A 56,426-nucleotide genomic window follows, 5' to 3' on the forward strand; every position below is an offset into this window, starting at 1 on the left:
GCCAGCCCGCTCAGAGATGTGTATAAGAGACAGCCCCCGGTGCGAACGTGCAGGTCGACGGCCAGCAGGGCTACATCAGCACGATCATTGGTGGCCGCGCGCGTGTGGACTTCAACCACCCGCTCGCCGGCGAGGATGTCGAGTACGAGTTCGAGGTTCTCGATGTCGTCGACGACCGCGAACAGCAGGCTGCCGGCCTCTTCGAGATGTACCTCGGCCTCGAGCCAGAGCTCTGGATCGAGACCGACGAGGTCGAGGAGGAAGTCCCAGTCGAGCCTGACGAGGACGCGGATGAGGACGAAGACGCCGAACCCGAGTTCGAGACCGAGGTCGTCGAGAAGGAGACGCTCTACCTCGAGGCCACGCCACAGATGACCATGAACCAGCAGTGGATGATGGGCAAGCAGCAGATCGGTCAGGACATCATCGACCAGATCGGTGTCGACCGCGTCATCGTCCAGGAAGTCATCGACGGCATGGGCGGCATGGGCATGCCCGGCATGATGGGCGGCATGGGCGGCGGCGACATCGAGGAGGCACTCGAGGACGCCGACGTCGACGCCGACGAAATCGTCGACGAACTCGAAGGCGCAGAAGAGTAACCTCTCGCGACGATCAGCGGTGCAGTTCTTGCGTTTTCAGATGGAATAGTCTCAGTTCCGTGTAGTGCGTGGTGCGTCTGCATAGTCGCAAGCGGCGCGCAACGCGGAGAGTGAGAGCTGCGGGACGGAGGCTGAGAACCGGGAAACAAGAAGCGGGGAGCGAGAAGCGAGAAGCGAGAAGCAGAACGCAGAAACAGCGAACTCAGGCGATATCCCGACTCGTATCGATCGCCACCTCTTCGGTCAACTCGAGTTTGATCGCGTCGGTCGGTTGACTGCCGCCGCGGAACTTGGGGACAGTGAGGTGGTTCTCGAGTTCGGCACCGGAGATAGCCGTCTGGAGATCAAAAACTGCGTCCGCTGCGTGAAAGGTTCGAGCCCGATTGGCCGTATCGTCGTCTTTCAGGCAGTGGAGGACGGCAATGCCGTTCTTCTCGAGCATCTGTGTCTTGAGGTCGTTGAGGAACGAGATGAACTCCTCGCGGTCGGTTTGCTCGAGAACGTCCATGGTGTCGATGATGAGGTTCGCACCCTCGGGGAGTGCGTTGATGAGTTTGCGCGTTTCCGTGATCGGGGCATCACTGCCGACGTGTCGAATGGTCGGGTTGCCGACGTCAGAGGGTGAGTTCTCGACGGCGTGTCGAACGGCATCGGTCGACCGTTCGGTCGAGAGATACAGTGTGCCGCGTGCTGCGGTCAGTTCGTACAACAAGAGTTCCGACTGGCTGGCCGGGGCTGCGGCGTACGCGACGAGACATCCCGGCGGAAGCCCACCGTCGAGTTTGCGATCCAGCACGTCGATCCCGGTTTCCAGCCGTTCTACCATACGGATATCGTGTCTTTCTGTAGTCCGTGCATAATTCTTTGCCTTTGTGTTACTGTCACAGCAGTTGCTAAATCGAGATGCCGACGCGGAATGGAGGGATTCAAGGGGAATGCAAGAGCCAACACGAACGAATGCGCCACGATCACCTCATCACGAGCAAACAACTCTCACGGGCGGACATCGAGACTGTCCTCGACCGAGCGGCCGAGATCGCCGATGACCCGGCTGCCGCCGCCGACCGACACACCAACGCGTTGCTCGGCCTGCTCTTTTTCGAACCGAGTACGAGAACCAAGATGAGCTTCGAAACTGCGATGAAACGCCTCGGCGGCAACGTCGTCGACATGGGCTCGGTCGAGTCCTCGAGCGTCAAAAAGGGGGAAACGCTCGCCGACACCGTCCGCGTCATCGAGGGCTACGCGGACGCGCTCGTCCTGCGCCACCCCAAACAGGGAGCCGCCGCGATGGCAAGCGAGTTCGTCGATGTCCCGCTGTTGAACGCCGGTGACGGTGCAGGCCACCACCCAACCCAGACGATGCTCGACCTCTACACTATTCGAGAAAACGCGGGCCTGGACGACCTCACCATCGGCATTATGGGCGATCTGAAGTACGGCCGCACCGTCCACTCACTGGCCTACGCGCTCACTAACTTCGACACCCGTCAGCACTTCATCAGCCCCGAGAGCCTCCAACTGCCCCGCGAAGTCGTCTACGACCTCCACCAGCAAGACGACACCCAGATCCGCGAACACGAGGCACTCGAGTCCGTCCTCTCCTCGCTCGACGTGCTCTACGTGACGCGGATTCAGCGTGAGCGATTCCCGGATGAGAACGAGTACCAGAAGGTCGCCGGCGAGTACCAGATCGATCTGGAGACACTCGAGGAGGCGAGCGACGATCTGACGATCATGCACCCGCTGCCGCGGGTCGACGAGATTGCGCCGGAGATTGACGAGACGGAGCACGCGGCGTACTTCGAGCAGGCGCACAACGGGGTGCCGGTGCGGATGGCGCTGCTTGATCTGTTGCTATCAGGAGGTGAGGCAGATGAGTGACGATCACGACCACCACGACGGCAACGCGGACCACGAACTGCGCGTCAGCAAGATTCAGGATGGGACCGTTATCGACCACGTTCGCGGTGGTCAGGCGCTGAACGTGCTCGCAATTTTGGGCATCGACGGCGGCGAGGGTGAGGAGGTCTCTGTCGGGATGAACGTTCCCTCTGATCGCCTCGCGCGCAAGGATATCGTCAAGGTCGAAGACCGCGAGTTGAGCCAGGACGAGGTCGATGTGCTTTCGCTGATCGCACCCGACGCCTCGATCAACATCGTCCGTGATTACGATGTCGTGGAGAAACACCGCGTCGAGCGTCCCGATGTCGTCGAGGGCGTGCTCTCTTGTCCCAATGCGGACTGTATCACAACTGACGGTGAGCCGGTGACCTCGCGCTTTGAGGTGCTTCAGGATGGGGTTCGCTGTTCGTACTGCGGGACGATCGTGCGAGCAGGAATCGCGGAACTGATCGATACGAACTGAGTCGCTGAACTAATCGCTACGAACTGAGCTGACGGCGGACGTGGCACGCCGAGTCGTTCGTCACCGATGTGGGCGGATGATCGGCCTCGTGACTAGCCACTGATCGTCGTTCAAAAGAAGGGGCGAACACCATCGGTATGCTATATTTTCACAGGAGGAGAACTGTCCAGAATAGCTAAGTACGAGCCAACCGATTGTTATGGTGTATATGTCACGCACGATTAAAGTCGTACTCGCCCTGGTCGTCATCGCCGTCCTCTGGAAGCTCCTCAGCACGAGCGGCACCGAGATCGACGACGAGATCGAGTACGACCCCGTCGAGTAATCGGCAGACAGCGCACAGTCTTACCAGTAGTCAGTAGCACCCGACCCGTTCGAGTTCACGCACGGCTGCGGACCGGTCGCCCTGCCCTGATCCGGTCCACGGTCCCCGATCCGAACGGCTTACAGGCACGGCGTCGTACGCTGCAGTATGTACGGCGTCGTCACTCGCAACGCTGAAGAGGTCCGATGGCCGGAGTTCGACCGCGGATTCTACGAAGTCAAGGACGTGACCGGCCGGTCCGCCGACCCGATCGAGGACGGGGTGAACATGGTCTCCTGTTTCGGCGACAACGCGGCCGCAGACGCCGACCCGTCGCTCGTCCCCGTCGACGACATGGGTCGCCCCGCAACCCGCGACCGGAAGTACTTCGACTGGGCCTACATCTGCCCATCACGACAGGACTACCGTGAGGGCCTCCTGGAAATTATCGACGACTGCGTCGCGGCCAACGAGGACGTTCGACTCGACGACGTTGGCTTCCCTCGCGAGGGGTACTGTCGCTGTGGCGTCTGCGAACAGGCCTTCGAGGCCAGCGAGTTCGACGACCGCCAGGCCTGGCGTGCCGACGTCATCACTGAGTTCGTCGCTGAAGCCGCAGCGCGCATCCCCGGCCGTGTCTACCTGACGCTCTACCCCGATCCGTACCCTGGCCACCTCTATGAACGCGCCGGGCTAGATCTTGCGGCACTCGAGGAACACGTCGACGAGTTCGTCATCCCGCTGTACGATATGGCCTACGAGACGACCTACTGGCTCGAGACGATCGCGAAGGGATTCCAGAGTGCACTCGAGACGCCCTTCAGTATCGAACTGTACGCGATCGATATCGAGATTGAAAATCTAATTCACGCACTCGAGGTGGCAGAGCACTACGCTGAGGGTGTGTTCTTCGGGTACGAGGCGTCGAACGCGCGGGCGGCATTGCGTCGGCGGCGTGCCGACGATCGAGATGGTGTTACGCACGGCGAGCCGACGTAGGGTTCGGCTGTTTTGGAGTAGTAGTAAAGCTTCTCGAGGTCGTGTAACCAACTCGCAATCCAACAAAGCCACAGCGTGCTGTGGGGTGAAGGTAACAGCAACAGCGAGAACGACAGCGATCTACCGTGTGTCGTCGCCAACAAGGTCGTCGTCATCGTCGTCGTCCAACAAGCTGTCATCATCATCGTCGTCCATGAGGTCGCTGTCGTCGTCGCCAATCAGGTCATCATCGTCATCGTCGATGATGCCGTCATCGTCTGATCGGCTGCGGTGGTCGTCGTCCATGATGCCATCGTCGTCAGTTCGATCGCCTCGACCGGTATCTGTGTCCGTCATTCCGCCCGTTTCTGTCTCTCGTCCTGTACTGGTTTCGGTACCAGCACCAGTACTGGTCCCTGTCCCTGTACCAGTCCCCGACAGATCGCTCTGAAGGTGGATCTCGTCGTCCGTAATAGTCGAAACCGCCGTCTCCTGCAACGGGTACGCGTCGTCAGTCCCACCCCAGCCGAGTTTGGCTTTGATCGTATCCGCGATACCTGGGTTCGGTTCGACGTGTGCCGTTCCGTGTTCGACATCGGCGACGATACCGACGTCGTCACCCTCCGCGTTCACGACCGTCTTCCCGACATCGTCGTCTGTAAATTGTGGAGACATTGCACCAACAGGTATGCCAAACACGACCAAGATGGTGGTGCTTGCGCTGGCTTGCGAGTTCGCCGTCAACGCGTGTCTCGGCTGTTCTCGGCGTTGCCATCCATTCCGACGAGACAAACAGCACCTACGAGAGAGCCCTCACAAAAATACGGTTTCACGACACAGTACAGTACAATACAGTACAGGGCAGTACAGTACAGGGCAGTACAGTACAGTACAAGACGAGACAGGCACTGCGACACGAGACGAGCACTGCAACATACTGAGACACGGCAGAAAACTGTTGGACGCCAGCTACTCGTTGAACTCCGGCTCCCGGCCTTCGAGGAACGCAGCAACTCCCTCTTCATGAGAGTCAGTGGAACGAGCGTGGACCTGCAACAGGTTCTCGTAATCCAGTGCTTCATCCCACTGCCGACCCATGTTCTCGTGCATCGCCTGCTTCATCATGCCGATCACGTCCGTCGGGCGGCGTCCGAGTCGCTCGACCGTCTCGGTCACCCGCTCGTCGAGGTCGGCAGCCGGAACCGACTCGTTGATCAGATCGAGGTCCGCTGCCCGCTCTGCATCGAAAAACTCGCCAGTAAACGCGAGCTTCTTCGCAGCACGGAGGCCGATTAGCTGCGGGAGCATGAACGTCCCACCAGTGTCTGGAATAAGGCCAACGCGAACGAACGCACAGGAAAAGGTCGCATCCTCGGCCGCATATGCGATGTCCGAAAGCGCGACAATGGCGAGTCCCGCCCCTACCGCGTCACCGTTCACTTTCGCCACGATTGGCACGGGACACTCGAGCATCGCCTCGACGACACGGCCAAACGTCTCGGTGACCTCCTCGTAGGCCTGCCGTGGCGGATCAGGTTCGGCCGCCATCGCCTCGATGTCACCACCAGCGCTGAACGCGTCACCCTCGCCAGTGATGACGATCGCGTGATACTCTTCGGGATCGGCATCGCCGATCGTATCTGCGAGGTCCGACGCGGTCTCGCGGGTGATCGCGTTGAGCACACCGGGGCGGTCGAACGTGAGTCGCAGGACGCCGTCGTCGCTGTCGATCTCCATAGCGGAGAGACAAAGAGCTCACTATTAATGGTGCTGTTCCGCGAAGCACTGACGCAGGGATGTGTCGGAGTTGGTATCGTCGTCAGTGTCGGTAGCGATTCCGGGTCGGTGCCGGTAGCTGGGGATACGAGCTACTCGAGTACGAGTCCCGGCAGAAGAGAGTCCGGTACCAGATCGCAACTGGCACTGTCAGCTGCAACGCAGCTCGCAGGTGGCGATCTCTTGTGTGCTAGTCAGATGGCATCGGCGCAGTCACTGCCTCGTCTTCGGCGACGTTGAGCTCGGAGGTGACGAGCGCGCGATAGGCACGACGCAGGCGCTCGGACAGCGCCTGGTGTGAGATATCGAGCTCCTCAGACAGCTCCTGCATCGAGACCTCGCGCGGGATTTCGAAGTAGCCGTGATCGATTGCAGCGACCAGTGTTTCGTACTGTCGGCTTGTCAGGCCACACTGGGAGTGACTCTCCGATTCGAGATCGTAGAGGCGAACGATCGTCGGCGAGACGTCGTTGTCGACGAGTCGGTCGTACAGTGAGCTGACGTGCTCGCGCTCGAGGACACGAACACTTAGTAGCCAGATGCCGTTCGACGCGGAGGCGCTGAGTACGGTTCCATCCTCGTCGATGACGGTTTCGAAGACGTCGACCGTGTCCGGGTCGAACTCGATGTCGTACAGCCAGCGGCCGTCATCGCTGTTGATCAGCGAGTATGCATCGACCGCCGACGAAGCCGCGAGCGCATCGTCGATCATCTCGTTGGACGGTCCCGACAGCCAGAGGCTGTGCCCGTTCGAGGCGATAACACGCTCCATCTCGCACGTGAGCGTGGGGACGGCCTCGAAGAGTTCGCCCAGTCCGGTACCCTCGGCCGAGAATTCGATGTCTGCGATCGATGTCATGGGTTCGATTCACTTGTTAAACAGGGACCGCATTAACCGCATTTCCAAAGAGATTAGCAACGACAATAGCGAAAGTCTCCAGGGATGATATATAAACGTGAGTTACTGTTAGTTGGTCCGAGAGTAGCGTGATAAACGGTGTACTGGGGCGGAACGAGACTGTTTCGAGCGAACAATGGTTATGCAACAGACAGACGAACGGACAGTCAGACCGTTCTATCTGTCGCAAGTACATTACAGTGGCCGCCGTCGGACCGCAAGCAGGCGTCGGTTCGACTCCTCCATCACAGATACCAACACACTGTGATAGGTCGGGAGAGTGGCTTACGTCGCATATACGTAAACCCACGGACCCGCCGAACGGAGACTGTGACGTCAAAGGATACGCACGGACGGAAGTGGAGTCGACGCCAGTATCTCACCGGAACGGTCGCTGGGGTGGCCGGGGTTGGTGGAATCCTCTCAGTGAGTGGAGCGGGGGCGGCGGCAGACGACGATCCCACAGCGCAGTACGAGACGGTCGTCGATATCGTCGATGCCGGCGCAGATCCAACTGGGGGCGAACCGATTACGCCCGTTCTCCGGGACCACGTTGGCGATAACACGCTCATCGAATTTCCGGAAGGGCGGTACTACATGGACGAACAGCTCCGATTCACCGGGTTCGAGAACGTCGGGTTTGTGGGTGACAGTGCGACACTCGCCCCGGCAGACTACCACGGGTTCGACGGTCCACAGTATCGTCTGTTCCGACTTGGAACAAGCGATAGACCCGGTCGTGACCTCCGATTCGAAGGCTTCGATATCGATCAAAGTGCGTCGAAAACGGGGATTCGTGTCATCAACGCCGAAGTCGAGGACGGACTTCTCGTCCGAAACGTGACGGTACACGGAGTGCACGACAGCGGGACCTGGGGGCCAGGCTTGTTCAACGTCACCGATCCGGAGGGCAACGGTCTCGTCGACTGTTTCCACGCACCAGATGGTGCCGTCCACGTCGACGAGACGCCGAACGCGGGTAACATGTGGCGCGGCGCGACCGGGTTTGGAATCAATCAGCACCATCGTGGCACGCTCGTCTTCGAGAACTGTATCCTCGGGGGGTTCCCGGACAACGGCCTGTACGCCTCGAACGAAACTGGGCAGATCGGCGTCGACGGCGGGCACTACCAAAATAGTGGAACTGCCTCGATCCGCCTTAGCGGAACGGCCGGTGCGATCAGGAACACGACGATCACTGTCGACGACGATCCCCACGACTCGGCGGGTCAGCACGCGATTCGGCTCGACCGCGGCGAAGAGTTCACCATTGAGGGTGTCGATATCGACGTTCCCGAACCGAACGGCGACGCGATCAGGGTCATGAACCCCGTCGACGAGACGATCATCTCGAACACCGAGATCAGTATCGGTGCGCGGCCGAACAACGGTATCCGACTCGATCCCGAGACGGGGGCGGCAGTCATCGACGATGTCACCGTCGATATCGACGGCAGCGCGAACGCCCTGCGTCTTCTCGGCAGCGACGGTGGTGCGGTCGAGGTCTCCGACCTTCGAGTGACAGGTGATGCACCCGGCTCGACGCTGCGACACGCAATCTTCTGTGAACGGCACTCCTGTGAGTTCACCGGCCTCGATGTCGAACAGCACGGAACAACCCGCCGTCGCGGAATCGAACTGCGCGGCGCTGACTATCGGCTTGCCGACAGCGAGTTCGAAACGACGGATACGCCGATCGTCCTCAACGGTGCGAGTGACGTTACCGTCGAAAACTGCTACGCAAACCCGACATCGGACGCGTATTCGCTTCGGATCACGAGCGATTCTGGTGCTGTCCAGTTGTCGACCAACGACTTCCCTGCGGGTGTTCGAGACGACCGGTAAGTCACCGAACCGGCTTTTTGAGTGTAATCCCCCAAATATAATTGTGTAGTCTCCCCTATAATACACAGCGACCGCACCAGTCACTCAGCAACCAGACGCCACGGAGGTGCTAAACTATAGTACCAACTGCAACTAGTTACACACTGATCGCACGTCCGCGGTTCTCACTCGTTCTACTCGCTCCGAACCGCGCTGCCGTCGTGCGATCAGGTGCGCAGTGACTTGCAGTGGCTACTATAGACAGTGCCCAATCAGAGATGATGTAGTGAATTTGGTAGTCAAGACTGGATACAAGCACAGATAGATCATAACATATTATTGGCACAAATGACCTCTACGAACAGTCATAAATGGAAATAAAACACAGCAAAAATACGGTGCTCCTTTCGAGAGTGGGTGGACGCTACGGCAAGGGCGCGGGCCAGGCGCGATTTGAACACACGGTCGGATGTGCTCGCTTCGCTGCGCACAACCTCCCTGCGTTCAAATCGCTCTAGCCGCTTTGCTCCTCACGTATTTGTTCGTCGCAAAAGCGGGCCGGGCGCGATTTGAACACGCGACCGTCTGATTAAGAGTCAGACGCTCTGCCGGACTGAGCTACCGGCCCTTCACTTCTGACTTTTCGTCGACTGGTAAAATACGTTTCCCTTGAGTTGCGTTGTGACAGAGAGCGCCACGCTTGCACTCAATCGAGACATCACAATTGAAAGAGACACTCCCGCAACGTCACAATCTTCGGGAATGTTAAGTGCGGTCGGTCCGACCACACGTTCACATGAGCACGGGGGTTACGATTTCGTCGATCTCTAACTACGCTATCTTGGGTTGTGGCAGCGTCGGCTACGCCGTCACCGAAGAACTCGTCGAACAGGGCAAGGACGTACTGATCGTCGACCGGGACGAAAACCGCGTTGAATCGCTCCGAGACCAGGACTTAGACGCGCGCAGCGCCGACATCCGCGAAGCCGAGGTCGCCGACCTCGTCGCCGACCGCGACGTCGTCCTTATCCTCGCCTCCGACGTCGAATCGAACAAACAGGCCGTCGAACACATCCGCGCCGATAACGACAACCAGTTCGTCGTTGCCCGTGCGAGCGACCCCGTCTCCGGCGACGAACTCTCCACCCTCGGCGCAGACATCGTCATCAACCCCTCCTCCGTCATCGCCGAATCCGCACTCCGCGCACTCGAGTCCGGTGAACTCGAGTACAACGCTGGCAAACTCGCCCAGTTGGTCGAGGAGACGGGAACGCGGCTGGCGATCATCACGCAGGATAGCCCCGATCCGGACTCGATCGCGAGCGCGGCGGCGTTGCAGGCGATTGCGGATCACCTCGGCGTCGAGTCGGATATCATCTATCTGGGCGATGTGGGTCACCAGGAGAATCGGGCGTTCGTCAACCTGCTTGGGATCGACCTCGTGCAGTGGGACGAGATCGAGGATCAGTCGGTCTATGATAGCGTCGCGTTGGTCGATCGTGAGACATCAGCCGAACTTGATCTCTCGGTGGACGCGGTGATCGATCATCGCGAGGCGGATCAGGAGTTCGAACCCGAGTTCGTCGACATCCGGCCGAACATGTCCTCGACGTCGACGATCATGACGAAGTACATTCAGGAGTTCGACATGAACGTCTCCGAGGAGGTTGCCACTGCCTTGCTCTACGGTATCCGTGCGGAGACGCTGGATTTCAAACGCGACACTACCCCCGCCGATCTCACTGCCGCAGCCTATCTCTACCCGTTTGCGAACCACGACACCTTAGAACAGGTCGAGTCGCCGTCGATGTCGCCCGAGACGCTCGACGTGCTCGCGGAGGCGATCGCCAACCGCGACGTACAGGGGAGTCATCTCGTCTCGAACGCGGGCTTCGTCCGGGACCGCGAGGCGCTCACCCAGGCAGCGAGTCACCTCTTGAATCTGGAGGGCGTCACGACAACGGCCGTCTTTGGTATCGCGGACGAGACGATTTTCCTCGCAGGCCGCTCGAAGGACATCCGCATCAACATCGGGAAGGTGTTGGCCGACGCCTACGGCGAGATGGGTGAGACAGCGGGTCACTCGACACAGGCCAGCGCGGAGATTCCGCTCGGCATCTTCACCGGGATCGAAATCTCGGAGGACACACGGGATACGCTGCTCGATCTGACCGAAGAAGCGGTCAAGCGAACGCTGTTCGACGCGATGGGTGTCGACGGAGCAGAAGGATCGAACGGCAGTTAGGGTTACCGTTCAGGTTAGCGTTCAGGCAACCAGTTCAGTCTCTTCTTCGTCCGGATCGCGAACGCGCTCGACGACGTCGTTGATCAGGATCACGTCACCGACCGCGCGCACCCAGCGGTAGGGGACGATAACGCCCTGGCCAGTCGCGGACTCTTCTGCGAACAGTTCGGTGTTCAGGTTGCCGAGTGCAAGCCCGGTGACGGCCTGGCCATCAACGTTCAGTTGGAGGTCCTGGACTTCGCCGACGAAAACGCCGCTGTTCGAGTAGACCTCGCGTCCGACGAGAGAGGTGATCTCCTGGGGAGTGTCGTCCATGTCTGGGCACATGCGCGGCTAACTCTTAATTGTTGGTCAGACACGACAGTCGCGAGAGCCGACCGGACACTGATCCGACTGCACAACACGCAGACGTCTGTTCGGGTATGACAGCCCAAAAATTCACGGCTCGTGGCACACGCCTGCCACTCGTCTGACTCAGCGGGGAGATGATTGTGCTGCTGGCCGTTCGATGTGTGTCGGGGCCTCGTCACTCCGTTGGTGCCGAGAGCCGCTGTGCAGTCTCCGCGATTGACGCGATCCGGGTACGCGCCCACTCACACGCCGCCTGATCGTCCCCGACGAGTAGCCCACAGGGCTCGTCATCAGCACCACAGACGAGGAGAATCGTCAGCGCTGTCGCCTCCGTCTCGACTGTCTCCTCGGCGAGCTCAACACAGACGAGGCCGTACGGCGGCGGCTGCGTCGTCTCGCGCAGAACGAGCTGGCCAGCCGAAAGCGCACTCGCCGTTCCATCCCCGAACGCACCGAGTAGCGACTGGATCGCATCGTCAGGGGCGATCACCGTCACCTCTATCCCCGACTTCGGCTCCCGCTTCGTTTCCCCCGACTCCGCATCACCGAGTGCTCCACAGTAAGCGCTTGCCAGACAGTGAGTCGCCCCTGGGACCACGACCTGATGGGTCTTCCCCAGCCGAAGCAGGACACTGAGCGTGGCCTCAAGCGTGTTCGCTTCTGCGTTCGTCCGCTCGGTGCCGACCCCGCCGTCACACTCGGGCAACTCGAGTACCCCGCCGATCGAAAGGGAGTCTGCAACCTGTGCGGGCGGTGTCGATGGTGTCACCGCCGTGGCTCCGTCGATGATCTGCCAGCTCAGGTCGGCCGACGGCGGTAGTTCGGCGAGCAACTCGCTTCGGCGGGTCACCTGCGTGAGGCGGTCAGAAAGCTGTTCGAACGACGAGAGCGCGAGGTCGCCGGCGACCGTCAACCGGTACTGGCACTGTCCGTCGACGGTCGTTCGTTCGATCAGTTCGGCACGCTGGAGCTCCGAGATACCCCTGTCGATCGTCGAGCGAGACAACTCGAGTTCGGCCGTGAGGGTGCATGGGCGAGTCGGTCCCGCGGCGAGTCGGCGCAGCAGGGACTCGCGACGACGAACAATAGTGAGCAGCTCGGTCTCTCGCACCATGAGCGACAGGTGCGGTCGACAGCGAAATAATGGTACTGATGGTGGGTAGGGTTGACGACGGATCGTGGACATGGGGGCGTCAGAGCGGAGGGACGGGTAGTGATAGTAGTAGAAGTAGAAGTAGAAGTAGTAGTAGTGTGCAGAATTGTTGCCTGTGTGGAAGACGTGTGTGAGTGTGGACTAGATCGTGTGGCTTAGAAGCGGTGTTGTGTCAGTGTTGTCCCAGTAATGTGTTGGTGGTCTGTTAGTGGTATGTTGGTGGTGTGGAGGAATGAGACATAGTTCAGGAAGATGGAGCTGATAGCACCTGTACGAAATGGTGAAAACGTGTGCCAGGAGCGGGACTAGTGTGGGATAACGGAGCAATCAGATCATATTGTCACCATTGCACATACTCTTATGAATGGACAACAGGTATTTACGTGTGTGCCGTCGTCTGGGGAGCACATCGACAAATGAGTGTATAGGAATCCGCTCTGAATAGACGGGTGCCGGGGTGCCTCTGACAAACCGGCAGTGCTCGGTGGGTAGGTTGCCCGACTACGCACCGACATTTTCGTTTCGGGTGGATGACGCTAGGTCGACATTGACTCGTAGAGTTCGTCGAGTGCCGCGTGATCTGCGAGCAGCGTTTCCATCTGTTCGACGGTCGCCACATCCCTCGTTCGTCCGCTTCGGACGACATCTTCGGCGCGTTCGACTGTGGTGAGTGTATCCGTCTGCACCGATATTATCGGGAGTTCCTTCTCGGCCGCTTGGCCGATGACCGCACCCGACGGACGGTGACCGCCGGTCAGAATGAGACAGCGAACACCAGGGGCCTCGAGTGCCGCCGTCTGAATCTCCGCCCGGTCGCCGCCGGTGATGACGGCCGCATCTTTCGTCCGGCGGAAGTACCGCAGCGCGCTGTCGGCACCCATTGCACCGACGGCGAAGCGTTCGACGTAGGCGTCGACCCCGTCCTCGACGAGTAGCGTGCCGCCGAGTTCGTCCGCGAGGGCTTCGACGGTAACGCCGGCGAGTGACTGCTCGCTCGGGATAATGCCAAAGACATTGACGCCGCGGCCCTCGAGGAACGGCACGACATCCGTCTCGAGTTGGTCGTAAGCAGCGTCGGCAACGTTGTTGAAGACGACGCCGGCAAGTCGGTCGCCGAAGGCGTCGACGCCTGCGAGTACGTCGTCGATGTCCCCTGGGGTTTCGTACGGTGCGACCAGCAGGACGCTGGCGTCGAGCGAGGCGGCCACGTCTGGGTCGGTGAGGTCGACGATGCCGCCCACCTCGTACCGGCCGCCGCCCTCGACAAACATCCGATCGCAGTCGGTGGCGAGGTCCTCGTAGGCCTCGACGATCCGGTGGCGGAGCTCGTCGGCGTCCTCGCGGCCGCGGATGGCCTGCTCGATAAACGTCGGCGAGTAAACGATGGGCTCTAAGTCGTGCATCTCCGCGTCGAGTTCGAGGAGTTCACGGGCGAGCATGGGGTCCTCGTCGAGGGTCTTGCCGACGTTACTCTGCAGACGCGTCCCCTTGGGTTTCATGTAGCCGACCTGGTCGCCGCGGTCCTGTGCGAGGCGCGCGAGCGCCATGGTGATCGCGGTTTTCCCGGTGCTCTCCTCGAGCGAGGCGACCAGCAGTGGGTCGGCGTCCGAATCGGGTGTGGGATTGCTCGTTGGTTCGGTTCCGGTGGCCGTGTTGTCAGTATGGCTGTTGGTGGCGTCAGTGTCTGTGTCAGCGTCAGTGCCGGTTTCGGTGTCGGTGGTAGCGTCGGTATCTGTGTCAGTATCGGTATCAGTAGTGGTATCGGTCATTACAGTTCCTCCGTATCGACGGTCAGTCGCAGGTCGATCGCCTGTACTCCATCAGGTCCCGCAACGAGCGGGTTCACGTCGAGTTCCAGAATCGCCGGGAAGTCAGTGACCAGTTGTGAGAGTCGCTGAATCGTCTCGACGATTGCGTCAACGTCTGCTGGCTCCCGCCCGCGAGCGCCGCGCAACAGTGGCGCAGCTCGAATCTCGTTGACCATCTCGCGGGCAGCACTCTCACCGATCGGCGAAACGCGAACCGACGTATCCTCCAGAATTTCGACGAAGATTCCGCCGAGACCGAACAGCAAGAGCGGGCCGAACTGCGGATCGCGGTTCATCCCGACGATGGTCTCGGTCGTCCCCTCCAGGTCGAGCATCGCCTGTACTTGCACGCCGAGAATGGTCGCGTCGGGCTGGTAGTTGCGCGCCCGGGCGACCACGTCCTCGTAGGCGTCGTACACCTCGTCGTCGCTCACACCGACTTTCACGCCACCGATGTCCGACTTGTGGGTAATATCCGGGCTCACGATCTTCATTACGACGTCGCCCTCGATCGCTTCGGCAACCTCGCGAGCACGAGCCGGGTCGTCGACGATTTCGCCCGGCGGCGTCGGAATGCCATAGGTCTCAAGGAGTTCCATCGACTCGATACCGAGCCGATTGTCGTCGCGGCGCTCGACTCGCTCGAGGATCTCACGTGCCCGCTCACGATCGACATCGAACGCTGCGGGGTCGTCACTTGTCCGCTGACGAACGTCACGATAGCGCGCAAGCGCATCGAGTCCCGCGACCGCTCGAGCCGGATCGAAGTAGTTGGGGATGCCGAACTCACGGAGCACCGTCTCGGCCGCTCTAGCCCGATCACCACCCATCAGGCAGGTGACGACCGGTTTCTCGAACTCCTGGCGCTTCTCGATGACGACCTCTGCGAGTTTGTCGTACTGGATCACGGCCGTCGGCGCGCTGACGACGACCGCCGACCCGACGTTTGGATCAGCGAGGGCAATCTCGAGTGCCCGGCCGAACCGATCGATGTCTGCGTCGCCGATGGCATCAATCGGGTTGTAGACGTTCGCCTCGTCGGGCATCGCCTCGTGTAATTTGTCGATCGTCTCGTCGGTGAAGTCGGCCATCCGTAGCGTCGAGTCACCGACCGCGTCGGTCGTGAGCACGCCGGGGCCGCCCGCGTTCGTCACGACGGCGACGCCGTCCGAGTCGGGCGCGGGCAGCCCGGACAACGCCCGCGCAGCGTCAAACAGCTCCTGGACGGAACTTGCACGAATGACGCCGGCCTGCTCCAGCCCGGCCTCGTAGGCACGTTCACTACCCGCGATTGCGCCGGTATGCGAGGAGGCAGCCTGCGCGCCGGCGTCAGTCCGGCCCGACTTGACCAACACGATCGGCGTCTCCTCGGTGACCTCCCGGGCCGTCCGGATGAACTCGTCGCCGGCGTCGATATCCTCGAGATAGCCGATGATCACGTCGGTCTCCGGATCAGCACCCCACTCGCGGACGAAGTCCGTCTCATCCAAGATCGTCTTGTTGCCGAGCGAGACCACGTCCTGGAAACCGATCCCCTGCTCGTTCGCCCAGTCGAGGACCGCCGTGATGAACGCCCCCGACTGACTCATGAAGGAAATCGACCCGTCACGGGCGCTCTCCGGGCCGAACGTCGCGTTCATGCTCACCGGTGTCGACATGACACCCAGACTGTTCGGTCCGACGACGTTGAGGTCGTACTCCGCTGCAATCTCGCGCAACGCTGCCTCTCGTCGTGCCCCCTCGCCGCCGCTCTCGGCGAACCCGGCTGTAATGACGACCACGTGTTGTGTGCCTGCCTCGCCGATTTCGCGGATCGTCTCGAGTACGACCGGCGGCGGCACGACCACGACGGCCAGATCAAGCGGCGGTGCACTGGCGACGTCCGGATACGCCTCGAGTCCGAGAACGGTCTCGTGGCTCGGATTGATCGGCACGACCTCGCCGACGAACTCCTGGTGGAGGTTTTCGAGGATCGCGCGGCCAACCGCGCCCTCGCGCTCGGTTGCACCGATCACGCCGACAGTCTCGGGGGCGAACAGCTCGGATAACCGTCCCATCAGTCGATGTGTCGACGGCAAGGGAGGTAAAACTGCACCCGACTTCCCACGGGATGGGAGTCGGGGTGAATGAGAGACGAAAAATGAGGTAAAACGGAGTGGACATCCGCGTCAGTGCATCGAAATCGCAGCCCCCGGCCGGTCGGAGACGAGGACCGCAAGTAGATAGATCCCGATAGCGGCGACAATGATCGAACCACCGGCCGGGAGGCCCTGACTGAACGCGAAGGCAAAGCCGGCGATGATCGAGAGTTCGCCGAACAGGATCGAGAGGTACAGCGTCTCGCGGAAGCTCTGTGCGACCTGCGAGGCCGCGGCAACGGGAATGACGAGCATGCCGGCGACGAGGATCACGCCAAGGACCTGCATCGCGCCGACGACGACCACGGCGGTCATCACGACGAGCAGGGTGTTGTACCGCGTCACGTCGAGCTGGGCGACGCGTGCCGCCTGTTCGTCGAACGTGATGAACAGCAGTTGTTTGTACGTGACCGCGACGACCACGACGACGGCCACGGTGAGCACGGCCATCAGCCGAGCGCCCCCGGCAGTGACGACACCGAGGCTTCCAAAGAGGAAGCCCTCAATTTCGACGGCGATAGCGACGAAGCCACGACTCCAGCTAATCAGTAACGTCCCAACTGCGAAGCTCCCGGTGAGCATGATCGCGATCGGAACGTCACCGTACGTGCTCGTGTGCTCCGTGAGCCACTGGACCGCGAGCGCGCCGAGCACGCTCACGACGAGTGCGACGAGCAACAGCGACCCGTCCCAGCCAGTCAGTCCCGAGAACAGGATGCCAACTGCGATGCCGGCGAACGCGGTGTGTGCAAGTGTCTCTCCGATGAGTGCCATCTGCCGGTGGACGAGGTAGGTGCCGACCAGCGGCGCGACGATTCCGACCAGGATACCCGTCGTGATCTGTCGCCAGACGAACGCGTACTGGAAGAGATTTGACCCGAGCACATAGTCCATCCACATGCCGACAATCAGCACCTGCTCGAAGAGCAACTGCGCCCCTGGACCGATTCCCGTCACCGTGTACGCCGACTCGAGTGACGGGTGGAGATCCGCGAGCGGGTAGTGGCGGAGCCAATCGATGAACAGAAATCCGATCAGAAGCACCGTAACTGCACCAACGAGTGCGATACCAGTGAGTTCGACGCGCCGACGGAGGGACCGGGCCCTGTAGTCTCGTCGGGTCTCCTCCTCGCGTGACACTGATTGTGCTGTGGACGGTGAGTCATCGCCCGAAGCCGAAGCCAAATCCGAGTCCGAGTCCGAGTCCGTCGGCGTCTCTGTCCCGCTCATTAGTGATGATGATGCACGACGGTTCCAGTCGCACCGTACGCTTCACTCAGCGCATCACTCTCGACGAATGACTCCGTGTCGCCGTGGTGATACAACTCTGTATTAATGCAGGCGATACGATCCGCGCGGTCCGTGACGACGCCGATGTCATGCTCGATCAAAATGATCGCAATGCCGTCGTTGTTCAGCGATTCAAGTAACTGGTAGAACGCGTCCCGCGATTCGGCGTCGACGCCCACGGTCGGTTCGTCGAGCGCGAGCAGGTCCGCCTCCGAGGCGAGCGCGCGCGCAATGTAGGCCCGCTGGCGCTGGCCACCCGAGAGTTCGTTGACCCGCTGTTCTGCGAGGTCCGTAATGCCGACCGTCTCGAGTGCCTCCTCGGCGATGGCCTCGTCGTCGGCCGAGAGCCGAGCGTGGCCGGCGTGGGCGAACCGACCCATGCGGACGCACTCGCGGACGGTGACGGGCATCGTCCCGCCGCGGCTGGTTGCCTGCTGTGAGACGTAACCGATGCGGTTGCCCTGGTCGATGTCGTCGACAGGCTGACCGAATAGCTCGATCGAACCCTCGTCGGGTGAGAGTAAGCCGAGCATAAGGTGCAACAGCGTCGTCTTCCCCGAGCCGTTCGGACCGATCAGGCCCAGAAAGTCCCCCTGTTCGACGGTCAGACTAACGTCTGAGACGGCGGGCTGTTCGCCGTAGGCAAACGATACACCATGGCAGTCGACGACCGAACTCACTGTAGTCTCACTTCCTGCTGAGTTGTGCGTGCGTTTAGTTCTTCCAGTTCGCGATTTGGGGTCCGGATACCAGCGTACAGTTCTGAGAGGGGGATCGATGTCGGAACGACAGTGGGGAGGGGTCGATTCGTGCCCACTGCGATCACTCCGCCTCGAGTGCCTGCCGAAGCGCGGGCAGGTTTAGGTCTTCCATCTGCTCGATCCAGCCCCAGTCCTGTTCGTTCCACTCGTCGGTCGTCCCTTCAGCCGGGCTAATCGCCTCGGCATCGGTCGCCTGGCTGTTCTCGAGGAGGTGATCAACCTCCCGAGGCACGTCGCCGTCCGTGGCGTCGAACGGATCGTAGAGGATCGTCTCGATGCCCTGCTCGTCGATCAGGTCGATCGTATCCGCCAGATCGCCCGTCGTAATCTCTGCATCGGGCGAGATCGTTGCTGGCGTGTGAATCTCGAAGCCGTACCGCGTTTCGAGGTATTGGAACGAGTCGTGGCCGGCGAGAACAGCAATCTCTCTCGTCGCTTCATCGGAAAGGGACTCGAACTGGTCATCGACTGCTTCGAGGCGATCGATGTAGTCCGCGGCATTGTCCTCGTACAGCGACGCATTCTCCGGGTCCATCTCCGCGAGGCCGTCCGCGATCGTTTCGACCATCTGCTGGGCAATTACCGGATCAACCCAGACATGTGGGTCGTAAAACTCCGGCACTGAGTCGTCGTCGACGGTCAGTTCCTCGACGACATCGGCGGTCATATTGTCTGCACTCGTATCCCAGATCACCTCACCATCTGCGACGAGTTCGAAGATGACGCGCGTGCGGCCGGTATCGAGCCCGTGGAAAACGATATGGTCTCCCTGTGACTCGATCTCAACCACGTCGTCTGCTGCACCCTCGGTGACTCGTGCGTCGATTCGGAACGGTTCGTCCTCGCCGAGTGGGAGGACACGACCTTCGTCGTCAGTAAAGACGCCGTCGACCGTCGCGTAGTCGTCAACGGGAATCTCGGGGAGGTTTCCGTGCCAGTGATCACCGTGCCAGTAGGCGACTTCGGCGTCCGTTCGTCGGTTGTAGACGTCGAACTCCGCGATCGTGATGTCACTCGGATCGTACTCCGCGTCGGTATCCGGTTCTCGGTTGCCGTTCTCGCTTTGGGCCGGAATGAGGCTGGACTCGAGTCCATCCATGGCGTCGATCAGCGTCACGTCACTGCCGTCGGCTTCGATATCGGCGGCGACGTTTTGCGCCCACGAGAACTCGGCAGTGTCGAGATAGATGAAGACGTTCGAACTGACGATATCGCGGCGCAGATCTGCGGGCGGTTCCCAGCCGTGGCCCATCTCACCGGTCCGGATCGGATTCTCGATCTCGAGTGCGTCCCCGCCGACGTGCTGTGCCCAGTCCCAGAGCGCGAAGAACGCAGCGTAACCGCCTTCAGACTGTGGCCCACCGTCTGGTTCACTCAGACAGCCAGCCCCCGCAGCGAGTGTGGCGGCCCCCGCTCCGGTGGCGAGTACCGAACGACGTGAGAGCTTCATAGCTGTGAGTACGCCCGGTCGAATAAAAGGATTGTTATGGAGGATGCTTATCTTAATAACTCGGCGGCATCAGAGAGGGTGTGGTTAGTAACGATGGCATAGACGAGACATCCTCTGTACAGGCTGGGTGCGATAAAACAAGCGTGCAACGGGTATCCAACAATGACCCCACCGGCCGTCATCAGTTAGTTTCGCTGCATTCGCAGCCGTCTCCGGGAGGTCGTCGGAAATGCGGGTCAGCGAACTGGCTCAGTGGTCGTCGTGATCGTGATCATGGTCGTCATCATGATCGTGGTCATCGTCATCGTGGTCGTCAATATCCTCGACAACTTCGACTTCGAGCGCAGGCGATTCCCAGTCGGCGTGGTCGTCGTGCCAGAGCTGGAAGACGATATCGGTAATACCCGTTTCCTCGCCCGTGATGTGGAGGTGGTCGCCGTGTGACTCGAGGTCGACAATCCCCTGTGCACCATCTGCAAGTCGCGCGTTGAGCGTGTATTCCTCGTCGTCACCGAGGGCAACCTCATCACCGTGGTCGTCTTCGACGTGGGCTTCGACCGAGAGGTTGTCGTCCTTTGGCACGAGCAGCGGGTCACCGTGCCAGTGGTCGCCGTGGACGTACACCGCAACGTCGTCAGTATCGCGGTCGATTACCTCGAACGTCTCGATGTCCATGTGGCCATGGTCATGATCATGATCATCGTCGTGATCGTGATCGTCGTCGTGGTCGTCGTCGTCGTGACCATTTCCACCCTCGTCCTCTTCATCGTCGTCGCTCAGGCACCCGGCGAGGCCGAGGACACCGAGCGAACCAGTCGTTGCAAGTAGCGAGCGGCGTGTCGTATCGCGTGGATCGATCGTCATTGTTACTGTCTGCTAGTCCAATACCACTCATTAGTAATCAAGGCACTGGTTTTGTTAATGGTGGTGAACGGTTTCCTATTCAGCCACGGATGCCGGCAAGGCGTCCGCATACCGCCGTAACCGGTCCGGGTCAATCGGGAACACCGCCTCCGGTGTCCCGGCCGCTGCCCAAACAGTGTCGTACTCGAGTAGTGTCTCGTCGATGACGACGGGTGCCGACCGTTCGTGACAGAACGGTGGAACGCCACCGATAGACCAGCCGATCTCCTCACGGATTCGATCGGCGTCGGCCATCGCGACGTCGCCAGTCGCTGCGTCGAACGTATCCGCGAGGGCGGCCTCCCTGACACGGTTCGCGCCGCTGGTAACGGAGACAACGAGCGAGCCGTTGATGTCGAAGACGAGCGAGCTCGCGATCTGACCGACCTCACAGCCGACGGCGTCGGCCGCGTCGGCTGCCGTTTTCGTGCCCTCAGGGAACTCCTCGATCGCGGGGTCGAAGTCGAATTCGGTGCGTGCCTGCTCTGCGAACGACTGTGCGCGTGGGTGCATCGCTCGTTGGATCGATTTCCGGGAAATTGCAAAAGTATTGCCCTGTGCTGACGCTCGGCACGCATGTCGTGTCAACACTGTGTACCCGGCCAGTAGCAGAATATCAGGTCTCGAGTCCAATTTCCAGCCGGACGCCATCGAGCCGATGGTACTCCGCCCGTTGCTCCGGTTCGTCGGTGCGAACCACCTCGAACACGTCGAAGCGGATAACGAGCCGTCCCGGGTCGATCGTCGCCCGAAGAACCGGCCCACGGCTCGTGATCACAACGTACGGCGGCGAAGCGACCGGCTGTGCCTGTAGCCCGTATCCGGTCGCATCCACCGCCGACGAGAGGACCATTGGGAGAGTTTCGAGGACACCGGTCGACTCGAGTTCAGTTTGGAGAGAATCCACGAGGGTCTCGGGGTTCGTCGTTCGAGCAGTGTCCCAGTCGCGTGTAACGCGCGCTGCGCAGTCGTCGATGGCGGTGATTGTCTCGGTATGGTCCGCGCGAATGCGGCGTCTAGCGGCCCGGACTGGGTAGGACACGGTGTGATAGCGTGTGGTGAAGGGATGCACTAAGCTCTCTCGATTTGAGCGCCTGCCAGCAAAGAGACGGTGGGCTGGTTCAGTCGCTTCGCCGTTCGACGACACCGATTCGGATCGAATCGACGTTCGAGAACACCACATCGAGGGGTCGTTTCCACGGCGGGTCGTCAACCGAGTCGACCTCGCGCTGTAGCTTCGAGTTCTCCGTCTCGAGGTCGCGCGTGAGTGCCTCCAGGTGGTTGACCCGATCTTCCAGTCGGTAGCGCCGGGATCGCTGTGCCGCGAGATCGTTTCGAAGCTGTGCGCGCTCGCGCTTGAGGCGCTCGATGCGTTCGGTGAGGCGCGCTTGCTCACGCTGGATGTCGTCAACGAACGGATCGCGATCCGTGGCGGCAATCGACGTCTGTGAGATCGAGTTGTCTTTGGTCTCGAGCCGGCCCGTTCCAGCCGCGTTGATCACCCCTCCGACGAGCAGAATGAGGCCGCCGAAGTAGAGCCACGCCAGGAGGAGCAAAACGGCCCCAATGGGGTCTGCAGCCTCGGATTCACCCGCAAAGGTGACGTAGACCTGAAAGAGCGACTGAAGGGCGGTCCAGCCGACCGCAGCGACGACGACACCTGGAAGCACCTCACGAGCGGTAACGTCAACGTTGGGGAAGTAGTAGTACATCGGCAGGAACGCAGCCGTAAGAACGACGACGAGAATCAGGGGACTGACCAACTCGAGAAACGGAATATCTGGGAAGAACGTCAGCAGCAGGCTCGCTGCACTCGCAGCGATGAGTGCGCCACCGAGTGCACCGAGAACGATACCGGCATCACGCAGTTGCTGGACAAACGAGCCCGCACCACCAGAGTTGTAAATTTCGGAGAACGCGGTATCGAGCCCTCGAAAAATTTTGAGCGCACCCCAGACAAGGATGACGACACCAATGAGCGTCGATCCCGCAGTTGCGGGCGACTCTACGATGGCGTTCTCGATCATCATCTGCCCACTTTCGGGCAGAAACCCTTCCGTCGATGTCGCAACCTGACTCGCAAACTGTTCGTCGCCGATGATCGTGACGACGAAGAAGATGAGTACGAGCAGCGGAAGTAACGAGATGAACGCCTGGTAAGCGATCCCCGCGGCCATGAACGGCACGTTCTTCTCCTGAATCCCGGCTACGACAGTTTTGCCAAACGAGACCGCGTCCCCGAAGTCAGTTGCCATACCCGCGGTACAACAGCACCGCCAATAGGTGGTGTGCCTGGGTTCGCACGGCGCGAGCGGTTCGCGTCGAGAGTCTTGCGTTGGCCTCAGTCGCTGTTCGAACGCTCCTCACGGAAGCGTATGATCACTTCACGATCCGGCATTGCCGTCATCGCACCCCGTCCGGCCGTCGTTATCGCAGCGACAGAACAGGCAAATTCGAGCGTTTCAGTGACCGAGTCGCCATCACGAAGCGCCGAAATCGCTCCCGCCGTGAACGCATCACCCGCCCCAGTTGTATCCACCGTGTCGACCTCGACTCCAGCGTTCTCGACCACGAGTGGGGCCAAACCTGACTCTCGGTCTGTGTCGGTTTCCAGCCACGGCAACTCGTCGAGACCCGCTCCATCTGCCTCCTCCCCGCTGCTTACAACCGCGACGGCACCCCCGCTCCCGCGCGTGACGAACACTATCTTCGGACCCGCAGTCTGGGCGAGCACGTCCTTCCCGAGCGCCGCCGGCGTTTCCCCATCGAAGCCGAGCAACTCGAGTTCCCCCGCCGTCGCCTTGCAGACATCAGTCGCTGCGAGCGCCTCCCGACAAATCCGCCTGAACGTTTCTGGCGACTCCCAGAGCTCCAGCCGTGCGTTCGGATCGAACGACACGGTACAGCCGGCGCTGGCGGCTCGTTCGATCAGATCAAGCGTTGCCGACCTCGCGGGCTCGCTCGAAAGCGTGACCCCGCCGACGTGGACCCACTCGAGTGCCGCGAGCGTTTCGTCGTCGATCCGGCCGGGTTCGAAGCGGGTGTCTGCGGCCTCGTCGCGGTAGAAGGTGAACTTGCGATCGCCGGCGTCATCGTGGGTGACGAACGCGAGTGTTGTCTTTGCGTCCGGGTCGAACTCGATGTAGCGGTTGGGGAGGCCGTGATTCGTGAGTGTCGTGGCGAGAAAGCGACCGAACGGGTCGTCGCCGACGCGGGTCCAGAACAGCGGCGGCGAGCCGAGACGTGCGAGGCCGACGGCGACGTTCGCGGGTGCGCCGCCAGGCCGGCGGTCGAACTGGTCGACATCGTCGAGCGGGCCGCGCTGTGTCGGCAGAAAGTCGACGAGCGTTTCGCCGGCGACGAGAACGGCGGGAACAGTCCGCATGTGGGTACCGAGTTCGACGTGCGTGATTGTCGTTCCGGTCTCGGTCTCGGTCTCGGTCTCGATCCGCAGTGGCCCTATGCCGTGCTGTCAACCGGGTAGTATATTATTCTGTGATTGTAACCTGTGGAGACAGACATGCGTAATTCGCTCCCGCGTCGTCGGTTGCTCACGACCACCGGCGCAATCAGTGCCCTCGCTATCAGTGCTGGCTGTCTCGACGATTCGGATTCGGATTCAAACCCCGATTCAGAAGAGCCAGCCGAGTCCGAAACGGGGTCGAACGGCACCGACGACGATGACGCGACCAGCACCGTGTCGACAGAAACCGACTTGAGCGCGCAGCTCCAGTGGGTCCCGGCCGAAGCCAACGCCGACGGAGAAATAACCCTCCACTACGCCGATCTCGAGGCAATCCGCACCCACGAATCTGATCTTAGCGACGACTTCCGCGAGTCAACACAACTCGAGCTGGCCGACCTCGATATCGGCGACATCAACCAGTTTGGCGATGCAGAGGCGATCGAAACCAGCCTCTCGTTCGGCATCGACAGCAGCGCAGCGGACTTCGCGTTCGCTGGCACCTTCACGCCGGACGCTGCCGACGCGGAGCCGACGGAAACCGTCGACGAGTTCAGCGTCTTCGAATACGAGAACGGAACCATCGCCGTCTCCGAAGAGTGGCTCCTCGGCAGCCATCCCGACGGACTCGGTGTCGAGACGCTCCTTGAGGCCGGCCGCGGGGGGACGGAACTGCTGGTCGAGACGGACGAGGCGACCGCGACACTGAGTGGTGAACTCGAGTCCACCTCCATCGCGATTGGACGCATCACAGGAGCCGACGCGGTTGACGCCGAACTGGCGGGGGTCGGCCACGGCGCAACGCTCGACAGTGAGACGTCGGCTGTCACGTTCGTTGGGGTTACTGCCGACGGTAACGACCCTGACGCGTTCGTCGACGAACTCGAACGCTCGGGTGGCGGACTCGACGACTTCACGTTCGAAACGACGGAGTCGACTGCGGTGGGGGAGGGGACCGTTCCGACGGACGAGGTCCAACTGCCCTCACTCGGGCGGTCAGTCGGGCAGGAAGCGCGAGCAAGTGTCACGATCAGCGTCGACGAGACGGAACGGACGGCCGATGTGGGACTTACCTCGCTGAGCAACGCCGACAAAGTCAACGTCATCGACGGACTCGACCAGAACGAGACCATCGAAGAGGTCGGCGGCATGGTGACACTGACATACGACGAGGGCGATGAGACGACCATTCAGGTGATCGCTGTCGCTGGCAGTACGAAAACGGTCGTCGCGAGCGAAGAGATCGCCTTCTGAGCTGGGTCGGGCGACATACCCGATCAGAAACGAAGTAGGCCAAAAGGGAGATAACTCAATTCTCCTCGCCGAAGCTATTCGCCAGTCGGCACGTCCCCGAATCTGGGACGCACTCGTAATCACCTTGCTGTATCGTGGAAGACAAGAGAAACCGACGACAGCGACGCAGACTGCGCGATCAGAGGATGATACTCTTCTTGCGCAGCATCTCGTGAATCGAGGCGTCGAGTCCTTCGCGGCCGATACCCGAGTCCTTGTTGCCGCCGAAGGGGATGTCACCGAGGCCGTGAGACGGCGCGCCGTTGAGGCGAACCGCACCTGCGTCGACGAGGTCGGCGAGACGCATCGCACGGTCGTAGTCCGCGGTGAAGACAGCGGCATCGAGCGCGAGATCGGAGCCGTTGGCGAGGTCGATGGCCTCGTCTTCATCCGCGAAGGTCGTGACGGCGGCGACGGGGCCGAACTGTTCTTCGTCGACGATGCGGGCGTCGTGGGGAACGTTCGCCAGCAGTGTCGGCTCGAAGAACTGGTCGGCGAGTTCGTCTGGTACGCCTTCCGGGGCGTGGCGCTCCCCGCCGCGGACGAGGTCGGCACCCTTTGCGACGGCGTCGTCGACGAGTTCCTGCACCCACTCGGCCTGTGATTCGCTGATGAGCGGGCCGAAGGCAGTGTCCTCGTCGAAGAGGTTGCCTGCGGTCCAGGAATCCATTGTCCGGTCGATCCGTTCGACCAGTTCGTCGTGGACCGACTCGTGTGCAAGCACGCGCGAGACGGCCGAGCAGCGCTGGCCGGCGTACTTCAGCGATCCCTTCACGCAGTTGCCTGCGACATCGTCCAGATCGGCATCGTCGAAGACGATCGCGGGCGCGTTGCCGCCCAGTTCCATGTGGAGATTGACCATCCCGCTCTCGCGGGCGACGTGCTTGCCGGCCCCCGAGGAGCCAGTCATCGCGATGGCGTTGATCCGGTCGTCGCCGGACATGAGGTCGCCAATCTCGCTGACGTTCCCGGGGACGAAGTTGAACGCGCCGTCCGGAATGCCGTCGACGTCGGCGATGACATCGGCAAGGATCGCCGCCGAAATCGGCGTCTTGCTCGCCGGCTTGAGCAGAACGCTGTTCCCCGCGGCGAGTGCGGGAGCGACCTGCAGCGCCGTCGTCGCGAGCGGATAGTTGTACGGCGTAATACACAGCACCGCGCCGATCGGTTCGTGCTTGACGATTGCCTGCCAGCCCTCGTGGCCCGCAGTCGATCCCTCGCGGAACTCGCCCTTGCTAACGATGTTGCGCGCCTCCTCGGCCGCGCGGTCGAATCGCGTGGCCGCCTGTTCAACCTCACCGCGCGCCGAGGAGATCGGCTTGCCTGCCTCGCGGACGATCACTTCGGCGAGATCCTCCTCGCGCTCGCGGAGCCCGACCGCGATCTGTTCGCACCACTCGGCGCGCTCGACGACCGTCGTCTGGCGCAGTTCCGGTTTGATCTCGTGGGCCGACTCGAGTGCAGTTCGTACCTCTGCAGGACCAGCGGTGGCGACCTGTGCAAAGGTCCCGCCGTCGGCGAGGTCCGAGACAGACAGGGTGTCGTCGGTCTCGAGCCACTCGCCGTCGACGTAGATTCGCTCCCGTCGGTGTGCGGCTCTCGTTGCCATAGGGACACCTTAGACCGCCACACTGAAAATGTTTACTCAGTCCCGAAAAAACGGCACAATTTTTGACCGTCGGATCGGACGATACGTCTGATATGGTTGTGCGAGGTTTTGGCCCGCCTAACAAAATTATATTTTTCTATCCGGGAAGAATTGTTTTGTGTTGGGGAAACCTTTAAGTGGAATGCCGGCGTATCACTGAGTGTAATGAGCACCCAGAAAACCGTCCGTCAGTCGGCAGACACTGTCGAGGAGAACGAGCTCCGCCTCGAGCAGGAGAAGGCCGAACAGATCGTCGACGCGCTGAACACCGAACTGGCAAACTCATACGTGCTGTACCACCAGCTCAAAAAGCACCACTGGGTCGTCGAGGGTGCCGAGTTCCTCCCACTGCACGAGTTCTTAGAGGAGGCCTACGAGCACGTCGAGGAAGGCGCAGACATCATCGCCGAACGCGCCCAGGCGCTTGGTGGTGTCCCTGTCTCCGGGCCAACGAACCAGGAACAGCGCGCGACCGTCGAGTTCGAGGGCGAAGACGTCTACGACGTCCGAACGATGTTCCAGAACGACCTCGAGATGTACGGTGACATCATCGAGTCGATGCGCAACAGCATCGAACTCGCCGAGAACCTCGGCGACTATGCGAGCGCCGAAATCCTCCGCGAGGTCCTCGTCACGCTAGAGGAAGACGGTCACCACTTCGAGCACTACCTCGAAGACGACACGCTAGTGCTCGAAGAGGCGACGAAGTAAGCAGGCGACCGCGTCGACGACAAAGGCGGACTTATTTTGCGCCACGGAACCGGAGCGCACCGGTCATCACAACGAGTGGCCTGTGAAGCGGCGACGCCCAGGTCAACGCGTTCGAGACGATTGTGTTTGCCATCAGCAGTTCGCTGTCCCGCCCCATTTGCCACCTGTGTTGTCCACTGGTCACACAGTTGTCGCGCGATCAGGTGTGCACTGACTTGTAGTGACGAGAGTTGTAGTGACGACGGTGGTTGGAGTCGAGTCTTGGGACCCGGTATCTTCAGTCGTCTTCGGATGGCCGTCCCGCTGGTGAGCCAACGAGACCTCCAACGTCAAATCCGTCCCAGTCGAATCGTCGCTGGAAGTACAGCGCGACGTGGACGAGTGCGAGCAAGACGGGAACCTCGATCAGTGGGCCGATCACGGTCGCGAACGCGACGCCGGAACCGATACCGAAGACGGCGATCGCGACTGCGATGGCGAGTTCGAAGTTGTTCGATGCGGCGGTGAAACCGATCGCCGTCGTCGTCGAGTAATCAGCCCCGATTCCACGCCCCATGCCGAAGCTCACGAGGAACATGAGTACGAAGTAGATCGTGAGCGGGATCGCGATCCAGACGACATCCATCGGCGCAGCGATGATGTTCTCCCCCTGTGTCGAGAACATGATGACCACGGTGAGCAAGAGCGCAATCAATGTCACCGGACTGATCGCAGGGATAAATCGCTCCTCGTACCACTCCTTCCCCTTGCGGGACACACCGATGTACCGCGTGAGAATCCCTGCGGCAAACGGCACGCCAAGGAAGATTGCGATCGCTTCGAACACCTGCATCGTCGTGATCGAGAACTCAGCGACGAGCGACTCCATACCGAGGAGTGGTGGGAGAAACATCGCAAAGAACCAGATATACACCCCGTAGGTGAGAATCTGGAAGACGCTGTTGAACGCGACCAGCCCAGCGGCGTACTCGTTCGATCCCTCTGCCAGCTCGTTCCAGACGAGAACCATAGCGATACAGCGCGCCATCCCAATGAAGATCAAGCCAAGGAAGAACTCGGGACGGGCGGGAAGGCCGAAAAACGCGCCGCTGAAGAATACGATTGCAAGGACGAACATGAGCGTTGGGCCGATGAGCCAGTTCTGAATCAGGCTCAAGCCGAGCACGCGCCAGTTTCGAAACACCATCGGGAGCTGGCTGTACTCCACCTTTGCGAGCGGTGGGTACATCATCACGATCAGTCCGAGTTCGACGAGCGGCAGTTCGTTCACCGTCTCGGCGGTTCCCGGCGCGACGTAGCCAAAGCCAATCCCGATCGCCATCGCTGCAAAAATCCAGACAGTGAGATACTTGTCCAAAACGGACATCGTCCGCGGGTCGCCACAGCTCTCGCAGGAACAGTCGGATCCGTGCTGGTGCGTGGGTCCGCCCGTACTCATTTGATCGTCCCCTCAACCAGCGTGACGATCGCGACAGCCCGATTCGTCGCACGATACTTCTTCCAGCGGCCGTCTTTTCGACTTTCGACAACTCCGGCGTCGACCAGATTCGAAAGCGCGTGGCTGAGCCCACTTTCCGTAATATCGACGACTGCGTGCAGTTCGCACACGCAGAGTTCGTCTCTGGCGGCGACAAGCACGCGAACCAGCCTGTAGCGCGTCTCGTTTGCAAGTGCCGAGAGGAAGTCGAGTTCGGCATCGACCTGCGCTGACCCGAGCGTCTCGTCCAGCGTTTCGAGCTCAGCAAGTCGCTGTTCCAGATCGTCACTTCGACACTCTCCAAGTTCGTCTTCCAGGTAGCGCTCGAGCCGGTCGGTCGTGTTCACCATCGTAACCCACTTGAGAGACCATTCAATTATAGATTGTGGTATTCCAAGTGATATCCAATAAAGTGGCCACAGTAGGCCTCCATGGGTGTCGTAGCACCTATATAGATTGAGTAGCTATTCAACTATCATGCCTAACGAATCAACCAGTCAATCAGCGTCGAGTGATCCCGTGACTGTCCCCCGCGCGAGTAATCCAACGCGACGACAACGCGACGGGACAGCATTCGTCGGCGGCTTCGGCAAGACGACCGGCGACTCAGATCTCCTCTTCGTCGAAGGCCAACTTCCGAAACGAGACGGCGAGATACAACGCCACCTCACTGCCCCGGAACAGATGGAACTGTGTCTCACCACTCTCGAATCAACGCTCGCCGCTCACGGGAGAGAACTCGATGCCGTCCTCCAGGTCACGATTTACATCACCGACATGGATTCGTACGACGAGATCAACGCAGTCTACGAGCAACACTTTCAGGACACCTATCCTGCGCGGACGACTGTTGGTGTCTGTGACCTCCTCGGCGGTGCATCGGCAACGCTCGATGCCGTCGTTGCACTCGAGTAGCGTTCCGAATCAGTACTCACTGGCTCGAGACAAGTTGGCACTGAAATCGAGACAAACACCCAGTGGAAACTCACCGTAGCAGCAGTGGCCACCGAACACGAGTGCGATCCAGAATCAGGGTTCGAGATCGACGGTTAGATCGGTCGCGATCCAGCCGTCACTGTTGTCGCGCTCGGTGAACACAGTCTTTCCGGGGCGCGTTTCGTGACAGGAGACGATTGCAGTTGGCTGCTCGAGTTCCGCGTCGGTATCAGCATCCGCGTTACGGGCGGGCACGTCCATTAGGGGAAGTTAGGCGAGCCTAATTCTAAAAAGGTTTTGGTCGGCCTAAACAGTAGCGAGCTGGAGACTCACTCGAACCAACGTGTCGAGGGCACACAACGCACTGTCAGGGATAGCATCAAAACGGTTGTCTGCCAAACATGCAGATATGGAGTTCGACGTCATTCAGGGCGACATTGCCGCACAGTCCACAGACGCACTCGTCAATGCCGCCGGCACCAGCCTCGAGATGGGCTCTGGCGTCGCCGGCGCGCTCCGCCGACGCGCCGGTGACGAACTCAACGACGAGGCAGTGGAGAAGGGACCTATCGACCTCGGCGAGGTAGCGGTCACGGATGCCTACGACTTAGACGCCGAGTACGTCATCCACGCCGCCGCGATGCCCCACTACGGAGACGGCGAGGCCACCGAAGAGAGCATCCGCAACGCGACGCAGAACACACTCGAGCGCGCGGACGAACTCGAGTGTGAGTCGCTCGTCCTGCCAGCGCTTGGCTGTGGCGTTGCGGGGTTCGAACTGGAAACGGGAGCGTCGATTATTGGCGAGGAGCTGGCGGCGTATAACCCGGAGACGCTCGATGACGTTCGATTCATCGCGTACAGCGACGAGGAGTACGAGACGATTCGGGCGGCGACGGGGAAGGCGGAGCAGTCGGAGACGAGCAAAGAGAGTGAAGCAGATCGTTAAAACCGCGACTCGGAAGCCGAACAGAATCAGGACAGCGACAACCCGCGAACCTCGACCGACTCGCCCGCTTCGACGCGGCCAATGAGTTGCCCGTCAGTCTCCGCGACGAGTGCCTCGGCTCGCTCCTCGGGGAGCGCGACGACGAACCCGGTGCCCATGTTGAACGTCCGGTGCATCTCCTCGTCGGTCACGTTGCCCTCCGCCTGCACGAACTCGAAAATCGGCTGTGCCGGAAGCGGGTCGTCGACCACGTACTTCCGGTCACCCATGCGCAGCAGATTCGTCCAGCCCCCGCCGGTCACGTGGGCCGCGGCGTGGACGCCGTGTTCGTGCATGGACTCGAGTAGGTCGGTGTAGATGCGGGTGGGGCGCAGGAGTTCCTCGCCGATGGTTCGGTCGGTGTCGTGTGGGAACGGATCGTCGTAGTCGTGGGTCCGGGTGACGGCCTCGCGGGCGAGCGTGAGTCCATTCGAGTGGATGCCGTTCGAGGCGAAGCCGACGAGTGCGTCACCAACCTGTGCGTCGCCGTCGAAGACGTCGTCCTTGTCGGCGAGGCCGACGCAGGTTCCCGCGAGGTCGAAGCCCTCGACCACGTCAGGCATAACGGCGGTTTCGCCGCCGAGCATGGTGAGGTCAGCCTGTTCGAGGCCGACGGCAAGTCCCTCGCCGATCTCGTTGGTGAGCGTCTCGTCGGGGTCGTCGATTGCGAGGTAGTCGACGAAGCCGACGGGGGTGACGCCGGCGGCGACGAGGTCGTTGACGTTCATCGCGATGCAGTCGATGCCGATCGAGGAGGCGTCGTCGACGGCTTCGGCGACGAGGAGTTTCGTGCCGACGCCGTCGGTGGCGAGCGCGAGGTAGCGGTCGCCGATGTCGAGCAGGCCGGCGTACTCGGTCGTGAGATCACTGCCGAAGGCCTCGAGGAGCGCGGCGGTTGCGTCCTCGCTGGCCTCGATGTCGACGCCGGTGTCGGCGTAGGTGAGTTGATCCGAATTGTCGTCGCTGCTCCCGTCGTCCGCAGGCGCTGTCATGTGGGAACGACCGCGCGGGGTGAGCAAAAGGTCACCGGTCCGTCGAGAGCGACGGCGAGAATCAAAGCTGGTCGCCGATCAGAACAGCCCGACGAACAACACGACGTAGGCCGCAAGCAGGACGCTCGGCACGAAGACGAGCGCGAAGACGCCCCTGTGCCAATCGTAGACCGACTTGCCGTCGAGCGGCCCGAACGGGATCATGTTGAACGCGGCTAAGAAGAGGTTAATCCAGACACCCATCTGGCCGATCGTTCCGAGAATCCCGGGGAAGAGCATCAGCGGGAGGAACATGAGCGCGAGCAGGTGGTTGGTGATCGGTCCAGCCAACGCGATCATCGCGTTCTCCCGTTCGGTAATACGACCGCGGTGGTAGACGGCTCCCGGCGCGGCGAAGATGAAGCCGATGAGGGCGCTCATAATCGCCAAGAAAAGCATCTGGTAGTCCGCGCGGAACTCTGCGAGCTGCCCGTACTCGATCGCGACCACCTTGTGTGCCAGTTCGTGCAAGAGGAAGGCAACGCCGACGGTGACGAAACACAGCCCGACCATCAGCGCGAAGTAGCCGACCGAGAGCTCGAACCGGTGAATCGGCGCGAACAACAGTGCGAAGGCGACGCTCAGCGTCAGCCAGGCGAGCGCGAGATCAAACAGCTCCTTGTCGCTAAAAGACAGAGAAGGCTCGGGATGATGGGTTCGGACGCTCACGAAAGGGCCTCCAGAATCAGCTCGAGACTGTTTTCAGCACCCTGTAACAGTTCACCCATCAACGCATCGACGCCACCGAACTCGGGCCCCGCAAGCCACGGGAGGACGATCAGCACGAACAACACAGTCGCGATCAGGCTCCCAATGTTCGTCAGCGCGACGATCATGATGAGCCGAAACAGCGGCACGTCGAACATGTCCTCGAGTGCGTCGCTAATCGGGCGCTCGGTGTCGCCGGCGATTTCGTTCAGCGTCTGGATGTCACGGACGTTGACCGGGCGGTGTTTGAGTTCGACGTAGCCGGCGAACCAGCCGGGTGCGAGCAGCGGATTGATGCTCGTCAGCCAGGCGACCGCGCCGCCGACACCGGCGCTGGTCCAGCGTGCGCCGGCGAGTCGTGCCAGTGTAAACGCGAAGATACCATTAAAGAGGAACCAGGCAGCGAACAGCTGTAACAGGAAGGTGTTCTGGACGCCGGCCATGATCAGCAGGAAGAAGAAGCCGAAGAAGCCGATCATGATTAGGTAGCCAAACACCTTCAGCGGCGAGAAGCGGCGACTGGAGGCGGTTCCCGTCAGCGAGTCCATCGCAGGAAGCTCGGAGGGGTTCTCGAGATAGCGTTCGATGCCGGCTTTGTGGCCCGCACCGACGACGGCCACAACATCATAGCCGCGTGAGCGAAGTTCGTGGAGGTTGTGGGCGATGTAGGCGTCACGTTCGTCGATCAGCGCGTTCGCACCGCGCGGGCTGAAGCGGCGAAACTCCTCCATCATCGCAGCGACGACGTCGCCGTCGGTCATCTCCTCGATATCCACTTCGTCGATATCTTCGACATCGCCGCCAAGCGAGTCGAGGACGAGTCCGAGAAGGGCACCGATGGCGACGCCGATTCCGAGCCCGGCGAACATGCCAACGCCGCCGCGAATCGAGTAGATGCCGGCGTTTTCGAACGTCGTCGCGGAGGCCGGTCCGACGAACGTCTCGGTTGTGACGAGCGCGAGCGCACCGGCGATACCGACGACGATTCCGGCGAGGACACGGGCCGAAAAGCCGTTTACCAGGTCGCCGCCGTAGCGGTCTGCAGCCTGAATGGATGGAATGAACAGCAGTCCGATGAACGCTCCGGCGACCGCACCAAGTCCGACCGCGCCGACGTACTGAAGCGTCGCCGTCCCGCTGACGCCGAGCAAGAACAGGTCGCCGAGTCCGAGAAGCGGTGCGATGAACGCAGCGAAGACGAGACCGAGGAAGATCCCGGCGACGGCACCGAAGGTGAGACCGATCGTTCGGGGATCGGTGATTCCGAGGGCGAGCCCGCCGACCATCTTGAGCTTTTCCAAGAACGAGAGGCGACTCCAGAAACGCTGGATCGTTATCTGAATGTCGCGGTCGACCAGCGAAACGCCACTCTCGTTTCGTTCAGCGGCCTCGATCGCGGCGCGCATGTCGGCACCGGGTTCGATATCGAACTGGTCGCCGAGTCGCGACTGGACGTAGGAGAGCATCCAGTAAGCGAGAAACTGCAAGACGGTGTTTCCGGAGAGGAGATCTTTCGCTTCGATGTCGTCGGGCGTACCACCCTGCATCTGACGGTAGCGCCCTTCGTCGAGTTCGACGGCAACCACGTCGGGCTGTTCCCGATCGACGGTTTCGTGAACGTCGTCGACGCTCGCCTGGGAGACGTGAGCCGTCCCAAGCACGTGAACAGAGCCGTCTGCGTCCCCGTCGGGATTCGGGTTTGCAGCCGTCTCCGTGACGGGATCGGGTGGCTCCGGCACGTCGGCGTCGCCTGCATCACTCATTACCGGGTGTAACTCGGCCGCGACTTTTACCAGTATCGAACTGCGTGGTGGTAGCGAGTCACAGCGGGGTGGTGCGTACACGCGGTCGGCCCAGCGGAACAACGTCCAACTCAGTGAGAGTCAGCAGCATGATTGGAACCACCACACACAGGCTCCGACGACGGCAAGACTGATTGCGCTCGTACGGAAAGAACGGGCAATGACCGACCTCATGGAAACTCTCGTCGAGAACCGGGAGATGGTGCAGCCGAATCACGCCAATATGCTCGACTCCGCCCACGGTGGCAACGTGATGAAGTGGATGGACGAAGTCGGCGCGATGTCGGCGATGCGCTTTTCCGGGGAGACCTGCGTTACGGCTCGCGTCAACCAGATGAACTTTGAACGACCGATCTCCGTCGGCGATACGGCCTACATTACGGCCTACGTCTACGATTCCGGCAAGTCCAGCGTCCGCGTTCGACTCGTGACCGAGCGCGAGGACCTCCGAACACGTGAACGCGAGAAGACGACCGAATCCTACTTCGTCTACGTCGCAATCGACGAGAACAACAAACCGACGAGCGTTCCCGAACTCACCGTCAGCACCGACGAGGGCGAGCGACTCCGGAAGAAGGCACTCGACGGCGAACGCGACTAAGACGCTCCACCCACCTATTCGAACTGAACCGTCTCTTCTTGCGGATCGATCTCAACGCGGCCCCCAATCGGAATCGGCGTCGTCGGCCACGTGTGACCAAAGTCGACGTTGGTGACAACCGGTGCATCCGGATTGTACCGCGCGAGCACGTCTTCAATCACCTGCCGCTGCTGACGGCGATACGCCTCGCGTTCGTCGGTCGACCGGTCCTCGAAGGGCGTTCGTGCCGGTGGCCGCCCGACGAGCACGCCGGCGAAGCGCTCGAGTACCCCGCGCTCGCCGAGCGCCCGAAGGACGCCCGCAACCCACTCAGCATCCGGCAGTTCCTCGGACGTCTCGAGTGCGAGCACGGTGCCATCCAGGGCGGCCTCGGCTGGGAGGTACCGGTCGGCGAGGAACTGTTGATCGAGAATTTCGAGACAGCCGCCCCAGAGCCGCCCCGAGACAGGGTCGTCACCGCCGGCCCACTGCCAGCCCGGATTCGGTTCGGTTCCGCGAGATTCCTCGAGTTGGTCTGGCGTTGCCCAGTCACCGGGTTCGTCCGTGAATTCCGCGGCGGAGTGGAGTTCACCGAACGTCTCGTCGAAGAACGCGCGCTCGCTGAACTTGATGGTGTGTTCGAACATGTGGCCGTCCATTCCGAGTTCGACCATCACTGTCGGCCCATAGTAGGAGACGATGCCGAGATTCCACAGGTAGAGCGCGAGGTTCGTGTTGTCACTGTAGCCGTAGAACCGAGTCGGATTCTCGCGGAGCACAGCCGGATCGAGGTGTTTCAGCATCCGGATCTGGTCGTTGCCGCCAATGATGGTGATGACACCCTTGATGTCTGGATCTTCGAACGCATCCATCACGTCTTTGGCCCGCTGTTCGAGATTCTCGAGCAGATACTCGGCGTCGCGTGTCGCCGTCGGATACTCGACGGGTTCGAGGTCGAACACCTCACGCAGGCGTTCGAGACCGAGGTCGTACACCTCGCCGAAGTCAGTGCGCCGGTTCGACGCTGGCGCGATAACTGCGATCCGATCGCCGCGCTCGAGTGGTGGCGGCGTGACGAACGTGTCTGGCCGTCCGTTCTGTTCCGTCTGCGAGTCCATACCACGTGCCTGACTGTCAGGTCGCAAAACTCTTTCCCAGGTGTGAGACAGCTAGTCAGTCAGCCAGCTGTCTGCCAGTCACTCTCCGTTCTGTTCCGTTCTCACCTTGCCTACGTCTCACCACACAGCGACACCAGCGGTCGCAGAGAAGCGGTTTCAGAACAGCGTCCTCAGAGCAGCGGCTAGAGCAGTGACTCGACATCACCGAGCGACTCGAGTACGTGATCCGGCGCGAAGTCACCCGTCGCGTCCTCGACATCCGTCCGATCCGTAACCCCAGTCAGCACTGCGGCGGTCGTCATGCCAGCCCGGTTCCCGAGCGCGATGTCGGTGTCGAGTCTGTCGCCGACGACGAGCGTTCGCCTGGGATCGCTCTCGAGTCGCTCGAGTGCGGTCTCCGCAGCGACCGCGGAGGGCTTGCCGAGAATCGCATCGGGTTCGCGGCCGGCGACGGCCTCCATCGCGGCCAGAATCGAGCCCGAACCGGGCATCGAACCGCCGTCGACGGGAATCGTCACGTCGGGATCAGTGCCGTAGAACGGTGTCCCGTTCTCGAGTGCCTGTAGGGACTCCCACAGCGTCCCGAAGGAGAACGACTCGTCGAACGAACCGAGGACAACGTCGGCTTCGTCGGGGTCCGTCGTTACGGTCACCCCCGCCGCTGTCAGGATGGACTCGAGTGCATCCGAGCCGACGAGATACACCGTTTCGTCGGGATGAGTGTCGGCGAGGTAGGAGGCGGAGAGAGTTGCGGACGTGAGGATCCTGGTGGTATCGACATCGATGCCGTGTGATTCGAGGCGGTCGCCGTAGTGGTTGGTGCCGGACGTGGGGTTGTTTGAGACGAGGAGTCGGTCACAGCCGGCGCGATCGAGGGAACGAATGCCCTGTTCTGCGCCAGGAATGAGCGCCCCACCACGAACGATCGTGCCGTCGACGTCGAGAATCGCGGCCTCGTAGTCGGTCATTGACCGGAGAGAGGAGCGAAGCGTGGTTCAGTGTTTGGATCGGGAGAGAAACGGTGAACGCGCCGGAGAGTTCGCTGGCGGTAAGTCAGCCGACTACGAACGCTCGAGTGAGAGTTCAGAAGTTTCGACGTCTGCTTCGTCGGCGCGTTCGTTGGCGTCGATCAACTGGTCGAGTCGGCGTTCGAACTCCGCTTCAGTGAGTTCGCCGGCAGCGTAGCGTTGCTGGAGTGTCGTTACCGGATCAGTTTCGGCCTCGTCTGCTGCAGTTGCTGTTGCTGTGTCGCGTTTGGCGGCTTCCTGCTCGCGTTTGCGCTCTTTTTCTTTCGAGCGCTCCATGAGATACCAGACGAGCACGACGCTGAGCACCAGCAGCGCCGTGATGGCGAGCGCGTATAGCGGTCCGGCGAACAGTAGCGCTGCGATGATGATGATATCGGCCAGCACAAACTTGATCGCGAAGATCTCAGTGAGGCTATAGTCCCGTCCCCCGTCGTCGCTGCCCATATTCGTGTGTCCGTCCCGGCCGGAATAACTGTACGGGTACGACTGCGCCAAGCCGAAACGCCAGTGCTTCGGGCTGGAACCCGACTGCGACGCGCCGAACAGCCACCGCGTGCGTAGTCACCCACCGTTCGACCGATGGTATTTACCCCCCAGCGGCCCGAGCATCCTCCATGACACTCGAGGTCGACACGCCAGCACCGCCGACACTCGACTTCGTCGATCCGAACGAGTACGAGGATGCGACGATCAGTGCGAGCGGCACGGAAGAAATCGACTATCGCCGGGAAGAGCTACAGGACTTCCTCGAAACCGGCGCGTGGGAAGAGGCCTTCGAGGAGTGGCGGGCCGACACTGACCTCAACGAGCGCGAGTTCAGTATCGCACGCGACCTCGATCTCTTCGCCGACTTCGACTTCTTCTGGGACGATTTCGCGGACCGCGTGGGGTATCACGCTCCCGGAATCCCGGAGGACTGGCAGGCGCGAGAGTATCACCCCGAACTCGACACGTGGGGAACGGTCTCGGCGATCAACGCCGAACTGACGGAGTTTGGCCAGATCGTTTCGGTGATTCTGAAAGAAGAGTACATCGACTGGGAAGCAGAGTACGAGCCGCCAGAGGATCTCCCGGATTTCGACTGAAAGAGGTCAGTACAACGCACCTAGCCTGCCCACCCACCCGCCACGTCGCCGCTGATATTCTCGCGCCAGAACTCGAACTCCGCCTCGCAAGTCTCGCTCTCGTGGATATGGTCGACGAACCCAGCGCCAGGAGAGGCGAGTTCGTCGCCACAGAACGGACACGCGATGGGATCGGTCCAGTCGGTCGTGTTCACTGCCATGTGCTACCAAACATATCGGGAATTTATATAAAGTCTTCCTGCTAGGGCACCAAACTGGTCGCAAGAATACTAGTCCCTTATACGGATTTCTCCCAGACTGGACTGGATCGCTGCCGCGACCGGTGCATTCTCGTCGCCGGCCCGACCTACAGCGAGTACGCACTGTATGTCGGTTATGAAGAGGGTCCGGCGGCTCACACACTTTGACGTGCTCCTGATGACCGCCGGAATCTGGTTTCTGGCGAAGTTCCTGCGGTACGTCTTCCCGCCGCTCTTCGGCTCGTTCCAGGAAACCTACGCCGTCTCGAACGCCGCCCTCGGCGCTGCATTCACCGGCTTCATGCTGGTCTACGCCGCGATGCAGTTCCCTTCCGGCATGCTCGCCGACCGCCTCGGATCGGTCACCGTCATCACGGCGGGCGTCACCGTCGCCGCGGTCGCCTCCTTCGCGCTCGTCGTCGACTCGCCGTTCGCGGTGCTCGTAGTCGCGATGCTTGTCATGGGCGCGGGAACCGGCGCGCACAAGACCGTCGCAGTTCGGCTGCTGGCTCACGCCTACCCCGCCCGGACGGGACGCGCACTCGGCATTCTGGACACCTTCGGAACCTTCGGCGGCGTCGTCGCTCCCTGGGCCGTCGTGCTCGCGGCAGGGGTCCCGTTCGCGCTCGGTGCGAGCTGGCGCGTGATCTTCCTCGCTGCCGGCGTCGTCGGCCTCGCGCTCGCTGTCCTGTTCTGGGTGCGTGTTCCACAGCGAGTCCCAACTGAGACGGAGGGCGACGGAACCAGCGGCGTCAACCTCGACGAACTCCGCCGGTACGCCGCGCTCTTTCGTGACTGGCGATTTTCGGCGTTCGCGCTCCTGACGGTGCTGTTCGCGTTCACCTACAACGGACTCGTCGCGTTCGCACCGCTGTACCTCACCGACGAGGCTGGACTCACGGCGGCGACCGCAAGCGTCCTCTACAGCGGGCTCTTCCTCGCGAGTCTGGTCCAGCTGGTCACCGGCGACCTGAGCGACCGGATCGGCCGGCTCCCGATCATCACCGCGATGCTCGGTCTCGCAGCCCTCTCGCTCGTCGCGTTCGTCTCGCTGACCGACATCGCCGGCCCGGTCGTGCTCGGCATCGCTCTCATCGCGGCCGGTATCGGCTCCCACGGCTTTCGCCCCGTCAGGGGCGCGTACCTGATGTCCGCGATTCCTGACGACCTGGCTGCCGGCGGGCTCGGTGTTGTCCGCACGCTCCTGATGGGCGCGGGAGCGATCGCACCCGTGATCATCGGCGCGATGTCCGAAACCGTCGGTTTTCGCCCCGCCTTCTGGCTGCTCGCCGCCTCCGTGTCCGGTGCGACGCTCCTCGCAACCCTCCTCTGGGTCACCGCCGAAGGCGGATCATGATGTGAGCTACCACACTGTGGAAAGAGTTAACATAGACCAATACCTAGGCCAGCCATGGTACTCGCCGAGCCACTCGAGTACGTGTGCGTCCAGTGTCGTCGCCACGAGGCGGTCGACGACGCACTCGTGAGTACCTGCCGGCAGTGCGGGGGCGAGATGCGAAACGTCGAGTTAGTGACCGACTGATCCCGCGTGGCGGCGGTACTCGTCGGGTTGTGTGCGGACTGAGCTATTGCTGTCGTGGCCGCCAGTGGGCAGCAATCGGTAGTCGGAATCGATACCAGCGATCAAAATCAACACGAGCGACAGCCAATGGCATCGCCGGCCACAGCTTTTTGCGCGCAATCGTTGGACACCTCCGCATGTCACTGTACTCGCTGGCCGACCTCGACTCGATCGAGCCCCGGGACATCGAGGGCATCGCGCCGACGCTGCTCCCGATCGGACCCGCACTCGAGTCCGAACAGCTACACCCGAGCGTCTGGCACTACGAGCGCGGCGAGGAGAACACGTACCATCGGCAGGAGCAACAGGAGGTGTTCTTCCTCGTTCTGGAAGGCACCGTCGACGTCACGGTCGAGCGCGACGACGAACGCGATGTCGTCACGCTCACGAAACACGAGTGTATGGTCGTGCCGCCGGAATCCTGGCGACAGATCGAGGCGGTTGAGGAGAGTCGTGTGCTCGTCGTCGGCGCACCGAACGTCGCGGACGACGCCGTGCTGAGGGATGCGTCAGAACCGCGGAGTTGAGCAGGCCGTTGCGTTGATCCGTCTGTGCGTTAGCGTGTGAGCGCCACTGCCATGCTGACCAGCACGAGACCGAGCACCGCAATCACTGCGCCGATCGTTCCCGCGCCGGCCACAGAGAGGCCGACGGTGGCACCCGCAACGATGCCGGCACCGCCACCGCCGGCGAGTAGCGGGCCAAGAAGAGTTTCCAGCGAGCGACCCGTTTCTTCGTCTTGCTCGTCAGCCTCAGTCGTCTCGTCGGCTACGTTCAACTCCTCAGCCACGTTGGCCACCTCGTCTACCTCGCGCTGCAGTTCCGACTGCAGCGACTCCAACTCGTCCGCCGTCACCAGCGGCTCCAGTTCCTCCTGGGTTACCCCACCCTGCTCGTCCTCAAGTTCCCCGACCCGCTCCGTCAACTGTTCGTAGTCGGACTCGAGTGCGGTCTGCTCAGTCGCGACGGATTCAACCTGCTCGCCGATACCGTCGAGGCGCTTGGTGAGGTTCGCGACCGCCTCGGACTCTTCGAGGTCGTCGAGTTGTTCCGAAAGCGAGTCGACTTGCGCAGCCAGCGAGGAGACGGTTTCATCGTCTGGCACGTCTTCGTGGTCCGGCACCTCTTCGAGGGCGTCCGAAAGGGACTCGAGTTCGGTGCCGAGCCTGTCCACCGTAGCCGAGACGCTCGCTGTGTCGTCGGCCAACGTCTCGATCGCTGCTGCCTGTTCGTCGACAGTCACACCCTGCTCGTCGATCGTCGACTCCTGTGCAGAGAGGCGCGTCTCGAGTTCGTCCGTGGTGTCGTCGACTGCGGTGACCTCGGATTCGACGTGTGTGAGCGCGTCCTCGAGTTCGGCCACGTCGCTACTCGCCGTCTCAGCGGTTTCCTCGACATCCGCAGTGTGGCTCTCGACGGCGGCAACGTCGGCGGCGACGGCATCTAGCCGGTCGCCAGCGTCACCGATCCGGTTGTCGAGCGCGTCGATGCTGGCACGCAGGTCGTCGCGTTCGTTCTCGAGTGCCGCCTCGGTTTCGTCGATACGCTCCTCGAAGGTCGTTTCCACTTCATCGAGCCGATTCTCGACCGCTGTCTCCGTCTCGTCGAGCCGACCCTCAAGTGTCGTTTCTGTCTCGTCGAGTTGCTCCTCGAGTGATGTCTCTGTTTCGTCGAGGCGGTTCTCAAGTGACGTTTCCGTTGACTCGAGCTGCGTTTCGAACGACGATTCCGCCGACTCAATTCTCGAATCGAAGTCCGACGCCGTGTCGTCGAGACGGCTCTCGAGTGCATCGACTTCCGCAGCCTGCGTCGACACTGCTGTCTCTGCCTCGTCGAGTCGCGACGCGAGTGTCTCCTCGGTTGCATCGAGTGCGTCCTCGATCGAGTCGACTGTCTCGGCCGTCTCCACAGCGTGTGCGTCGAGGTCCGCTTCCACGTCCGCGACGGCTGACTCGGTCGATTCGACGCGTTCTCTAACCGACTCGAGTTCGTCGTCGATCGTCTCGTCCACGACATCGACACGGGACTCGAGTGCGTCCAGTTCGGCCGTCGTCGCGGACTCGTCTGCAAGGTCGGTGACGGTGTCCTCGAGTCCCGCCAATGTCTCGCGGTCGGCCTCCAGTTCGGTCACCATCTCGTCGAGGTCGGATGCGAACTCCTCGAGCGTCGTCCGGAGATCTGAAACCTCGTCGTCGACCTCGTCGAATCGGGCGGTCGTGTGTGTCGAGTGTTCCTCGAGTTGGCCCGCAAGTCCGTCGAGTCGAGTGGCTTGCGTCTCGAGTTGGGGTTCGAGTTCGTCGACCCGTGCGTCGATCTCCGCAACAGTGGTAATCGTGTCCGAGCGGTCCGAAACGGTCTCCGAAAGCTCGTCGAGCGTGGCTTCAGCCTGTTCGAGTTTCTGCTCCATCCGCGCGAGGTCGTCCGTCCGGGCTGTTTCCTCGCGGACTGTGTCGAGAGTGGACTCGAGTGCGTCGAGGTCGTCGGCGAGCGCCTGGATCTCCTCGTCGCGGTTGGCGAGGCGGTCGAACAGGTGATCAATAGCGTCGTTCGCGCGGTCATCTGTGGCTGGCTGTGCCTGTGCGTCGAGGTCGGCGGCGATGGCTGCGGCACTGTCACCGCCATCGTTGCCACTTGGACTGTTGGCGTCACCGTTCGCTGGCTCCGATGCCGCCGCCGAACCACCGTCGAGATTTCCGTCGAACGAGAGCGTGTCCGCCTCCTCGCTGCTCGTTCCTGATGCAGTCTCGTCCCAGACGATCTCCTCGTAGGCATCGACATCGTCTTCGGCAGCAGCGAGTGCACCTCTCGCGGCGCTCGCCTCGGGTTCTGCCGCACGTCGGACGCCCCGAATCGAGATCGGGAGCCCCGCCGAATCGAACCGTCCGCCGAGGAGGTACTCGAGTCCCTCGATCGCGCCGGGGCCGGCGACTGCGATTGGGACAGCGACGCCGCGCTGAAGGTCCGCAGCTGCGGCCTGCTCGCCGAGAGCAGCGGCCAACTCGGCGATGAGGTCGTCGTACGCTGCGGCGAGGGCGCGTTCGATCGGTCCCGTTGCGGCGTCAGGATCGAGTTCAAAGTCTGTGAGAACGCTGCGGACCTGTGTGCGCTCGTGGCCAGTCTCGCCCGCCGCCTGGGCAACGATCCAGTCGGTGCCGCGAGCAATGGAGAACGCGAGAACCGGGACGCCGTAGTAGGCGAGTGCGACGCTCGTCGTCTGTGCTCCGAGGCAGATGCCGACACCGGTGTAGTTGTCGCCGGCGAACTGATCGTAGACGACAGCAAATCCCTGGCTAACTGGTGTTGGGGACTGCGAGTTGTCATCCTCGGTTTTCCCGGCAGCCGTCAACTCGTCGAGCACCGACGCGACCGTCTCGCGGTGGGTGCCAGTTGGCGCGTCGGCGTCGACGACTGTACCTGGCGTCGTGTAGGAGAGCGCCACCGGCGAGACGTCGTCAAGGAGGACGAGGTCGACGAGTGCCGAAAGCACTGCCTCCTCGTATTCTGCGGCGGCGAAGACGCCCTGCTGAAACGGGGTGCCGTGCTCGGCGACAGTCGCGTCGCCACTGACTTCAGCTGCGATTTCTGCTGCCTCCGGCCCAACGAGCAGTGTCTCGTCGTCAGTCTCGACGAGCGCCACCGCATCGGTGTCGGCTGCAGCGATCGCGTCCTCGAGTGCATCGTTCGTTACACACGTTTCGTTTTCAGAGTCTGTCTCCGTCTCCCCCGCTATCGACACCGACACAACCCGCGTCGGCGTCGAACGAAGCGCGACCTCCCCCGAGCCGTCGCTCGCGAGCCGAATCGCCTCCGCCCCAATATCGAGACCGTATGCCATGCCGAGGAGAACCGAGAGCCACCCCTTGGTACTTCGCCCGTGAGTACCAGATGTGAAAATTAGCGGGCTGGAGGCTGTGTCGGTGTACCGGTGTGCTCCCTGCCTACTGTACGAGTTCGTAGGACTCGCCGATCGAAACCGCCGCTCCCGCCTCGAGTGTCTCGCCCCACGACGACTCGGGGACTGTCGTATTCACCATCAGGCGGAAGTAGTGGTCGAACCACGACTCTCCGGCCCACTCCGGAAGCGTTCGCTCGCGCTGCTCGACGAACGTCTCCCGAAAGCCGACCGTCTCCTCGCCGGTATCCGGATCGCGCGTCGGCACGACGCAGCGCTGGCATGGGTTGATCCCCGACAGTTCAACTCCACCAATGTCGAACGCGACGGCGTGGCCCGGCGTCTCGTAGAGGCGGTCCTCCCAGAACGCGGGCGCGTCGCTAAGCACGAGATTCGGACGAAGCCGCCGACACATCTCCGCCGTGTCGATCTCGGGGTACCAGGACGCGACGGACTCGAGTGTCGCCTGTGAGATGACGGTCGGTCCGGAGGCGTCGGTGTCGTCCGGGAAGCCGCCAGCGTCGTTGCGCACGAGTTCGACGGGGTAGCCGAAGTACTCGGAGAGCCACTCGGAGAGGTGCTCGCGGTCGAGTTCGAGGTGAAAGGTCTGGCCGTCGGTGGTCGAGTTGGTTTCAGCCCGGTCGGATTGAAGTGACCCAGACCGCTCAGGCTGCGCTGATTCGGTATCGCTGAGCGTTACCGTTTCGCGTTCGAGATCGTAGGTTGCACGTAACTGGTGAATCGCAGGTTCGCGTTTGCCGTTGACGTAGTTGCCGACCGTCTCTGGGGTACCGTTTGGCCGACCGGTCGCGCTCGTGGTGGTTGCGCCGGTCCCGTCGGAGCGATTACTCGATGGTTCATCCGTCCGTTCGACGATGGCGTACCGACGATCCCAGGAGAGGCCTCCGTTCTGTTCGATCGTCACCGTCTGTACCGCCGCTGCGTCGAGAGATTTGATCGGATGAACGAGGATACGTTCCAGCGAGACCATCGATGCTGCCGACGTGGTGCTGATGCTTATGTGTGCTCATTCCACACACGACACGAACACGAACAACGGCGAGCCTTGTCCTGCGAGTTAGAATTATTTCTGATGTGAGTACCCATCAACACATATGTGATTTCAGATATATTTGTTTCGGAGAAAGATACCGTTACGAAGTGGGAGTAGAGACGTATGAGATGCCAAACATGAGATTCGGGTTGGGGAAGTCATGACACACACAGATCAAAATCCTCCACGTTTATACATCAGGATGATGGTGGGTTATGTATATGTCTGAAACCGGGACGGAGCCCCGTCCGCTGGTCCGACAGCTTCCCGATCCAGTGACAGCGTCGAACGTCCGGCACAACCCCTCACTCGAGGAACTTCGCGAACTCGCGGCCCACGAGGAGACCACGACCGAGTTCGGCTCTCCTGCCTATGTCAGCGAGTACCGCTCGCGGAGCTCAGACCGGACGAAGAACAACATCGACGACGAGTTCGACGCAGACGACCACGCGCTCGTCGACGAGGCGGTCGATCTCGCGAGCGAGCGCGAACTGCTCTGTGTTGACCGCCTGATGGGCCGTCACCCGGAAGCGACGTTCTGCTGCCGGCTGTTCGTCCCCGTCGAGCACGCCCGGATCGCACTCGCCTGGGCGAACCTGTTCGAGCCGTCTGACGGACGCGAGCCAGACCTCTACACGGTTCAGATACCCGACTACGACGAGACGGCAATCCGCGTGCTGCCTGAGGAGGGGTTCACCGCCGTCCTCGGCAGCGACTACACCGGCGAAGCCAAGAAGTCATTCCTTCGGCTGTTCATGTTCCGAACCAAACAGCAGGGCGGGCTCGGTCTTCACGCCGGCAGCAAGCGCGTTCGCGTCGAAGACGAGGACGGCGACCTGAATACCGTCGGCCAGGTGTTCATGGGCCTCTCCGCAACCGGCAAGTCCACGCTGACCTCCCACGGCTGCTGGCTTGAGGAGCCAGAAGACGCCTCCATGCGTCAGGACGATGTCTGTGCGCTCCTGCCGGACGGCTCCGTCGCCGGCAGCGAAGGAAAGGGACTGTTCATCAAAACCATCGGCCTCGACGAGGACGAACAGCCTTGCCTCTACCACGCCGCGACCGACGAGACTGCAATCCTCGAAAACGTCGACGTCGACGACGATGGGACCGTTGACTTCAACTCCGACCGCCACACCGCCAACTCGCGCGCGATCATCCGCCGAGACGAACTCGAGAGCGCCGACGACGAGATCGACCTGAACGAGATGGATCAGGTGTTCTTCATCACGCGCAATCCGCTGATGCCACCGGTCGCGAAGCTCCGCGACGAGCAGGCCGCTGCTGCGTTCATGCTCGGTGAGTCGATCGAGACCAGCGCGGGCGATCCCTCGCGCGCCGGCGAGTCGATCCGCGTCGTCGGGACGAACCCGTTCATCGTCGGCTCCGAGGGCGAGGAGGGCAACATCTTCTACGATCTGATGGGCGCGCTCGACGTCGACTGTTACGTCATCAACACCGGCTACCTCGGCGAGAAGTCCAAGGATATCGGCGTCACAGAGTCTGTAACCATCCTCACCGAGGCTGCCCGCGGGACGATCGAGTGGACCGAGGACGACCGAACTGGCCTGACAATTCCCGACTCGATTCCGGAACTCGACATCGAGGAGTACTACGTCCCGGACCACGTCGAAGACCACGACGAGGCCGTCTCGGAACTCCGCGCGGAGCGCCGAGCGTATCTCGAGCAGTTTGGCGATCTTCGCGAGGAAATCATCGACGCCGTCTACTAACCGCTGCCGACCGGGCGATCTGACGATCGACGCTGTCACTCAGTTCGTTTTTGTCGCGGTTTTCGGGAGCGGATAGCGTGTGCGACACGTTTTGCGTGTACTGCAGCGTGTACTGTACGTTCTGGGTATGTTGCATAGATATTGTATGCCACCCGTCGCTCGCGACCAGCGTAGTCGACGGAGAGAGCGGCCTTACGGTGTCGCGATCGGAACCCACCGTGTCGCTCGAAGGATGGCAGGCCTTACCGTCACGAAAAATGAAACAATCACAGAATATCAGCCGATTTCGGACGAACGTCGATGGCAGAGCTTGCCGGACACGCGTACTGTTATATGCGTCCAGTTCTCATCTGTGAGCAATGAGCGCACAGTTACGAAAACCAACCGCGCGAGTATGCGAATCGTGCGGGCGTGCGGAGCACTGGGACAACGACCTCGGAGCCTGGCAGATTGCACGTACAGACGGCACAAAACAGGTCGGTAGCCCGCACTGTCTCCATGAGTGGGACATCAACGGGACGTTCAACCCAGTCGCGACGGACCACTAACGTCGACCGCCACGCGCGTGTTTCTCCTCTGACCTTCGTGAGGCCCGCCTGAGGCACGACTGTTTCATACTGTCGGACAGCAGTCAGTGAGAAGTCGGTCGCGAATTCGGGGCCGTCCCCGAAGATGACGGCACAGTAGCGCGACCGATCTTCGAATAGTTCTGTCCAACAGTATCAATTAACGTCGTGTCCACCAGATACCCTCGAGACCCCATATTCTCTTTGCGGCTCGGTCCGCTACCACCACACACCGATGCCAACCGTCTACATCACCGCCCCACCAGACGCAGCCGACGCGCTCGCCGAAACCCTCATCGACGAGCAACTTGCCGCCTGCGTCAACCGACTCTCGACCACTTCGACGTACCGCTGGGAGGGTAAGATACACCACGACGACGAGGCCGTCCTGTTCGCGAAAACGACCGACGATGCCTACGATGACCTCGTTGACCGCGTCCAGCAGGAGCATCCCTACGACGTGCCCTGTATCGAACGGTTCGACGAAGCCGACGTACTCGAATCCTTTGCGCAGTGGCGTGCGGAGAGCGTCCAGGAATGACTCTCGAGTGCAGGACGGTGAGTCGAACCGAACTGGTTGAACGCGACACAGTGCGTCAGTGCGTCACAGACGCCACTGCGCGAAAAAGCAACCCTTAAAACTCGCGCACGGGTTGTGACGGGTATGGCTGGAACCATCGAAGTGCTCGTTCCGGGTGGCCAGGCCAACCCTGGCCCACCGCTCGGTCCCGAGCTCGGACCGACCCCCGTCGACGTGCAGGCGGTCGTACAGCAGATCAACGATCAGACAGAAGCCTTCGACGGCACGGAAGTGCCCGTCACCGTCGACTACGATGACGATGGCTCGTTCGAAATCGACGTCGGTGTCCCACCGACGGCGGCACTCGTCAAGGACGAGGCTGGCTTCGAGACCGGCAGCGGCGAGCCGCAGGAGGACTTCGTCGCTGACCTCTCGGTCGAACAGGTCAAGACGATCGCAGAGCAGAAACACCCCGACCTGCTCGCCTACGATACGAAGAACGCCGCAAAGGAAGTCGTCGGCACCTGCGCCTCGATGGGCGTCACCATCGAAGGCGACGATGCCCGCGAGTTCAAGCAGAAGGTCGACGACGGCGAGTACGACGACACACTCGCGTAAGCGAAGCCGTCGACTCCGTTCACTACGTTCATCGGCGTTTTCTGCGACTGCACACACGGTTTCGATCACAATCGCAATCGCAACCGCAGCCGCAAACGTCGGCGTACGACCAACTGACCGTCACGAACGGTCCACCAGTTCTGTCGGATCAACCGATCCGTCACACTTTCACCGCTCTCCCAGCGCCGCCAGCGGGTGTGCCGCCTACCAACTCACTACGACTGGCCATTCACGACCGATCTACGACTGGCCATTCACGACCGATTCACGACGAGCGAGCACGTCCAGATTATGCGCGACGAACTCCAGCGTTCCGGACTCGAGTGCCGCCTGTCGCCGATCGAGCCACTGTTGCTGTTCGACGGTTGAAAACGGGGTCGTTGCGGCGGGGATTTCTGTGAGAGCGTCGTCGATAGTGTGGAGAACGTATTCGAGGACGAGTCGTTCGGATGCGGAGTCGTGGGTATCGCCAGGGTTGACGGTCTCGTCATCACCAGTGTTATCCGCGCATGCCGGACGAACGACCCAGTCCGACCCGCCGGCTGCAAGCGTCTCCCAGTCCCGTTGTCGCAGTATCGCCAGCAGTTCCCGACCCGCGCGGCTGCTGCCGCCGTCTCGAATCTCGTCCATGTGATGGTGGTAGCAGCGCTCTATGTCTCGATCGAGCGGGTCTGTTGGGACGAACCCGGTTCCGCCGTCGAAGGTGATCGGTGCGTAGAGCACCCCGTCCGGGTCGAGTACTGACTCGAGAGACTCGAGTGCAGTCGGCAGGTCGACGAGATCTAGAAAGGCGGCTGCGATGACGGCGTCGGCCTGTTCCTCGATTTCGAACGCGTCCGAGATGGTGAAGGTGACGGTGATGGTGGTAGTAGTAGTAGTGGTAGTAGCAGGGCCCGTGTACTCGAGTAGTCTTGGACGCTCGTTTTGCGCGCGACCATCGTCCCCAGTGAATTCGCGCGTTGCGACGAGCGTAGGCGACTCGGCGTCGTGATCGTCACGCCAGTGGACGCTGTATCCTGCGTCCTCGAGTTGGTCGGGAACCAGATCGCGTGCACGGGCGATATTCTCTTCGTCGTGGTCGACGAGTCGGTAGCTGACGCGTGCGGGAAAGCAGTCCCACGCCGCGAGTCGGACGAGCATCGTTCCGACGCCGGCCCCGAGTTCGACGACGCTGACCGGGCCGTCACGTGCTGTGAGCGCTGCCTCGAACTCGTCGAGCACGCGCCGATTCAGCGCGCGGTCGTCGACAGTGTGCTTCGCCTCTAGATAGGCTTGCATAGACAGACCGTTCACGGCTGCTCACTGCCCGTAGATGGGGGCGACTCGACTCCGTCCGAAACCTCAGTGAGAAACGTCCGTAGTTTCGCAAACGTTGTCTCCCACGAGGGATGCGCGTCGGCCGTCTGAAGCCCATTCAGTACGAGTGAGACCAGCCGTTCACGGTCGCGTGCAAGGTCGGTGACGATGGACGTGATTCGCTCGGTGTCAGTCGGATCGACGACGAAGCCGTTGGTGTCGTCGACGACGAGCTCGCTTGCCCCACCGACGGCGCTTGCAATTGGGACGACACCAGCCTCCATCGCTTCGAGGTAGACCATTCCGAAGCTCTCGTAATGAGACGGCATCGCGAGCACGTGCGATCGCGCGAGGACGGACTCGAGTACGTCATCGGTGACTGGACCGTAGAACGAGAGACGGTCGGCGATCCCCGTGGTGGTGATTCGCTCGTGGATCCGGCAGGTGTAGTCGGGTGCTGCCCTGGTATCGCCAACGATGGTCAGCGTCCAGTCGATCGTCTGATCAACCTGCGCGAGGGCGTCGAGTAGTGTCTCGACGTTCTTGCGTGGGACGACGTTTCCGACGAAGACGAGCCGGAGCGGGCCTGTTCTCGCCTGCGTTGTAGCGTCCTCGAGCGTCGGTGGCAGTGACGGTTGCCGGCCAGCCGGCGGTGCGACGTGCGTCTGAATCGCTTCTGTGACGATATCACACACCAGCTCTCGAGTAAACTCGCTTGTACAGATCGCCGCGTCGACAGACTCGAGATAGCGTCGGTGGTGGTCGCGATCGTAGTCCGTGAGGACCTTCGAGACAGGGCCTTCGAGAAGATGAATCAACGCGACGATGGCCGCCGGTTTGTCGAGTGCAGTGTTGCGGTCGACCAGCGTTGGGGAGCAAAGTTCGTCCTGGAGAAGGACATCGAACGGCTGGTTCAGAGCGGGCTCCCCATCGGAGAGCGAGCAGACAGTAACGTCGTCGCCACAAGACTCAAGATAGGAGACGAGCTTGCGATCGTACCGATAGCCGCCCGAACGCTGATTGAGGTCGTCGGGAACGACGAGGCCAATATGCATTGTTCAGAGCGCCCGCTCGTGTGCAACGCGCGCGATGTCGTCTTCTTGAACTTCGATTCTGAGTTCGGTCACCGTCTCCGGGTGTGAGAGGGACTCGAGTAGCCGGTCGCCGAAGACGCGGGCGAATCGCTCGGCGCTTGGGTTTGTGTCCTCGAATGTGGGGAGGTCGTTGAGCGTCTGGTCGCTGTAGAACGCGGCGGTGCGGTCCATCGCGGCGGCGAGGTCGTCGATGTCGACGAGGTACTCGTGTGCGTCGAGTTCGGAGCCTCGAAGCGTCGCCTCAACGGTGAAGTGGTGAGAGTGTAGTTCACCCTCGGGGCCGGGGTCTGGGACCGTCAGAGCGTGCTGGGCGATCACCGGCCGGGAAACCGAGACGGCGTACATAGTATGCCCTATCACGAACGGTAATAAATTTCCTCGCCCAAATTGCACGCGACTGGGCGAGTTGTGATGTGGCAGTCGACACTGAATCGGCGACAGATTGAGGTGAGGTTGAGGCGAGAACGCGGACGTACCCGCTATCACTCGTAGGTAAACAGCACCTGTACGACCCCGTCGGCACGCTCCTCGAGTAACTCGTACGCCGTGGCCGCGTCTTCAAGCGGGAACTCGTGTGTAAACAGCTGCTCGAGGTCAAGTCGGCAGAGCCAGGACCAGGTGAGTTCGTGGCGGCGCTCGCGCGACCACCGCCCGGAGAGGCGGGGGTCGATGGTACTCACCTGGGTGCTTCGGATGTCGATGCGGTCGCGATGAAACCGGCCGCCGAGATCCACTGTGGTTGGTTTGGTCCCGTACCAGGAACCGACGAGGAGTCGGCCATCGAATCCCGTTACGGCGAGCGCGTCGTCAAGCGCGTCGGGGTTGCCGGAGAGTTCGTAGGTGAGGTCCGCCCGCGAGCCACGAGCCCCGAAGCCGTTGGCAGCACCGTCCGCGAACGCCTCCTCGACCGCACACGCCGTCGGATCGAGCGCGCGATCCGCACCAACGGCCGTGGAGTGTCGCCGACGATCACCGTCAGGATCGAACGTTACTAGCGCCTCAGTCGGCGTTTGGGCAAGCAGTGCGGTCGTCAACAGTCCGACGACACCCTGCCCGAAGACGGCAACGCGTTCGCCGAGCAATGGCTCACCATCGAGCAGGAGCGTGACTGCCGTCTCGAGATTGGCGAAGAGAGCAGCCTCACGTGGGGAGACCTCGTCCGGAACCTGGAGAAGGTCATCCGGATTCGCAAGGAAGTGGCTCTCGTGGGCGTTGTACGCAAAGACCTGCCGTCCGAGCCAGTCGTCGTCGACATCGCTTCCGACCGCGTCCACCTCGCCGACTGCCGCGTAGCCGTACGAAAGTGGGAAAGAGAGGTCACCCTCGAATGTCTCGAGTTCACTGTCGGCGGGGAGGGAAGCGGGTGCCTCGCCGCGGTAGATCAGGCCCTCGGTGCCGGCGCTGACGGCCGAGACGCGCGTTCGAACGCATACGTCTGTCGGCCCCGGGTCTGGGATTGGCCGCGATCGAACCGCCACGGTTCGCGGGCGAGTGAAAGAGAGAGTACGGGCAGTCACATTGTGCGGGCGTTCTACGGGACCCCACTTGGGCGTTTGTACGGAAGGGGGTGCCTACCTGCCGAGGCGGGTCGACGAAACCGGATACGGACGCGGACACAGTCCCAGACACGGACCGAACTCGAGGTCGAGTACGTCGCTACTCGTCTCCCTGCAGATGACCAGTGGCAACGAGCCAGTCCCGACCGAAGTTCGCGAGGAACGGCACTGCAACGACCGTCGCGAACGCGCGAGAGATTGCTGGGTCGACGGCGGGAACGAGTGCGACGAAAATCGCGAGCATCGCCAGGGCACCCAGCGCACGCCGGGTATGGCTCGGAGGTAATTCGGCAGTAAAGTGGCCGCGTCGGTTGCGCCACCAGAGACCGGCGACGAAGACGTATCGCGCGCTCGCGACCGCGAGAAAGAGACGCGGGAGCATGCCGGCGAGCACGCCCACGGCTGCGCCGACGAGGACAACGAGGCCGTCGATCTCGACATCGAGGCGCGCACCGAGGTCGGTGACGCTGTCGGTTCGCCTGGCGAGCCAGCCGTCGACAGCGTCGAGTAGAGCTGCGATGGCGAACAGCAAGGCGGGTGCCCACCTGAGGCCAGCGTCAGTGCCGGTAACGGTCGTCCAAGAGGTGGTCTCGAGTCCGCCCATAGCCGCGACTGCGAGTCCCGCGAACCCCCCGATCCCAGCCACTGCTGCACCGCGTGCCACGGTCACCCACGTCGCGGATGTAAACAACGGTTCTGACGGCCCAGCGTGCGCTGAAACAACATAATAGATTATCGTTGACGTGAGCGAAAAGACCAGAAGCACCCCCGCGAGAAACGCTGCTGGAACGTCCCCCGACCACAGCACCACGAACACGAGAACGAGCAGGCCACTCAGCGCCCCGAGACCAAGCGTCGCGCGACGCCACTGGGTGTGTGGGTGGAGGGGACTCGAGTACCCCGGCCGATGGTCGTCAGTCACGGCGAGTGAGGAGGACGAGAAGGAGTGCGATCAACAGGACCTGTGCGACTTTGTCGACGGTTTCGGCTGCTGAGAGGTCAGCGAGTGTGGTTGGTTCGTTGACGGCGTACCAGAGGATGATCTGGCCAGCGGTGAAGGGAATACCGAGGAGGTAGACGAGCCGTCGCCGATAGTTTCGGACGACGAGTGCGATACCGAGGAGAAAGCCGGCGGTCGCGCCGAGAAACGCGACGCCCATCCAGTGGGGGAGAAACGAAACGCCGAGCACGAGGTGGACGAGCGCGCTGACGGCTGCGAGAGCGATCGCCAGCCAGTGGATTGGCGAGAGGGAACTGGCAGAGCGAGACACGGTATCGACCTCTCAACGGGCGGGTAAAAACAGCTTTCGCCGGAGCAGGTGTTGTCAGAACGGGCCAGGAATACAGAGTCAAATCTTGTTCGCAGGCGGAACTGTGCGCTCGTCCGGCGCTGTCGTGGTGCCGGCATGTAACAACACGCGGACGAACGCCCCAATACCGAGCGACGCAGCGAGGGAAGCAACGAATACAGTAAGCGGAAGCGAAAATCCAACGAGTCCACAAAGGAAACTCCCTGCCAGAACCCCCGAACCAAGTCCGTCACGACCCAGTCGCGCTGCGAGCGTGCGTCCGATAGCGACGAATCCGAGTGTGACGAGTGGGAAAAGAACCGTTGTACCGAGTATGACGAGCGGGAGACCGAAGAACGTCCCGACACCGCGCCCGATCAGTACGTAGCCCGTGCCCGTTAGCCCGCTAGCGATTAAGAGCCCTGGGAATCCGATACAGACCGAGATGATCGGACTCCGCCGCACGGTCGTCACCGTTCGAGAGCCGTGCCCCTGGAGCAATCCAAGGATAACGAAGCCGAGCAGCAACGTCGCCGCGAACTGCATGCCGACGCGACCGAGCGGTTCGAGTGCATGGTAGGCTTCGAACGCCCCGCTTGCGGCGAGGCTCTCGAGTACCTCGTACCCGGTGTCGCCGTTTCCAGTATATAATTCTGCTGGCCGCATAGGACAATAGACGCGAGGGCGGACACATAGTGTTTCTGATTGGTCACGGAGTTCGAACGGAAGGCTGTGCATTAATGTTATCGCGAGACTGTGTCACCCGTCATCGCGCTTCGAGACGCGTCCTGCAGTTAGTTCGACGGGTTTAAGTTCGGCATGGCACTTCTCTTAACAGAGACAGGCGTAGCCTGTTTCACTGACCCGTAGGAGCACTCCTGCGTACTACGGAGGTGAACGATGGCAGATTCGGATATCGAAACCGCAGTGGCTCGCGCACTCGAGGACGCACCCGATCGGAACTTCACCGAGACGGTCGACCTTGCGATTAACTTGCGCGACCTTGACCTGAACGAACCGTCGAATCGTGTTGACGAGTCCGTCGTCCTCCCGTCCGGCACCGGACAGGAGACGCGCATCGTCGTCATTGCCGAAGGAGAGACTGGAGTCCGCGCCGAAGAGGCGGCGGATGAGGTCCTTTCGGTTGACGATGTCGCAGATCTGGACGACGACGACGCCAAAGATATGGCGGACGAGACGGACTTCTTCATCGCCGAAGAGGCGATGATGCAAGATATCGCCCGGCACCTGGGTACCATTCTCGGTCCCCGCGGGAAAATGCCGGACCCGCTCTCGCCCGACGACGACGTCGTCGAGACCGTCAACAGACTCAAGAATACCGTGCAGCTTCGCTCCGGCGACCGACGAACGTTCCACACGCTCGTTGGCTCCGAAGCAATGGATGCAGAAGACGTCGCCGACAACATCGACGTCATCCTGCGACGCCTGCACGCTGACCTCGAGAAGGGCCCCCAGAACATCGACGCCGTCTTCGTAAAGACGACGATGGGCCCGTCCGTGGAGGTGGCCTAAGATGAGCGCACAGGCAGACCGCAAGACCGAGAACCTTCCACAGTGGAAGCAAGAGGAAGTCGATGACCTCGAAGCACTCATCGAGAGCTACGAGAGCGTCGGCATCGTCGGCATCGCCGGCATTCCCTCGAAGCAGCTGCAGGACATGCGGCGTGACCTGCACGGCACCGCCGAACTGCGTGTCAGCCGCAACACTCTGCAGGTTCGTGCGCTCGAAGCCGCTGGCCTCGGCGATCTCGTCGACGAGATCGAAGGCCAGGTCGGCCTGATCGGCACGAACGACAACCCGTTCGCACTCTACAAGGAACTCGAGGCCTCGAAGACGCCCGCCCCGATCAACGAGGGCGAGGTCGCCCCGAACGACATCGTCATCCCAGAGGGTGACACCGGTGTCGACCCGGGGCCGTTCGTCGGCGAACTCCAGAGTATCGGCGCGAACGCACGCATCGAGGACGGTTCGATCCAGGTCATGGAGGACTCGACGGTCCTTTCGGCTGGCGAGGAAGTCTCTGCGGACCTGGCGAACGTGCTCAACGAACTCGGCATCGAGCCCAAGGAAGTCGGGCTCGACCTTCGCGCAGTCGTCGCCGAGGGCGTGCTCTTCGACCCAGAGGACCTCGATATCGACATCGGGGCCTACGAGAGCGACGTGCAGACGGCCGCCGCTCGCGCTCGGAACCTCTCGCTCAACGCACCGTTCCCGACCGCGACGACGGCACCGACGCTCATCGCCAAGG

57 protein-coding genes, 1 tRNA gene and 1 pseudogene (1 of these 59 running past the window's edge) are annotated in these 56,426 nt (G+C 61.6%); 21 read left to right on the top strand and 38 right to left on the bottom strand.

Going from position 1 to position 56,426, the window contains the following annotated elements:
* Positions 1-35: 35 nt before the first annotated feature.
* Positions 36-602 (top strand): annotated as a pseudogene (locus C482_RS10210) (FKBP-type peptidyl-prolyl cis-trans isomerase); the annotation flags it as partial.
* Positions 603-804: 202 nt separating this feature from the next.
* On the opposite strand, the gene C482_RS10215 reads toward C482_RS10210, so the two are convergent.
* Complete coding sequence (locus C482_RS10215) at positions 805-1,428, bottom strand: RAD55 family ATPase (protein ID WP_006167524.1); 624 nt, start codon at positions 1,426-1,428, stop codon at positions 805-807.
* A 131-nt stretch (positions 1,429-1,559) separates the two neighbouring features.
* Here C482_RS10215 and pyrB point away from each other — a divergent pair, with 131 nt between their 5' ends.
* The 3 genes from pyrB to C482_RS10230 all read left to right on the top strand — a co-directional run bounded on the left by pyrB (position 1,560) and on the right by C482_RS10230 (position 4,273).
* Complete coding sequence (gene pyrB / locus C482_RS10220) at positions 1,560-2,486, top strand: aspartate carbamoyltransferase (RefSeq protein ID WP_006167525.1); 927 nt, start codon at positions 1,560-1,562, stop codon at positions 2,484-2,486.
* Positions 2,479-2,970, top strand: a complete 492-nt coding sequence (gene pyrI, locus C482_RS10225) for an aspartate carbamoyltransferase regulatory subunit (RefSeq protein WP_006167526.1) — start codon at positions 2,479-2,481, stop codon at positions 2,968-2,970. Before pyrB ends, pyrI begins: the two co-directional genes overlap by 8 nt.
* Positions 2,971-3,442: 472 nt before the next feature.
* A complete protein-coding gene (locus tag C482_RS10230; RefSeq protein WP_006167528.1) occupies positions 3,443-4,273 on the top strand; it encodes a hypothetical protein in 831 nt (276 codons plus the stop codon).
* A 120-nt stretch (positions 4,274-4,393) separates the two neighbouring features.
* Here the strand turns inward: C482_RS10230 and C482_RS10235 are convergent, their stop codons facing one another.
* From C482_RS10235 to C482_RS10245, 3 genes are all read right to left on the bottom strand, one after another.
* Positions 4,394-4,927, bottom strand: coding sequence for a hypothetical protein (locus C482_RS10235; RefSeq protein WP_006167529.1), 534 nt, complete (start codon positions 4,925-4,927; stop codon positions 4,394-4,396).
* Positions 4,928-5,221: 294 nt separating this feature from the next.
* On the bottom strand, positions 5,222-5,989 hold the full coding sequence (locus C482_RS10240; RefSeq protein ID WP_006167530.1) for an enoyl-CoA hydratase/isomerase family protein: 768 nt from the start codon (positions 5,987-5,989) through the stop codon (positions 5,222-5,224).
* Between the two features lie 229 nt (positions 5,990-6,218).
* Positions 6,219-6,887, bottom strand: coding sequence for a helix-turn-helix domain-containing protein (locus C482_RS10245; RefSeq protein WP_006167531.1), 669 nt, complete (start codon positions 6,885-6,887; stop codon positions 6,219-6,221).
* 369 nt (positions 6,888-7,256) lie between these two features.
* Between C482_RS10245 and C482_RS10250 the strand changes: the two genes are divergently transcribed.
* On the top strand, positions 7,257-8,771 hold the full coding sequence (locus tag C482_RS10250) for a hypothetical protein (protein WP_006167532.1): 1,515 nt from the start codon (positions 7,257-7,259) through the stop codon (positions 8,769-8,771).
* A gap of 533 nt (positions 8,772-9,304) precedes the next feature.
* Here C482_RS10250 and C482_RS10255 read toward each other — a convergent pair.
* A tRNA-Lys gene (locus tag C482_RS10255) sits at positions 9,305-9,378 on the bottom strand.
* A 168-nt stretch (positions 9,379-9,546) separates the two neighbouring features.
* Between C482_RS10255 and C482_RS10260 the strand changes: the two genes are divergently transcribed.
* Positions 9,547-10,995: a DHH family phosphoesterase gene (locus tag C482_RS10260; protein ID WP_006167533.1), complete on the top strand. Its 1,449-nt coding sequence runs from the start codon at positions 9,547-9,549 to the stop codon at positions 10,993-10,995.
* Positions 10,996-11,016: 21 nt separating this feature from the next.
* On the opposite strand, the gene C482_RS10265 is transcribed toward C482_RS10260, so the two are convergent.
* The 12 genes from C482_RS10265 to C482_RS10320 form a co-directional block, all read right to left on the bottom strand.
* Positions 11,017-11,310 carry a PRC-barrel domain-containing protein gene (locus C482_RS10265; RefSeq protein ID WP_006654855.1) on the bottom strand — a complete coding sequence of 98 codons (294 nt, stop codon included), beginning with the start codon at positions 11,308-11,310 and terminating at the stop codon, positions 11,017-11,019.
* A gap of 211 nt (positions 11,311-11,521) precedes the next feature.
* Positions 11,522-12,460 (bottom strand): transcriptional regulator FilR1 domain-containing protein, encoded by a 939-nt coding sequence (locus C482_RS10270; protein WP_006167535.1) that lies wholly within the window; start codon positions 12,458-12,460, stop codon positions 11,522-11,524.
* 575 nt (positions 12,461-13,035) lie between these two features.
* Positions 13,036-14,268, bottom strand: coding sequence for a phosphotransacetylase family protein (locus tag C482_RS10275; protein WP_006167536.1), 1,233 nt, complete (start codon positions 14,266-14,268; stop codon positions 13,036-13,038).
* A complete protein-coding gene (locus C482_RS10280; RefSeq protein WP_006167537.1) occupies positions 14,268-16,364 on the bottom strand; it encodes an acetate--CoA ligase family protein in 2,097 nt (698 codons plus the stop codon). Before C482_RS10280 ends, C482_RS10275 begins: the two co-directional genes overlap by 1 nt.
* Positions 16,365-16,475: 111 nt before the next feature.
* The gene (locus C482_RS10285) at positions 16,476-17,675 is read right to left on the bottom strand and encodes a metal ABC transporter permease (RefSeq protein WP_006167538.1); all 1,200 of its coding nucleotides are present in this window, start codon (positions 17,673-17,675) and stop codon (positions 16,476-16,478) included.
* Entirely contained in the window at positions 17,675-18,415 is a 741-nt protein-coding gene (locus C482_RS10290; protein WP_006167539.1) for a metal ABC transporter ATP-binding protein, read from the bottom strand. Before C482_RS10290 ends, C482_RS10285 begins: the two co-directional genes overlap by 1 nt.
* A gap of 142 nt (positions 18,416-18,557) precedes the next feature.
* A complete protein-coding gene (locus tag C482_RS10295; RefSeq protein ID WP_006167540.1) occupies positions 18,558-19,946 on the bottom strand; it encodes a metal ABC transporter solute-binding protein, Zn/Mn family in 1,389 nt (462 codons plus the stop codon).
* 249 nt (positions 19,947-20,195) lie between these two features.
* Positions 20,196-20,810, bottom strand: coding sequence for a hypothetical protein (locus C482_RS10300; RefSeq protein WP_006167541.1), 615 nt, complete (start codon positions 20,808-20,810; stop codon positions 20,196-20,198).
* Between the two features lie 75 nt (positions 20,811-20,885).
* On the bottom strand, positions 20,886-21,362 hold the full coding sequence (locus C482_RS10305) for a YbaK/EbsC family protein (protein WP_006167542.1): 477 nt from the start codon (positions 21,360-21,362) through the stop codon (positions 20,886-20,888).
* 103 nt (positions 21,363-21,465) lie between these two features.
* Positions 21,466-21,891, bottom strand: a complete 426-nt coding sequence (locus tag C482_RS10310; protein ID WP_006167543.1) for a hypothetical protein — start codon at positions 21,889-21,891, stop codon at positions 21,466-21,468.
* Positions 21,892-21,970: 79 nt separating this feature from the next.
* Positions 21,971-23,104 (bottom strand): YhjD/YihY/BrkB family envelope integrity protein, encoded by a 1,134-nt coding sequence (locus tag C482_RS10315; protein ID WP_006167544.1) that lies wholly within the window; start codon positions 23,102-23,104, stop codon positions 21,971-21,973.
* Between the two features lie 86 nt (positions 23,105-23,190).
* Positions 23,191-24,234: a carbohydrate kinase family protein gene (locus tag C482_RS10320; protein ID WP_006167545.1), complete on the bottom strand. Its 1,044-nt coding sequence runs from the start codon at positions 24,232-24,234 to the stop codon at positions 23,191-23,193.
* Positions 24,235-24,369: 135 nt separating this feature from the next.
* Between C482_RS10320 and C482_RS10325 the strand changes: the two genes are divergently transcribed.
* A complete protein-coding gene (locus C482_RS10325) occupies positions 24,370-25,566 on the top strand; it encodes a hypothetical protein (protein WP_049896626.1) in 1,197 nt (398 codons plus the stop codon).
* Positions 25,567-25,744: 178 nt separating this feature from the next.
* On the opposite strand, the gene C482_RS10330 is transcribed toward C482_RS10325, so the two are convergent.
* Positions 25,745-27,214: an aldehyde dehydrogenase family protein gene (locus C482_RS10330; protein WP_006167547.1), complete on the bottom strand. Its 1,470-nt coding sequence runs from the start codon at positions 27,212-27,214 to the stop codon at positions 25,745-25,747.
* A 204-nt stretch (positions 27,215-27,418) separates the two neighbouring features.
* Between C482_RS10330 and dpsA the strand changes: the two genes are divergently transcribed.
* Positions 27,419-27,964, top strand: coding sequence for a DNA starvation/stationary phase protection protein DpsA (dpsA, locus tag C482_RS10335; protein ID WP_006167548.1), 546 nt, complete (start codon positions 27,419-27,421; stop codon positions 27,962-27,964).
* Between the two features lie 31 nt (positions 27,965-27,995).
* On the opposite strand, the gene C482_RS22660 is transcribed toward dpsA, so the two are convergent.
* The 3 genes from C482_RS22660 to C482_RS10345 all read right to left on the bottom strand — a co-directional run bounded on the left by C482_RS22660 (position 27,996) and on the right by C482_RS10345 (position 29,791).
* Positions 27,996-28,121 carry a hypothetical protein gene (locus tag C482_RS22660; RefSeq protein WP_275039626.1) on the bottom strand — a complete coding sequence of 42 codons (126 nt, stop codon included), beginning with the start codon at positions 28,119-28,121 and terminating at the stop codon, positions 27,996-27,998.
* 120 nt (positions 28,122-28,241) lie between these two features.
* Positions 28,242-29,402 carry an ACR3 family arsenite efflux transporter gene (gene arsB, locus C482_RS10340; protein ID WP_006167549.1) on the bottom strand — a complete coding sequence of 387 codons (1,161 nt, stop codon included), beginning with the start codon at positions 29,400-29,402 and terminating at the stop codon, positions 28,242-28,244.
* The gene (locus C482_RS10345; protein WP_006167550.1) at positions 29,399-29,791 is read right to left on the bottom strand and encodes an ArsR/SmtB family transcription factor; all 393 of its coding nucleotides are present in this window, start codon (positions 29,789-29,791) and stop codon (positions 29,399-29,401) included. Before C482_RS10345 ends, arsB begins: the two co-directional genes overlap by 4 nt.
* Positions 29,792-29,918: 127 nt before the next feature.
* On the opposite strand from C482_RS10345, the gene C482_RS10350 reads away from it, so the two are divergent.
* On the top strand, positions 29,919-30,356 hold the full coding sequence (locus tag C482_RS10350) for a RidA family protein (RefSeq protein ID WP_049896627.1): 438 nt from the start codon (positions 29,919-29,921) through the stop codon (positions 30,354-30,356).
* A 114-nt stretch (positions 30,357-30,470) separates the two neighbouring features.
* Here the strand turns inward: C482_RS10350 and C482_RS21795 are convergent, their stop codons facing one another.
* The gene (locus tag C482_RS21795; protein WP_006167552.1) at positions 30,471-30,638 is read right to left on the bottom strand and encodes a hypothetical protein; all 168 of its coding nucleotides are present in this window, start codon (positions 30,636-30,638) and stop codon (positions 30,471-30,473) included.
* 148 nt (positions 30,639-30,786) lie between these two features.
* Here C482_RS21795 and C482_RS10355 point away from each other — a divergent pair, with 148 nt between their 5' ends.
* Positions 30,787-31,326, top strand: coding sequence for a macro domain-containing protein (locus C482_RS10355; protein WP_006167553.1), 540 nt, complete (start codon positions 30,787-30,789; stop codon positions 31,324-31,326).
* A gap of 26 nt (positions 31,327-31,352) precedes the next feature.
* Here the strand turns inward: C482_RS10355 and purM are convergent, their stop codons facing one another.
* The 3 genes from purM to C482_RS10370 form a co-directional block, all read right to left on the bottom strand.
* Positions 31,353-32,357 carry a phosphoribosylformylglycinamidine cyclo-ligase gene (gene purM, locus C482_RS10360; RefSeq protein ID WP_006167554.1) on the bottom strand — a complete coding sequence of 335 codons (1,005 nt, stop codon included), beginning with the start codon at positions 32,355-32,357 and terminating at the stop codon, positions 31,353-31,355.
* Between the two features lie 78 nt (positions 32,358-32,435).
* A complete protein-coding gene (locus C482_RS10365; protein WP_006167555.1) occupies positions 32,436-33,065 on the bottom strand; it encodes a zinc metalloprotease in 630 nt (209 codons plus the stop codon).
* Positions 33,062-34,867, bottom strand: coding sequence for a TraB/GumN family protein (locus C482_RS10370; RefSeq protein WP_006167556.1), 1,806 nt, complete (start codon positions 34,865-34,867; stop codon positions 33,062-33,064). The genes C482_RS10365 and C482_RS10370 overlap by 4 nt, the downstream gene beginning before the upstream one ends.
* Before the next feature lie 199 nt (positions 34,868-35,066).
* On the opposite strand from C482_RS10370, the gene C482_RS10375 reads away from it, so the two are divergent.
* Complete coding sequence (locus tag C482_RS10375; RefSeq protein WP_006167557.1) at positions 35,067-35,507, top strand: acyl-CoA thioesterase; 441 nt, start codon at positions 35,067-35,069, stop codon at positions 35,505-35,507.
* A gap of 14 nt (positions 35,508-35,521) precedes the next feature.
* Here the strand turns inward: C482_RS10375 and C482_RS10380 are convergent, their stop codons facing one another.
* From C482_RS10380 to C482_RS10390, 3 genes are all read right to left on the bottom strand, one after another.
* Entirely contained in the window at positions 35,522-36,604 is a 1,083-nt protein-coding gene (locus C482_RS10380) for a S66 family peptidase (RefSeq protein WP_006167558.1), read from the bottom strand.
* A gap of 182 nt (positions 36,605-36,786) precedes the next feature.
* Positions 36,787-37,572, bottom strand: coding sequence for an HAD-IIA family hydrolase (locus C482_RS10385; protein ID WP_006167559.1), 786 nt, complete (start codon positions 37,570-37,572; stop codon positions 36,787-36,789).
* 93 nt (positions 37,573-37,665) lie between these two features.
* Positions 37,666-38,076 carry an SHOCT domain-containing protein gene (locus C482_RS10390; protein WP_006167560.1) on the bottom strand — a complete coding sequence of 137 codons (411 nt, stop codon included), beginning with the start codon at positions 38,074-38,076 and terminating at the stop codon, positions 37,666-37,668.
* 170 nt (positions 38,077-38,246) lie between these two features.
* Here C482_RS10390 and C482_RS10395 point away from each other — a divergent pair, with 170 nt between their 5' ends.
* On the top strand, positions 38,247-38,717 hold the full coding sequence (locus tag C482_RS10395; RefSeq protein ID WP_006167561.1) for a hypothetical protein: 471 nt from the start codon (positions 38,247-38,249) through the stop codon (positions 38,715-38,717).
* Between the two features lie 20 nt (positions 38,718-38,737).
* Here C482_RS10395 and C482_RS10400 read toward each other — a convergent pair whose 3' ends face one another.
* Entirely contained in the window at positions 38,738-38,917 is a 180-nt protein-coding gene (locus tag C482_RS10400; RefSeq protein ID WP_006167562.1) for a DUF7501 family protein, read from the bottom strand.
* Positions 38,918-39,083: 166 nt separating this feature from the next.
* Here C482_RS10400 and C482_RS10405 point away from each other — a divergent pair, with 166 nt between their 5' ends.
* From C482_RS10405 to C482_RS10410, 3 genes are all read left to right on the top strand, one after another.
* Complete coding sequence (locus C482_RS10405; RefSeq protein WP_049896628.1) at positions 39,084-40,313, top strand: MFS transporter; 1,230 nt, start codon at positions 39,084-39,086, stop codon at positions 40,311-40,313.
* Between the two features lie 54 nt (positions 40,314-40,367).
* On the top strand, positions 40,368-40,499 hold the full coding sequence (locus C482_RS21135) for a rubrerythrin-like domain-containing protein (protein ID WP_006167564.1): 132 nt from the start codon (positions 40,368-40,370) through the stop codon (positions 40,497-40,499).
* Between the two features lie 176 nt (positions 40,500-40,675).
* Entirely contained in the window at positions 40,676-41,065 is a 390-nt protein-coding gene (locus C482_RS10410; protein ID WP_006167565.1) for a cupin domain-containing protein, read from the top strand.
* A gap of 29 nt (positions 41,066-41,094) precedes the next feature.
* Here C482_RS10410 and C482_RS10415 read toward each other — a convergent pair whose 3' ends face one another.
* Positions 41,095-44,373, bottom strand: a complete 3,279-nt coding sequence (locus C482_RS10415) for a disk-shape morphogenesis protein volactin (RefSeq protein WP_006167566.1) — start codon at positions 44,371-44,373, stop codon at positions 41,095-41,097.
* A 103-nt stretch (positions 44,374-44,476) separates the two neighbouring features.
* Positions 44,477-45,421, bottom strand: coding sequence for an MOSC domain-containing protein (locus tag C482_RS10420; RefSeq protein ID WP_006167567.1), 945 nt, complete (start codon positions 45,419-45,421; stop codon positions 44,477-44,479).
* A gap of 284 nt (positions 45,422-45,705) precedes the next feature.
* On the opposite strand from C482_RS10420, the gene C482_RS10425 reads away from it, so the two are divergent.
* The 4 genes from C482_RS10425 to C482_RS10440 all read left to right on the top strand — a co-directional run bounded on the left by C482_RS10425 (position 45,706) and on the right by C482_RS10440 (position 48,921).
* Positions 45,706-47,217: a phosphoenolpyruvate carboxykinase (ATP) gene (locus C482_RS10425; protein ID WP_006167568.1), complete on the top strand. Its 1,512-nt coding sequence runs from the start codon at positions 45,706-45,708 to the stop codon at positions 47,215-47,217.
* A 359-nt stretch (positions 47,218-47,576) separates the two neighbouring features.
* The gene (locus C482_RS22360) at positions 47,577-47,765 is read left to right on the top strand and encodes an HEWD family protein (protein WP_049896629.1); all 189 of its coding nucleotides are present in this window, start codon (positions 47,577-47,579) and stop codon (positions 47,763-47,765) included.
* Positions 47,766-48,018: 253 nt separating this feature from the next.
* Entirely contained in the window at positions 48,019-48,324 is a 306-nt protein-coding gene (gene cutA, locus C482_RS10435; RefSeq protein ID WP_006167569.1) for a divalent-cation tolerance protein CutA, read from the top strand.
* Between the two features lie 123 nt (positions 48,325-48,447).
* Positions 48,448-48,921: a 50S ribosomal protein L11 gene (locus tag C482_RS10440; RefSeq protein WP_006167570.1), complete on the top strand. Its 474-nt coding sequence runs from the start codon at positions 48,448-48,450 to the stop codon at positions 48,919-48,921.
* Positions 48,922-49,161: 240 nt separating this feature from the next.
* Here C482_RS10440 and C482_RS10445 read toward each other — a convergent pair whose 3' ends face one another.
* The 7 genes from C482_RS10445 to C482_RS10475 all read right to left on the bottom strand — a co-directional run bounded on the left by C482_RS10445 (position 49,162) and on the right by C482_RS10475 (position 54,822).
* Positions 49,162-50,199, bottom strand: coding sequence for a hypothetical protein (locus C482_RS10445; protein ID WP_006167571.1), 1,038 nt, complete (start codon positions 50,197-50,199; stop codon positions 49,162-49,164).
* A gap of 11 nt (positions 50,200-50,210) precedes the next feature.
* Complete coding sequence (locus C482_RS10450) at positions 50,211-51,272, bottom strand: glycosyltransferase family 4 protein (protein ID WP_006167572.1); 1,062 nt, start codon at positions 51,270-51,272, stop codon at positions 50,211-50,213.
* A gap of 3 nt (positions 51,273-51,275) precedes the next feature.
* Positions 51,276-51,656: a 6-pyruvoyl trahydropterin synthase family protein gene (locus C482_RS10455; RefSeq protein ID WP_006167573.1), complete on the bottom strand. Its 381-nt coding sequence runs from the start codon at positions 51,654-51,656 to the stop codon at positions 51,276-51,278.
* Positions 51,657-51,793: 137 nt separating this feature from the next.
* Positions 51,794-52,828: a zinc-dependent alcohol dehydrogenase gene (locus C482_RS10460; RefSeq protein ID WP_049896630.1), complete on the bottom strand. Its 1,035-nt coding sequence runs from the start codon at positions 52,826-52,828 to the stop codon at positions 51,794-51,796.
* Positions 52,829-52,967: 139 nt separating this feature from the next.
* Positions 52,968-53,531, bottom strand: coding sequence for a CDP-alcohol phosphatidyltransferase family protein (locus C482_RS10465; protein ID WP_338043515.1), 564 nt, complete (start codon positions 53,529-53,531; stop codon positions 52,968-52,970).
* Between the two features lie 250 nt (positions 53,532-53,781).
* Entirely contained in the window at positions 53,782-54,138 is a 357-nt protein-coding gene (locus tag C482_RS10470; protein WP_006167576.1) for a DUF7475 family protein, read from the bottom strand.
* 78 nt (positions 54,139-54,216) lie between these two features.
* A complete protein-coding gene (locus tag C482_RS10475; RefSeq protein ID WP_006167577.1) occupies positions 54,217-54,822 on the bottom strand; it encodes a hypothetical protein in 606 nt (201 codons plus the stop codon).
* A 234-nt stretch (positions 54,823-55,056) separates the two neighbouring features.
* On the opposite strand from C482_RS10475, the gene C482_RS10480 reads away from it, so the two are divergent.
* Positions 55,057-55,689 (top strand): 50S ribosomal protein L1, encoded by a 633-nt coding sequence (locus C482_RS10480; RefSeq protein ID WP_006167578.1) that lies wholly within the window; start codon positions 55,057-55,059, stop codon positions 55,687-55,689.
* Between the two features lies 1 nt (position 55,690).
* On the top strand, positions 55,691-56,426 hold the 5' portion of the coding sequence (locus C482_RS10485) for a 50S ribosomal protein L10 (RefSeq protein WP_006167579.1). Its footprint extends 302 nt past the window's final position; the window shows 736 of its 1,038 coding nt (coding positions 1-736); its start codon is at positions 55,691-55,693; its stop codon lies beyond the right edge, outside the window.

It is taken from the genome of Natrialba chahannaoensis JCM 10990, from assembly GCF_000337135.1.
Lineage (GTDB): Archaea > Halobacteriota > Halobacteria > Halobacteriales > Natrialbaceae > Natrialba > Natrialba chahannaoensis.

Coding starts and splice junctions, on each gene's coding strand:
- C482_RS10215 (WP_006167524.1), bottom strand. CDS start 1,428: ATGGTAGAACGGCTGGAAACCGGGATCGACGTGCTGGATCGCAAACTC.
- pyrB (WP_006167525.1), top strand. CDS start 1,560: ATGCGCCACGATCACCTCATCACGAGCAAACAACTCTCACGGGCGGAC.
- pyrI (WP_006167526.1), top strand. CDS start 2,479: ATGAGTGACGATCACGACCACCACGACGGCAACGCGGACCACGAACTG.
- C482_RS10230 (WP_006167528.1), top strand. CDS start 3,443: ATGTACGGCGTCGTCACTCGCAACGCTGAAGAGGTCCGATGGCCGGAG.
- C482_RS10235 (WP_006167529.1), bottom strand. CDS start 4,927: ATGTCTCCACAATTTACAGACGACGATGTCGGGAAGACGGTCGTGAAC.
- C482_RS10240 (WP_006167530.1), bottom strand. CDS start 5,989: ATGGAGATCGACAGCGACGACGGCGTCCTGCGACTCACGTTCGACCGC.
- C482_RS10245 (WP_006167531.1), bottom strand. CDS start 6,887: ATGACATCGATCGCAGACATCGAATTCTCGGCCGAGGGTACCGGACTG.
- C482_RS10260 (WP_006167533.1), top strand. CDS start 9,547: ATGAGCACGGGGGTTACGATTTCGTCGATCTCTAACTACGCTATCTTG.
- C482_RS10265 (WP_006654855.1), bottom strand. CDS start 11,310: ATGGACGACACTCCCCAGGAGATCACCTCTCTCGTCGGACGCGAGGTC.
- C482_RS10270 (WP_006167535.1), bottom strand. CDS start 12,460: ATGGTGCGAGAGACCGAGCTGCTCACTATTGTTCGTCGTCGCGAGTCC.
- C482_RS10275 (WP_006167536.1), bottom strand. CDS start 14,268: ATGACCGATACCACTACTGATACCGATACTGACACAGATACCGACGCT.
- C482_RS10280 (WP_006167537.1), bottom strand. CDS start 16,364: ATGGGACGGTTATCCGAGCTGTTCGCCCCCGAGACTGTCGGCGTGATC.
- C482_RS10285 (WP_006167538.1), bottom strand. CDS start 17,675: ATGAGCGGGACAGAGACGCCGACGGACTCGGACTCGGACTCGGATTTG.
- C482_RS10295 (WP_006167540.1), bottom strand. CDS start 19,946: ATGAAGCTCTCACGTCGTTCGGTACTCGCCACCGGAGCGGGGGCCGCC.
- C482_RS10300 (WP_006167541.1), bottom strand. CDS start 20,810: ATGACGATCGATCCACGCGATACGACACGCCGCTCGCTACTTGCAACG.
- C482_RS10305 (WP_006167542.1), bottom strand. CDS start 21,362: ATGCACCCACGCGCACAGTCGTTCGCAGAGCAGGCACGCACCGAATTC.
- C482_RS10315 (WP_006167544.1), bottom strand. CDS start 23,104: ATGGCAACTGACTTCGGGGACGCGGTCTCGTTTGGCAAAACTGTCGTA.
- C482_RS10320 (WP_006167545.1), bottom strand. CDS start 24,234: ATGCGGACTGTTCCCGCCGTTCTCGTCGCCGGCGAAACGCTCGTCGAC.
- C482_RS10325 (WP_049896626.1), top strand. CDS start 24,370: ATGCGTAATTCGCTCCCGCGTCGTCGGTTGCTCACGACCACCGGCGCA.
- C482_RS10330 (WP_006167547.1), bottom strand. CDS start 27,214: ATGGCAACGAGAGCCGCACACCGACGGGAGCGAATCTACGTCGACGGC.
- dpsA (WP_006167548.1), top strand. CDS start 27,419: ATGAGCACCCAGAAAACCGTCCGTCAGTCGGCAGACACTGTCGAGGAG.
- C482_RS22660 (WP_275039626.1), bottom strand. CDS start 28,121: ATGGGGCGGGACAGCGAACTGCTGATGGCAAACACAATCGTCTCGAAC.
- arsB (WP_006167549.1), bottom strand. CDS start 29,402: ATGAGTACGGGCGGACCCACGCACCAGCACGGATCCGACTGTTCCTGC.
- C482_RS10345 (WP_006167550.1), bottom strand. CDS start 29,791: ATGGTGAACACGACCGACCGGCTCGAGCGCTACCTGGAAGACGAACTT.
- C482_RS10350 (WP_049896627.1), top strand. CDS start 29,919: ATGCCTAACGAATCAACCAGTCAATCAGCGTCGAGTGATCCCGTGACT.
- C482_RS21795 (WP_006167552.1), bottom strand. CDS start 30,638: ATGGACGTGCCCGCCCGTAACGCGGATGCTGATACCGACGCGGAACTC.
- C482_RS10355 (WP_006167553.1), top strand. CDS start 30,787: ATGGAGTTCGACGTCATTCAGGGCGACATTGCCGCACAGTCCACAGAC.
- purM (WP_006167554.1), bottom strand. CDS start 32,357: ATGACAGCGCCTGCGGACGACGGGAGCAGCGACGACAATTCGGATCAA.
- C482_RS10370 (WP_006167556.1), bottom strand. CDS start 34,867: ATGAGTGATGCAGGCGACGCCGACGTGCCGGAGCCACCCGATCCCGTC.
- C482_RS10375 (WP_006167557.1), top strand. CDS start 35,067: ATGACCGACCTCATGGAAACTCTCGTCGAGAACCGGGAGATGGTGCAG.
- C482_RS10380 (WP_006167558.1), bottom strand. CDS start 36,604: ATGGACTCGCAGACGGAACAGAACGGACGGCCAGACACGTTCGTCACG.
- C482_RS10385 (WP_006167559.1), bottom strand. CDS start 37,572: ATGACCGACTACGAGGCCGCGATTCTCGACGTCGACGGCACGATCGTT.
- C482_RS10390 (WP_006167560.1), bottom strand. CDS start 38,076: ATGGGCAGCGACGACGGGGGACGGGACTATAGCCTCACTGAGATCTTC.
- C482_RS10395 (WP_006167561.1), top strand. CDS start 38,247: ATGACACTCGAGGTCGACACGCCAGCACCGCCGACACTCGACTTCGTC.
- C482_RS10400 (WP_006167562.1), bottom strand. CDS start 38,917: ATGGCAGTGAACACGACCGACTGGACCGATCCCATCGCGTGTCCGTTC.
- C482_RS10405 (WP_049896628.1), top strand. CDS start 39,084: ATGTCGGTTATGAAGAGGGTCCGGCGGCTCACACACTTTGACGTGCTC.
- C482_RS21135 (WP_006167564.1), top strand. CDS start 40,368: ATGGTACTCGCCGAGCCACTCGAGTACGTGTGCGTCCAGTGTCGTCGC.
- C482_RS10410 (WP_006167565.1), top strand. CDS start 40,676: ATGTCACTGTACTCGCTGGCCGACCTCGACTCGATCGAGCCCCGGGAC.
- C482_RS10415 (WP_006167566.1), bottom strand. CDS start 44,373: ATGGCATACGGTCTCGATATTGGGGCGGAGGCGATTCGGCTCGCGAGC.
- C482_RS10420 (WP_006167567.1), bottom strand. CDS start 45,421: ATGGTCTCGCTGGAACGTATCCTCGTTCATCCGATCAAATCTCTCGAC.
- C482_RS10425 (WP_006167568.1), top strand. CDS start 45,706: ATGTCTGAAACCGGGACGGAGCCCCGTCCGCTGGTCCGACAGCTTCCC.
- C482_RS22360 (WP_049896629.1), top strand. CDS start 47,577: ATGAGCGCACAGTTACGAAAACCAACCGCGCGAGTATGCGAATCGTGC.
- cutA (WP_006167569.1), top strand. CDS start 48,019: ATGCCAACCGTCTACATCACCGCCCCACCAGACGCAGCCGACGCGCTC.
- C482_RS10440 (WP_006167570.1), top strand. CDS start 48,448: ATGGCTGGAACCATCGAAGTGCTCGTTCCGGGTGGCCAGGCCAACCCT.
- C482_RS10445 (WP_006167571.1), bottom strand. CDS start 50,199: ATGCAAGCCTATCTAGAGGCGAAGCACACTGTCGACGACCGCGCGCTG.
- C482_RS10450 (WP_006167572.1), bottom strand. CDS start 51,272: ATGCATATTGGCCTCGTCGTTCCCGACGACCTCAATCAGCGTTCGGGC.
- C482_RS10455 (WP_006167573.1), bottom strand. CDS start 51,656: ATGTACGCCGTCTCGGTTTCCCGGCCGGTGATCGCCCAGCACGCTCTG.
- C482_RS10475 (WP_006167577.1), bottom strand. CDS start 54,822: ATGCGGCCAGCAGAATTATATACTGGAAACGGCGACACCGGGTACGAG.
- C482_RS10480 (WP_006167578.1), top strand. CDS start 55,057: ATGGCAGATTCGGATATCGAAACCGCAGTGGCTCGCGCACTCGAGGAC.